Genomic DNA, 57,671 nt, shown 5'->3' on the forward strand with positions numbered 1-57,671 from the left:
CGCTTTAATGGGCAGTAAGACCCCCACCTCAAAATGCAGCGAAAGCAAAGAAGTTAGGTGGGGGATCAACTGCCCATAAAAGTCCGATTGGTGAGGGCTAATAATCAGTGGGGGGATGAAGAAAACCCCCACTGATTAAAGTTTCACTTTATTTCGCTATCTTCTCTCCCTAACCGGAGATTCCCACTACGCGGAAGATCTCATGCAAGAAACATTTTACCGAATGCTCGTCCATATTGACTATTATAAAGGAGAAGAAATTAGGCCGTGGTTATTTACAATTGCCTACAACGCCTTTATCGATTGGTATCGAAAAGAAAAAAGATATAAAACAACGACAGTTGAAGAATTCCATTTACCAAACGTGCCAAGTACAGAGCACTCTTATTTCGTAAAACATGAGATTGCTAGTTGGTTAGACAGTTTATCTTCTCTTCCCCTTGAAAGACGAAATGTATTACTACTACGAGATTACTATGGATTCTCGTATAAAGAAATAGCCGAAATGATTGGTCTCACACTAGCGAAAGTAAAAATTGAATTACACAGGGGACGAAAAGAAACGAAAAGCATAAAGGAGTGATAAAGATGGGTTGTACAGAGTTTAAAAAACTATGGGAAAAGTACGAAAACGGAACGCTCACGCATGATGAACAAGAGCAGTTAGAAAGTCATATTGAGATATGTGAAGAGTGTGAAGTTTACTTAGATGCGTTGCTTTCAAAGAGTGAACCGATAAAGAAAAGACTACCACCACAAAATCTTAAAGTCCCGTTTTGGAAAATAAAATGGAAACAGCGTTGGCAAACCGTTAGTTTTGTCCTTGCCGTTTGTATAGCAATCTATTTTGTTGGTCATTTTTCATCTTCTTTTTACTTCTATAATATGAAAAAATTAGCTGAAGTAGATGAGATTCCAGCACTCGCACTAGAAGCAACAATGCCAAATAGTCATTCCGCTGGAGGAAGTATGAAGGTTAAACCCTTTTTCCGTACAGAAAATGAAATGAATTTATTTAAAACGGTCGGCAAAAAAGAATTTCCAATCGGGACAGTAACAACGCGTAGTTTTTTATCATCTGTAGCTATCACAAATCAACCTTGGGCAAACAGAGCCTATTCAAAAAAACTTTCCTTTGTTCATCCAAAAATTAAAGAAGAAACTTCTTTGAAAGAATCATCTAAAAAAGTTTGGGATACACTTGGAAAGATACATGAGGGAACAGTTGCAGAAGTAGCGATATCTTTTGACAAACCTTATACGTTACAAGAAGTTGAATCAATTCTCTATAGCGCATTTGAAGCACAAGAAATGCCGCCAACTCCTTTATGGTACGCTTTAGACACAGGACAAGAAAGAATAAATGAAGACGACTTTATCTTGCACAGCGGGGAAGTTATCGGATTTCAAGAACATATAGATCTTCCTGATAGTGAAGCAGAACAACCGAAAACAAAAGAAGATGAAGTAATCGAAATGATGCGCATTCTTTCTGAACATAAAAAAACTGTGAGTGAAGCTACTCGGACTCGTGAAAAAGATCTGAACTTAGATAAGCGCTATCAGTATGTAAAAGATAACGGCGTTAAAGTATACGGCATGGTCATTACTGGCCCGTCGAAAGAGTTATTAAAATTACAAACCTCGCCGCATGTTCGTTATGCGACTCTTGGAGATATTGAGGTTTGGAATTGGTTTGATTACTAATGAGAAAAAGGAGAGCATCAAGAAGAGCTGCTCTCCTTTTTAATCCGAAATCACTTTCACATACATCCCTCTCACCGCTTTTTCATAAGCGACCTCACTCATCTGCTTTATTTTTTCCGATACGACAGACGATTGAACAACTTCACCTTCACGAAGTAATGGGGGCTCAATAAGACGGACTTTATTTTTCTGATACAAATCATAATCGTTTCTATCTTCTTTTACTTTTACATTCGGATGAACTTTTCTTAATAAAGCATGTACTTCTGGCTCACTACATTGCTGCAATTTCGAAATAAGCTCATCATCTTCAAGAAGAAAGTCATCTGCATGAATAACCTTTTTATGAAGAGCTAACTTTAACGTTTTCGCTAACATATCGTTTCCGTAAATATTCATTGGTTTCATAAAGAAATCGATTACTTCTTTGTAATACGTCTTTGTAAACCACTCGGCCATTTCAATACTTTGAAGGACCATTTTCCCATCTACAGCGATGACATCCTCTAAAAAACTGTGAACCTCTTCTAACGAAATATACCCATATGTATACATATCTCGTAATGTATAATCCACTCTGTCTGCGCATAATTCTGGTGCTGACCTTTCGAGTAACGTCCATTTCGAATCATCTAACAAAATATCTTCATAGTTATAACCATACTTTGAAAGGATCGCTGGAATTTTTGAGTTTTTCACGACAGAACTAAATATCTCTTCATGATAACTTTCACCCTCATTATGAAAAACGTAATCAACCACGTGGGAAAAAGCAGTATGTGATACGTCATGTAGTAAACCTGCAATTTGTTCTTCTACTGAACCACCGAGTTTCTTCACTAACAACATAACGCCAACTGAATGATCAAAGCGCGTTACATTCCAGTTCTTATTTATTAAGTAGCTTGCGCCATTTTGATGAATACCTTTTAGTCTTTGCACAGGCTTGCTTAACATTAATTCTTCTACTACTTGATCCACTTTAAACTCACCGTAAATAACATCTGATATAACCACTTATAATCCCCCTTCATTTCAGCAGCGTCTTCTAATCGTACCTCTTTTATGAAATCGACATCAATATAAATATTGGATTTAAATATATTGATATTATACATGTCTGTTATTTCTTTTAATTCATTTATTTTTATTGAGCGCTCCTTATATGGAGCCTTTTTTTATTGAAAAATGTGGGGACTTTCATTCCAAATCGTGAACAGAACGCTAGAAATAGAAACGGACATATTCCGGAAATAAAAAGGATAACATTGCCAGTTTTATTCTATTTTGATTTAATACAGGTATAGCTATTAAGGGAAAGAGGGTGAGCATGAAAAAGATTTTCTTCACCATTCTATTCATCATTATTGTATTAATTAGTTTAGGATATTGGAAATTCTTCACGTTATCTGGGGTTTCAGGCGGTGAAAAGATTCAATCCATACACTCACCAGATAAAACGTATACTTTACATATATACAGGCATAATGGCGGCGCAACGACTAGCTTTGCTATAAGAGGAGAGCTTGTAACAAATACTAAAAAATTTATGAACAAGAAAAATATATACTGGAATTATCGTGAAGAAGATGCAACTGTACAGTGGTTAGACGATCATACAGTAGTAATTAATAAACATAAATTACATGTAGAGACGGACACGTATGATTTTAGAAAAAACTAGTTTTACAGTTATAGTACGAAAGGTTGGGAATCTATGGGCAGTTATTTTCCAAAAATAGGAAAGTTAGTTGGTGGATTATGTGCACTTGTCATTTTACTTTCAACCCTTTGGCTTATATGGATTGGTGAAACAAATATTCGTTATAGTGGGGATCATAAGGGCACGATGCCTTTTTGGAACAAGTGGGTCCCTGTTATGATCGGTATACTACTTATCCGTTTTTTACCGTTTCATCAAAAAAACTATAATCCTCTTCAACAGTTTGAACCAAAGCGCATCATGATTCAAGCTATTGTCTTGTTCTTGAGCGGATCCCTCTTCACAATTAGTCTTCTCACCACGAACTTTGAAGGGATGGCATTACAATTTTGGTTTATGATATTTAAAATCATTTTATTATTATTCACCCCATTCATGCTTCTTTTGTTTTATAAAAGTAATCCCCAAAAAGAGAGACTAAAACCTATGAAATCAATAGAGAATCATAAATGGTATCGTTTTACACCACTTATTGTCATTATAATATGGGGGTACTTCAACTTCTTTTCTACATTCTCTACACCATTTGTTCCGGCTAAAATGGAATCCATGGTTTTAATATTAATTTTACTTGTAGGATTTCTTATAAATAGTGTACTGGAAGAGTTTTTTTATAGGGTTTGGTTGCAAACACGTTTGGAATTATTACTAGGCACTTGGCCGGCTATCCTTCTTACATCATTGTTATGGGCGAGTTGGCATATCGTATTACACGGCTCCGGTCATTGGGATATTGATACAGCTACAGTTATTGTGAACCTTGGTATCGTAGGTCTATTCCTCGGATATTTGTGGGCACGTTATCGCAAAGTATGGGCAATTATTATTGTACATGGACTAATTAATGCGCATCCACTACAACTAATTGAAATTTTATTCAAGTAACGGGCGCGGTTGCGAAACAAAAAAGGATTATACATATTAGTCATGTATAATCCTTTTTTTACAATTCAAATTCTAGTAACGAATGAAATTTGCAGCTTAATGCGTATGTGATTCTACTTCTAAATAGGTAAAATTTTATAACACTATTCAAACGTAACTTCCACCTGTACAACCTCTGATCTACTTCCAAGTCGAAGCGGTGGTCCCCAGAATCCGAAACCAGAAGAAACAATCGCGTGGAATGTACCTTTTTGTGCGTATCCCCAGTCTAATTCGTACATTCTTCTCGTTACAATATGATTCGGCGCCATTTGTCCGCGGTGCGTGTGTCCTGATAATAGTAAATCAACACCAGCATCCGCTGCTTGTTTCAATTCAAATGGTTGATGATCCATTGCGATAACTGGCATAGATTTGTCTACCGTACTCATTAGATTTTCAAAACTTTGGCGATCTCGCTCTGTTTTATCTCTTCTTCCTACGAGATAAAAATCATCTTCAATTGTAATCACTTCATCTAACAGAATACGAATATCAATCTTATCCATCTCTTGTAAAAATTCCGGAACCGCTCGTCCGTAATATTCGTGGTTTCCTAACACACCATATACGCCTAGTGGCGCTTTCATTTGTTTCATAATTGGTCCCATATTTTTTTGAATGAACACACCTGGATGATCATCTATAATATCACCTGGCAGTAAAATAATATCAGGCTCCATCTCATTTACATGACGGACAAGTCTTTTCAAATGCGAAACGCCAGATAACTTACCGAAATGCATATCCGAAGCCATCGCAATACGTAAACTTTTACGTCCCTCTACTTTTTTCGGTATGTGCACCTCGTACTTTCTTACTACTGGGCTATATGCGTTGAATACTCCATATGCAAAAATAAAGATGAACGCAAGTAACACGGCCGTTCCTGTCCAAATAATTGCCGCTTCTTTCTCCATTGTAAACTGTAGAAGGAAAACTGTAATATCAGCAAGTGGCAACAACATAAGCGCGTATTGTATAACCGCAAACCAAATTGAACCTATTGTTCGTAGAAATGGCAAGAACTTAAACACTTGCACGAGAATATACGCATACGAAATAAAACCGACTACGAAAGCGTAATATCCCCAAGATTCCCAGCCAAACACCGCACTAAGCCAAACCCAACCGTTCCAGCCGATGTAAAACATGAGTAGTGTGTATACAATTAAAATAGTGAATATATTGAAATAACGAAAATTCTTCACAGATAGCCTCCTTCTTGATTTCTTCTATTATATCTTGTTATGCACGTTTAACGTAAATATTAAGCACATCAATCTTCACAAAAAAACTCTAACTGTTAGATGCAAACCTAACAATTAGAGGTGCAGTTCAAAACAAACTTACTTTTACAGATTTTCGTTATAGAAACTTGTTAATTTTTCAACTGCAATTTTTACTGGTTCTGGTTGGTCATATAAATCGTAATGACTCGCACCTTCCACAACAAGTAAATCTTTTTTCTCTGAAGCTGCTTTCTCATACAGCTCATGACCATCTTTATAAGAACCGAATGCACCTTGCTTACTACCGACAATAATTTGCAACGGCTGTGTTAATAATGTATCTGCTAAATGGAACGCATCAAAACCAATTACCGACCCCATGCTCGTAAAGTTTAACTTATTTGAAGAGTTAACACTTTGCCCTCGCGGTGTTGTATAGTACTCAACTGCTTCTACAATATCTATATCCGTCATACTTGCTGCCTTTAATTCCGCCTGATTTTTAGGAATCCAGTTCGTAATCATTGCCTCTGCTCCGCGCGCTTCAGCAGTACGTTGTTTACCAATTGCCTCTAACACCCCAATTGGATCAGCTTCACGATTTAATCGGCCGATATTTGCACCAACAACTGTGCCAACTGCTTTAATACGGCGCTCTATCATTGCGGCATTTACCGCATAACCACCGCCTGCACAAACACCTAATACACCGATACGTTCTTCATCTACATAAGGAAGAGTAGTTACATAATCTACCGCTGAGCGAATATCTTCAACGCGCGCAGCTGGTTCTTCCATATATCTCGGTGCCCCTTCACTTTCACCTTGATACGATGCATCAAACGCAAGCGTTACATAACCTTGTTCTGCTAATTTCTCCGCGTATAATCCTGCTGTTTGATCTTTACAGCTACTACCTGGATGAACACAAACAATCGCTGCATTTTGTTTCTTTTCCTCAGCACCTACAGGGATATTTAAAATACCTGCAACTCTTAACCCTCCTGCATAAAAATGAACATTTCTCTTCGTAACTGCCATATATAAAACCACCCTTACTTTATTATAAATTTACACTTTCGAGAGTTAATACTCACGTGTATATTTATAATAAAGCGAGCAACCACTTGTTTCAATGACCACATTTACGCATTTGGGTGATAATACACACATAACGAAATATGTGTATCAATAACGGAGGAACACCATATGAAGAAAATTGATCGAAGAATTATAAAATCACAAAACGCCATTCAATCCGCGTTTATCGAAATGTTAATTGAAGATGGCTTTGACGAAATTACAGTAAAAAACATTACAGAAAAAGCAAACATCGGAAGAAAAACTTTCTACCTACACTACTTAGATAAATACAATTTATTAGACAAAATTGTGGACGATCATTTAAATCAATTAAGAGAAATATGCGATATAAAACAAACAAAAGGATATATAGAAGGAACTGTCATATGGTTTGAATACTTCAAAGAACACAAACCATTTTTTGCAGCGTTATTTAGAAGCAATAGCACATTATCATTTCAGAAAAAGTTCCTAACGTTCATCATGGGTGAACTAGAGAAAAAATTAAACACAAATACGCCAGTAAATAAAAACATTGATACACACATCGTCTTAAAGTTTTTAGGAACAGCTGTCATGGGCATTTTGGAATCTTACGTGTTGGATGAGATTGATAATGATGTTGAGTACGTTGCGATGCAGGTTGGGGAGTTAATGAAGAGGAATATATAACAATGCAAAAAGGGAAATTTGAATTTCAAATTTCCCTTTTTTATTTATGCTAAATCTAGTATACGTTTTAATTTATTTCTTCAACTTATCCGTCTTCGCAATAAATTGTGCTGCTTCCGCGCGGCTTACCGCTTTATCTGGAGCCCAGCCATTATCTGTTCCAATTGAAATATTCTCTTGGATTAAAATATTGGCATATTTCGCACCCCAATGATTGTTTAAGTCCGAAAATTCTTTTGGTAGTTTCATATTTTCATTTCTTTCTAATTTATATGCATTTACTAGCATAGAAGCCATTGATGCACGATTAATTAACCCACTTGGATTAAAGTTACCCTTCTCATCACCTTTTACAATACCTGCTTTTTCAACTGCTGCGATATATGGAGTTGCCCAATGATTTTGTGCATCACGGAATGATGGCTTTGCATCTTGCTTAATTTCTAACCCTAACACAGTTGCTAATATTTTCGCTGCTGAGCCACGATCGATATTTTCAGCCGGAGCAAATGTACCATCTGGCTTACCGTGCACTGCTTCTTTATCAACTAAATATTGAACTGATTCTTGTGCCCAAGCTGGTACATCAGAGAATTTAGGCTTCTGTTCAATTGCACTTGCATCGATTTCAAACTGTAGTTGATATTTATGATCATATTTAATTGCTGGAATTAATATATGCATTTGCATATTATATTTTTTCGAGAACTCACCGATTTCAAATTGAACAACTTTCGTGCCATTATTTGCTTTATCTTCGGAGATTACTTTTACATCATGGAATGTCCCTATTTTATTTGGATCTTCTACTCTAAGATACTGAAAATAGCTACTATCTTGAACTGTTAACGTAACGATTTTTTTATCACCTTGAATCGTTACTTTTGGATTTTTTAAATATGTAGATGCAACTGATGTATCATTCGTTTGATCTTTATAAGTCTTTAAAATAACATCGTATGTACCATCTGCTAATTTGCTAGCTGCTTTCATTTCTACTGCCGCTTCTGCTTTCGCAATCGGTGCCATAATACCACTAAATGGAACTGCTAAAGTTGCTGCTATAACGAATGCATTCATATATTTTTTCTTAATCATTATCAACATGACCTCTCTCTTTATATGATTATACCCAACATAACCATCATATTGATAATGATTATCAATGTCAAATAAAAAATGTCATTTCCTGCACAAATATGCCTTTCGTTCATTTTTAAATAGTAAATAATGTGCCGTATGAACTTTCCGTTCTAAATAATCGATAGAATACGAGCTTGATGGATCAACTAAATCACCTATCGTACCTGAAAGATGATCGATGACTTGCTGCAGTATTTCTAAGTTTTTTTTCTCACTTTCTGCGTTCATTTCATCCATAATGTCACAAATAAGATATTGAACTCTCCGTAAACGTAATTCCTTTTGTTCCACATATATCTCCTCCTTATTAGTCATATTACGGTTTAAATATATGGGATTATAGCTTAACCAATTCTAAAAAATACAAAGGCAACCATCTTCATAAAGATGGTTGCCCCTATTTTTATACTTGCATCGCTTTCTCTTTTAACGCTCTTCTTAACAATTTACCCGTCGTATTCTTCGGCAATTCTGTTAAAAATTCGATACTCATTGGCACTTTATACTTTGCTAAATGTAACGTGCAATAATGCATCAGTTCTTCTTCTGTTACTTGATCTTGTTTCAGAACGACGTAAGCTCGTACTGCTTCTCCTAAGTTTTCATCTGGAACGCCGATTACGACAACTTCCGCTACAGATTCGTGTGTGTACAATACTTCCTCTACTTCACGAGGATATACATTATAACCACCAACTAGTACGATATCCTTTTTACGATCAACGATATAGAAGTAACCTTCTTCATCCATTTTCGCTAAGTCTCCTGTATACAACCAGCCGTCTTTCAATGTCGCTGCTGTATCTTCTGGCGCATTATAGTATCCTTTCATAACGTTAGGTCCGCGAACAATTAATTCACCGACTGCGCCAACAGGTACTTCTTCCCCAAGTTCATTCACAATTTTATTTTCTACATGCCAAATATTTGTACCGATCGATCCTGGTTTACGCGGACGATCTAGCGGGTTAAAACAAGTAACTGGCGATGCTTCTGATAAACCGTATCCTTCTGAAACGATAACGTCAAAACGTTTTTCAAAGTTTTGCAGAAGAGCAACAGGCATTGATGCACCACCTGAAATACAAAGGCGAAGCGTCTTCACATCTTCTGCGCTTGCTTCTTCGAATAAATATAAATAATTGTACATCGTCGGTACACCAGCAAAAATCGTTGGCTCATACGTACGACAAATACGGAATACTTCTTTCGGACTAAATTTCGGTAACATTAAAATTGTCGCCCCGTTCACAATCGGTGCATTGACCGCCACTGTTAAACAAAATACATGGAACATCGGCAGTGCCGCAACGACGCGGTCATCAGCCGTATATTGTAAATACGACGCCACATCGCTCGCATTACTATATAAATTTTTATGTGTTAACATAGCGCCTTTCGGTTTTCCAGTCGTGCCTGAAGTGTATAGAATAACGGCTACATCTTCTTCATCTAGCTCTGGACCTTCGTAAGTTAAATCTCCAGCCCTTATCATTGTCGTAAACGTTTTCATTTTTTCGGTTTCTGTATGGTTAAAATCTGATGAGGTTTCGCATATGATGATGTTTTCAAGTGAAGGAAGTCTTGTTGTAAGAGATTGTATAACAGGTAGAAGGACGTCGAGTACGATGATTGTTTTTACATCTCCATTTTGTAAAATGTAATGCATTTCGTCTGCTGTATAAATTGGATTAACTGGAATAACAGTTGCTCCAGCTTTCATTGTTCCGTATAAACCGACCAAAAAATGTGGTGAGTTTCCAACAACTAATGCGACATTGTCCCCTTTTCCAATGCCCATCGCTGCTAAATTGCTAGAAAACCTTGTGACCATTTTGTTTAATTGGTCATACGAGACCGACTGATCCATAAATATATAAGCCGGTTTATCCCCCTTCTTTTTCGCCGTTTCAGCCAAAGATTGAACGAGATTCACACAAACCCCACCTTTATAAAATTTAGAATATTTAAAAATTCTAAATTAATTATATTAAAAGAAAATTAAAGTAGCAAGTGATATTCCATTAACTGCATATACAACGATCACCTCCTATTGACTTTCTTTGGAAGGATAAGGGAATTTCATTTGTTAGCAAATGATGAAAAGAAGGCTAAAATCATTTTAGGATAATATGCACTCATCTTTTCGCTAAGTTTTTCTAGTTCCTCTTTATTCAAACTCGTATGCTCCCCATATAAGTTGATTGCATCCGCTCCGTTTTCATGAAAAAACAATGTAACATATAATGTCGGTAACCCGTTATTGGCCTCATCTATCGACAAGACAAGATCTGGCGTTTTATTCACCGTACTAAACGTTTCATTTCTTTTCCATTTCTTATTTTGAAACATAGTTTGTATATCATCTATCTGTCGTCTGTTATCTGTATGCGTAAAATATATAACATTATCCTTCGCTGGCTTTCCAATAGATAAAAGTGTGCGACTTGAGGACGTTTCATCGTTACAAGCTGTCATTCCGATGACGAGGCTGAGTAGTAATACAACGTACATTACCCTTTTCATTTCGAACCGCCTCCTTTTGAATATATATATTCCTTTATGAGGGGCAAATGTCCTGTGATTTTATGGTGAGTGAAATTATATCGACTTACCGACAATTTACGCAACAAAAAAAAGAGGCTGCCCGTTACGGCACCTCCCTCATTTTTAGAAGAACAAATGTAAGAAATCTTCTGTTGTAATATTACCGAAGTAACGCGCGATATCTACGCCTTCTAAAGCTACAGTGAATGCATCTTTATCAAATTGTACACCTGTTAGACGCTCTTCAATGTCATGTACATCTAGTGAACCGAAGAAGTCACCGTAAATTTTACATTCTGTTACTGTTCCTTTTTTCACTTCAAGACGAACGTCAACTTGTCCAACTGGGAAGCGGTGTGAATGTTGTAAGTTGAACTTCGGAGATTTTCCGTAGTTCCAATCCCAATTTTGGTAACGTTCTTCAGATAGTTTATGGATTTCTTTCCAATCATTTTCTGTTAATTCGTACGTTGGAATTTCTGTTTCTCCTTCGAAAATTGTTTCTAGAAGAAGTTGTCTAAACTCTTCTGTCGTCATTTTTTCGTTTAAGAATTCTGTAATGTTCGCAACGCGGCTACGGATTGATTTGATTCCTTTTGATTGGATCTTATCCATTTTTACTTTTAACGCTGATACGACGTGATCGATTTCAGAGTCAAATAGTAACGTACCGTGACTGAACATACGACCTTTCGTTGAGAACTGCGCGTTACCTGAAATTTTTCTACCTTCAGCTAAAATGTCGTTACGACCACTTAGTTCTGCATTTACGCCTAATTTACCAAGCGCTTTCGTTACAGGCTCTGTGAATTTTTTGAAGTTGCTGAAACTGTCTCCATCATCTTTCGTAATAAAGCTGAAGTTTAAGTTTCCTAAATCGTGATATACTGCGCCTCCGCCTGATAGACGACGAACGACATGAATCCCTTTTTCTTTTACGTAATCTGCATTAATTTCTTCTACTGTGTTTTGGTTTTTACCAATGATAATAGAAGGTTCGTTAATGTAGAACAGTAAATATGTTTCGTTAATATCTAAATTCTTCACACAATATTCTTCAATTGCTAAGTTTATTCTAGGATCTGTAATCCCTTTATTATCAATAAATAACATCGTATCACCTCATGAGTTCCATACGTAGCCACTATGCGCTAGCGTAATATGGCCACTGAAAATTTGTTTTGCTTCTGTTACTAAATCAGATGGGTTGCCTGTATGCGGTAAGTGCGTTAATAAAAGCTCTTTTACGTTCGCATCTTTCGCAATACTTGCTACTTCTGTACTATTCATATGCCCTGCTTTTGCCGCTTCTTGATGTGCATACATATTACACTCACAAATGAAAAGATCAGCATCTTTTGTGAATGGAGTAAATTCAGGAATATAACTGGAATCCGCGCTATATACTACAGCGTCACTACCAGCTGTAATACGCATCGCAAAGCATGTAACAGGATGTACAGTTTTTAAGAATGAAATCGAGAACGGTCCAACTTGAAGTGTTTCTTCTGGGTTGTACGCGATTCCTTTCGTATGTGGTTCATGTGTTAAAGAATGGAATCCATTCTCGTCAAACGTATGACCGTATATTGGTAATTCCGGTAGTTGCCCCTTTGTCGCACTCGTAATTAATCTCGCATATTGCAATACCCCAATGTCTGCAACATGATCGTGATGATAATGCGAAAGTACAACTGCATCTATATCAGATGGTGTTATATATTTTTGAATCTGTGCTAGTACACCACTACCACAGTCTACAAGTAAACGAAAACCATCGTGTTCAAACAAATACCCCGACGTTGCTTCTCCCGCTTCTGGAAAGCCGCCCCAAAAGCCGACAACAGTCATTTTCATATGTATCCATCCTTTCTAAAACCGAGTAGGAATGCATGTTTCACTTACATCCTACATTGTTAACTATAATCCATTTCCTAAACTTTTTCATTAATTTTCAATTTTGTTATAAAACAGTTGTTGACTTTTGTTTTTTGTACTAATACAATGATAGTAAGAAATGGAAATGGAGGGATTGACATGATCGATCAACCAATGGAGTTTTTCAGAAATTTACCGACGAAAACTTGTGCGCACTGCGGGAAAGAAATTGATGAGCAGCACGAAGCATACCATAACAAATGTGATGACTGCGTTCACGAAGAATAGTAGTTTATGAACATAAAAAAACCTAGCAGACATAGTCTACTAGGCTAATAACATCGTATCCTTCTTCATCGTTGAACCTTTCACCAAGAGCTCCAGTTCAAACTCATACAATTCTTTTTGTCGATAATTTTTCGTATGGATTTTATCCATCATCAGGTCGACAACCTTTCGGGCCATCTCATCGATTGGCTGTTCAATTGTCGTAATACCTGGCTCTGTAATCTGTGATAATATTTGATTATCAAAACCGATAACAGCGAGATCATCTGGAATGCTCCAGTCATGGCGTTTTGCCTCTGAAATAATTCCAGCTGCAACCTCGTCGCCTCCTGCCAAAATCGCGGTAGGATTTTTTTTGTCCTTTAATACTTCATGGAATATTCTCTTTCCATCGTCCCAAGAGAAAGCGTTTTCAAGAAAATCGATCGCTTCTACTTGGCGGCTCTTCTCTGTTATGGCACGTAAAAAGCCCATTTTTCGCTGTTGGCTAACCACTTTGGTTTCGTTTCCACGGCAAAAAATAAGATTACGATATCCTTGTTCTAACACATGCTTAGCAGCTATGTATGCTCCTTGTGCATGATCAAACTTCACTGTTGGAACATTTGCTTCCTCAATATATTCATTACATAACACGATTGGACCGTGCTGTAAGTATGGCTCTACATCTTCCCACGGATTTTCTAGTGAACATAGAATAATCCCATCTACTTGCTTCGTAGATAATAATTGTAAATACTCCATCTCTTTTTCCGGTAAATATCTTGTTTGACAAATAATCAGTTTATATTTATGTTCAGAAGCAGCAATCTCGATTGCTTCGATAAATCTACTGAAGAAAGGATTTGTAATTCTTGGAACTAGCACCGCAATTGTTTCCGTCTTTTGTTTACGAAGCCTTCTCGCCGCAGAATTAGGAACAAAGCCTAAATGCTTCATTGCTAATTGAACCCTTTTTTTCTTCTCATCTGAAACATATGGATGATTATTAATCACCCTAGAAACCGTTGTCCTTGATAACCCCGCTAATTTCGCCACGTCCTCTATAGTCGACACGAAATTCTCCCCCTTTGCATGAAAACGTTTTCTTAAATTGATTATATAGTATATTATTGGAAACTGCAATATGGGTTGTTATGATTTTACTATATTAATATTATACATAGGGAAAAGTCTGTTAATAGGAGGAGAGTTTATACTGATTTTAGAAGTTTACAGTAGGCATATTTATAAAAGATACAGGAGGATATTTCATGAATCGGACGGATCGTTTATTAGCTATATTAATTGAATTACAAAGAAGACAAATTGTTACAGCACAAAGCTTAGCTGAAAAATTTGAAACAAGTATAAGAACGATTTATAGAGATATGGATGCACTTAGTGAATCTGGCGTCCCACTTTTCGCCATGCCTGGCCAAGGTTATTCATTAATGGATGGCTATTTCTTACCACCCATTCAGCTTACGTCTGAAGAGGCTGTTACTCTTTTATTAGGCGGTGATTATATCGAGAAAACTTTCACTTCTTCTTTCTCTGTACATGCAAAATCGGCAAAAGAGAAACTTGAAATTGTTCTCCCTACTGATCAACAAAAGAAAGCCCGAGAGTTACGAGGGACTTTCCGTTTCCTTTCTCCTATATTTTCACATCAGCAATCTGAACAAGAAAAGCTAGAAAATCAAATTCTCCTATTGCAAGAAGCTATTCAAAAAGAACAGGCTATCTCTTTTTCTTATCTAAAACCGAGAGAAACTACAAAAATAAAACGAACCGTTTATCCTTACGGCTTAGTCAATATTTCAGGAATTTGGTATGTCGTTGCCCATTGTTTACTTCGAGAACAAATACGTAATTTTCGCTTAGATCGAATGGAGGAATTACAGCGAGAACAAGCATTCTTTACGAAACCTGAAGACTTTTCTTTACAAAACTATCAGCCTGAGAATAATCGCACTGTTACAATGCATTTATTATTCCCATCTCATATTGCACATAAAATTATTGAATCACGATACTTCTTTATAGATTCATACGAGCATAGGGACAATGGTTTTCACGTCTTTTTGACATCAAGAAACATAGACGAAGTATTTCAATGGGTATTAAGCTGGGGAAGCCAAGTGCAAGTACTTGAGCCAAACGTTCTATCTGAGAAAATCCGTGATGAAGCAAGGAAAATGTTGAAACTTTAATTGTTGCATTTCACTACTGACATAATGTTGTCAGCATTACTTCTTTATAGTAGGGAGTAACAAATACATTTTCATAAAAAGGAGTTAGTGATATGAAGAATTTTGAAGAGTTAGCAACGTACTACATAGAGGAATTAGAAAAGTACTCTATAGAACAATTTAGGATGAAGCCTTCTAATGAGGAATGGTCCCTCGGTCAAATGTATAATCACTTAATTTCAGCTACACGCATGCAGTTAGATGCAATCGTGAAATGCAGAACTGAAGTGCCTTCTGTAACTAACAAGAAAACGGATATGGGACAAAAGGTATATATGATGGGAGCTTTCCCAGACATAAAAATCAAATTACCAGATCATCCTGGATATACGCCTGAAAACCCAGCTAATAAAGAAGACGTACAGAAACAGCTTCTAGAATTAATTACAATTGTTAAAGACATTGAGCCAACACTTTCTTCTATCCCTAGTGATTGTAAAGTCGAACATCCTGGGCTTGGTTACTTACATGCAGCAGAATGGTTCCAGCTTATTTCTATGCATTTTGCACATCATCTGCGTCAGAAAGAGCGATTAGAACTTAAGGTTTGCTAAGCATAAACCTTTCCACTAAAAAGAGACTGCCAATATTGGCAGTCTTGTCACTAAAATATGCACCGTCTATATGATGACTCATAAAGTCTCACTTGCTATCAATAGACGACTCTTTTATTTTATTCAATATAAAGCCCCATCAATACGTCATCTCCATATGTTCCATCTTCATATTTAATTTGCTTTTTTTGTCTTCCTTCTTCTACAAATCCTATACGTTTATACACTTTAATTGCCCTATCATTAACAGAAACTACGCCTAAGCAAATTTTCTCTAAACCTTTCTGTCCTTTAGCCCAACTAATAAGAAATTCAATTAGTTTCGTACCAATGCCTTGATTACAGTATGCCTCTCTAATCCCCATTCCCATTGTACCTGCATGTCGTAGACGTTCTAGTTCGTAGCGATTGAAAAGTAAAAAACCAACTACCTTACTATCTACTTCATAAACTATATAAAGATTCCCTTTTCCATTGCTTTTCTGTATCTTTTCTTTTTCTGCATCAATATCATTTGGTAACTTATTTGGAGATACTATAAAAAACTTTGTAGTAGTTTCCGATAATATAATTTCTTTTCTAATATCTATAATTGATTCTGCATCAACCTCTTTTGCTAATCGTATCATTGAATCACCTCATACCCTTTTCTTAAAAAATAATATGTAAACTATAAAATACTCAATATGCAATATTACATATTGAGAACCTTTTCACTTTTGATACAATATTTTTACATCTATATAAAAGGAATGTACACAATGAATTCAATCTTAACAGCTGCAAAACAACTATTACATAAAGAAGAAAACATTTTATCAACTTTAAATTGTTCACTTACTGGCTATATTATGACACATAATGTTCCGTATCCCGGCATGCTACTGGCTACTAATAGAAGACTTCTTTTTCATGGACAATCTAAAAATACATTCATTGCCGAATTTAAGTATGAAAAAATTGAATCTATAGAAACGAAGCGAAGAATCTTTGATAAAAAAATAATATTTTACTATGAAGATGAATATATAACGCTTGGATACATTACAAGTTCAAATGTTGAAGAGTTCCTAGACTTACTACAAAGAAACTGCAACACTAACACAGACTCATAATCAGTGGGGATCTCCCCGCTGATTCATTATTTTTACTCCTCCCACTTCGTCCAAACTTCTCTCCCGTTTATATGGTACATATTATCCTTTCGATCCATAAACCCGTGTACAATAAACTCGCGTCTAATCGTACAAAAATCATCATGATATTGTTTTATGAATGTATTAATTTCTTTTTCCGTATATTGATTTTCAGCGTTTAATTTGCTAATTAAATGCTCCAACAATACTAGTTTTTTCTTCTTTTGACCTGGAATCGATTTTAGGCGGTCCTCTTTATCAAAAAAGTTACGAATGGTTGTATCACGAAATTTCATTTCACTTTCAGTCATTTTGTTGTCCTCCATCGGTTTTTATGCCATAAAACTTTATTATTTGTCCTTACTATTCTTCTTCATTCTTTTACTTATAACATCCATAAAGTAATATCCGCTAATTAGCACATAGTAAACTAAAAGTATTCCTAGTGCATCTTTCATATTTATATATTTTTCTTTATGAAACAAGATAGGTGAAAGGGCGTAAACAAGAAAGATGATTAGCGGATTTAAGATAAAATAAAAAGTAAGATTTCCTTTCATCATATCAACTCCTCTATTCTAGTTTTCTCTGTAAATTGTTGTAATTCCTTTTCTTTCGTCTCTATAGCTTTTAAAAAGGTTCATATATAAACTACAGAAAAGATCCCCTACATTAAAATAAAAAAGCACCGAAAAGGTGCTTTTTTCTACGCTTCAATCGATTGATTTTCAGCAATATTTCTAAATTGTCGTTTGTGCATCCAAGTTAAGGATGCAATTGTTCCAAGTGATAATACAACAATGAAAATCATGAGCACCCCTACGTTTTGCCACATGAAATTAAAGTCTCCGCTTGATACGACTGCTTTCAATCCTGATACAGAGTATGTCATCGGTAACCAAGCATTGAATGGTTGTAAAAACTTCGGAATCAATTCTAGTGGGAATGTTCCGGCACTTGTTGTAAGCTGAATAATTAATGTGATGATGGCGATGAAACGCCCTGCATCACCAAATGCCGTTACTAAACATTGAATTAATGCGATAAATGCTAAACTTGTAACGATGCTAAAGAGTATGAAATACGGAATACTTTGTACTTCTACACCTAATCCGAATAGTAATATCACATCGGCTACTATCGCTTGAATAATACCGACTGATAGTAATACGCCGAACTTACTAATAAACCAACTAAATCCTGATTTCGGAACGCCAACTGTATCACGTAATGGATATACGATAGATAATAGTAATGCCCCAACAAATAAACCGAGTGATAAGAAATACGGTGTAAATCCAGTTCCGTAGTTTGGAACTTCCGCCATTTTCTCCGTCTTCACTTTTACAGGACTTGCAAACATATCATACGTTTTATCCGTCCCTTTTACTTCACCAGTTTTCTCTGCTCCCTCGCCAAGTTTCTCAGCAAGTTCACCTGAACCATCGTTTACTTTTACAAGACCATCTGTTACTTTTCCTGATCCGTCTGCTAGTTTATTTACGCCGTCGATTAGCTGGGTTGAGCCTGTTGACATTTTATTTAGACCACCATTTAGATCGCCCAGGCCTGTTGTTACTTGATTTGAGCCATCTGCTAGTTTGGTTACTCCTACTGATAATGTGCCTAAACCACCTGTTACTTGACTTGAACCATCTGCTAATTGATTTATTCCACCTGCCATTTGATTTGCTCCTACAGATAACGTACCTAAACCGCCTGTTACTTGGCTTGAACCGTCTGCTAATTGCATTATTCCGCCTGTCATTTGGCTTGCTCCTGCAGATAATGTACCTAAACCGCCTGTTACTTGGCTTGAGCCATCTGCTAATTGATTTACACCACCTGCCATCTGATTTGCGCCTACAGATAATACACCTAAACCTTCTGTTACCTGACCAGAACCATTTGCTAATTGATTTATTCCATCAATAAATTGGCCAGAGTCGTTCTTAAATTTATTCACGCCTTCTTTTGCTGCATTTAAATTCCTACCAAACCCTTGGAATTCTTCAACAAACCCCTTTTGTGCACTAGCTAATTCATCAATACTACTCGTTAAAGGTTGCAATCCCGCTGTATTCGGCATTTTATTTTGTGCATCACTTGTTGTTTGATTGATTTCGCCTTTTAATTGTTTTACTTCTTCATTTAATTTATTTGTTCCACCTGCTACTCCGGAAGCTTTTTGCTGAACTGCCGCCGTACTTTCTGTGGCATTTGTTATATATGGTTGTAACTGCTCTTGATATTCTTTTGGTAAACTCTCAATTTGTTTTTGTAAATTCGCTACATCTTGCGCAGCATTTTTTGCATCCCCTGCTGTTGATTGCGTAAGTTCATTTAACTGATTTACGTTTTCTTCAGCTCCATTTATTTTCTGGTTTACTTTATTTAATATAGAAGGACCGTTCGACTGTCCCCCCTCTAGACCTGCAACTTTACTATTTAAATCTTGCAAACCTTTTTGAATCCCTTGGGAAAATTTCTCTAATTCACTTTGCCCTTCAACAAGTTTTTCCATACCCATTGATAATTCATTCGTTCCTGTTTTTAATTCATCTGTTTTACTTACTAATTTATTTAAACCTGTTGTTACTTTCTGTGATCCATCTTGTAATTTTCCTATACCTACTTGCATCTCAACTGTTTTGCTATTTAACGTATTTAAACCGTCTGTTACTTTTCCTGATCCATCTTGTAATTTTCCTATACCTGTCTGCATTTCACCTGTTTTGTTATTTAATGTATTTAAACCTGCTGTTACTTTTCCTGACCCGTCTACTAATTTCCCTATACCTGTCTGTATTTCACCTGTTTTGCCATTTAGCGTATTTAAACCTGCTGTTACTTTTCCTGATCCATCTTGTAATTTCCCTATACCGGTTTTGTCATTTAACGTATTTAAACCTGCTGTTACTTTTCCTGATCCATCTACTAATTTATTAGATCCATCTGCTAATTTCTGAGCTCCATCCTTCATCTCTCCAGACTTCTCTTGAAGTGTATGAAGGCCATCCGTCACTTTACTTGAACCATCATGCAGCTCACTTGATCCGTCGTGTAGTTTATTTGCTCCTTCCGCCCCATCTGCTAATCCTTTTGAGACGTCTTGAATGGAATCAAACATTTTCTCTGCATATGTTTTCGTTAACGTACTTGATACTTCACCTTTAATTTTTTCAATGGCTGTTCCGCCAATTTGTGAAGATAAGAAGTTTAAACTTTCGTTTGGAATGTATTCTAAGTTTAATGGTTTTGGATCATCTTTTAATAGCGTTGTAGCATTACTTGAGAAGTCATCTGGAATGCGTACTAACATGTAATACTTTCTACCTTCCATTCCTTTTTTTGCTTCTTTTTCACTTACAAATTCCCATTTAAAACTTGTATTGTCTTTTAAGTTATCAACGAGTCCTTTTCCGACCTCAATTGGTTTACCGTCAAATACTGCACCTTTATCTAAATTGACTACCGCCACTGGCAAATCATCTAACTGTTTATACGGATCCCAAAAGGCCCATAAAAACATACCCGCATATAAAATTGGTACGAACAACACCGCGATAATTGGAATTAATATTTTTTTACTTTTTATAATTTCAGTAAACTCTTTACGAAGTAACTGATTCCATTTCATCATTTCTCCCCCTTTTCTGAATGACCAAATTGTTCATTTGGTCATTTTCTCCCAAATAAAAAGGCTATACTTATTCATACATATGCCTTATCCCCGGATTTATACTATGCAACTGTTTCTTCATATGAAGTGAATATATCTATTATCCCTCCCTAAAATAAATATATGACCGAATTGTTCAAATGGTCACTTTTTTATAATAATAAAAGGATTATCTTAGTTTGACAATCCTTTTAATAAATAAAGTTCAAATAATTCTGCGATTTTTTCTTTTTCTAGCGGTTCATGATTTTTTTCCCAATCAAAAATAAGCGATACGTATAAGCGAAGCATAATAAATGCTGTAATTTCTGGATCACATTTGCTAATCTCCCCTTTTTCAATCGCAATCTTTAAATACGATTGAATGAAAGAAACGATTTCCACATCTACTTGTTGCATCACTTCTTGTACTTCTTTCGTTCCCATATCGCGCTCTTCTTGAATTAACTTAATCATGAGCTGATGTTCTTTTCTGAATTCTAATATGCTATATAATGCTCTATGTACATTTTCAAAAAATGAAATATCTGAACGAATTGCATTTTCTGCAACTTGCTTCATTTCTGTAATTAAATTAGAAATAATTTCGCCAAATAGCTCTTCTTTATTTTTGAAAAAAGTATAAATCGTTCCTTTTCCTACATTCGCTAATTTCGCTACTTGATCCATCGTTGTCGCTTTATAACCGAACGCTGAAAAAGACTTTGTTGCAGCATCAATAATAGAACGTTTTCGATCTATCGCCACATCGTCACCTCCAAAAATGACCAATTGGATAATATAGTCAATCAGTACATCTTTGATATTACCACACGCTTACATTCTATACAAGTTCTCTTTTTTATTATTTCCAGTATAAAAAATTCCAGTCAGTGTGTATCATACTGTCCATAGTTTATCAGAAGAAAAGAGAAAAGGAAAAGGCATTCTTAAGATATACATCTCAAGAACACCTTTTTTTATTTCAACATAGAAAGCATAATCTTCTCTAACTCTTCCTTACTTACATTTTTATCAAATACTGCTTCTCCTTGACGCTCTAAACTATGATTAATGATAACGATTTGGTATGCACTATTTTTCCCTTTTGCTGGAACAATCATCTTCATACCTTGTAAATTACTATCCGAGTTATCAGTCGCATAGAATATTTGATTACCTTCTAATTCGTACTGCTCAATGTTTTCTTCTACACCAAACAAAGCATGGAACGGATCTTTACTTTCCCCAAAAACTTGTGATTGAGAAATTATATAATTTCCTTTTCCGTTCGCATATTCTAATTTAATAATTAATTCAGGTCTTCTCTTAATAAAATAATATACCTTTTCATCCTTCAGATTGTATCCTTCAATTGTATACGTCGGCTTCTTAATTTGAAAATCAACATGTTCCTGCGCTTCCTTCACCGTATAATTTAAAGATTCATGCACTTTGTCATCAAATGGTTTTGCTTGATCATAAAGTGCATATAATTTTTCATGATCGGCTTTTGATAAACGCTCTTCTCTAAAAAATACTGACTCGTAGTCAGAATCTCTCGGAGCCCCTTTTTTCTGTATATTAATAATTTCTTTAGATAATTTTATGTACTGCTGGAATTCATCTTTTGTTAAAGCCTTTTCAGCTAAGTATAAATAATCTGTCTTTTGTTCGTACACTCTTGCTGAATAATGATATTCTTTTTTCGCATTTTCCTCTGTACCATACAGCATATCTACAGCATTTTGGAAAGCATCCTTTGACTGCTCTACCTTATCCTCTTGCTTTTCTTTTCCTTCCGTTGCACGTGCGTTGAATAAAGAGAGGGATGCTATAGCAACTATGACAATAACTCCAAGTAAAGAAAGGCGATACGATTTCTTTTGGAACTTTTTAATCATAACAATTCTCCTTTTTAGTGTTCGTTTATTTCTACTTAAATTTGCTAGGCTTGGTACTTGATAGGAATAATGTTCTAAAAGGGTAATGATTGTATGACCGTATGCAATTTGCTCCTCTTTATCTATAAACGTAAGCGCATATGCATCACAGGCTAATTCTTGATCTTCTCGCATACAAAAATAGGCGTACCAAAGAATCGGGTTGAACCAATTTAATAGGAGTAAGCTATACATAATCCAATTTACAGCTACGTCATTCCTCTTAATATGAGCTAACTCATGGTAAAAGACATATTGTAATTGTTGCTCATTTAATACTTTTATATGTTTTTTTGATAGTAATACTTTCGGGCGAAAGAAACTAAAAACAGTTGGGCTCGCAATCTTTCCTGCTAGACGTAATGAAACTGCCTTCTTCATTTTCATAGACTGCTTACAGCGATTAAACACTGTAACGACCTGTTCATCCGTAATATCCGGTTGTTTCTTTATGTAAGAATATAAACGTCTATTTGTAATAAACGTGATGATTGCTAATACGATCACCCCAACTAACCAAACATATAGAGCTATTTTGTATAAAGAAAGTGTAGTCTGTTGTTCCGCATTTGTACTTACTTTCTGCTCACTATTTTTTGTCACAGTTTCAGAATTCGGCTCTAATTCCACTGTCTGTTTCATCTCGTGATTCATTATATTCTCAGGTGAAGATGTATTTTTTTGAATAACTTCCGACACACTAGAATTATAAGAAAGTAATGAATAAATACTATAAGAGCTATCTGGTGACCACGGTAAAAGGAGTCTTATCATTAGTACGATCCACAGCATATATTGCCACCGGGGCGTTAACTTATTTCTAAATAGAACTTTTATACATAAAATAAATCCAACTAATATGCTGGCCATAAGTGATGTTTCTATAAGCCAATCAAAAAAATGAGAAAGGTATACATTTATAAGCACATCCATCATTGTTATCTATCCTTCCTCTTGTTCTCCTCTGTCTTCTCATCTAAAATGCGTTTCAGTTCATTAATATCTTCTGAAGACAATTTTTCCTCTTTTAAGAAATTAACAAGTAATGGCTTGAACGCTGCGCCGCAAAAACGCTTTAGCAAAGATTTCGTTTCAACTTGTAAATAATTATCTTGTGATACTAACGGATAATAAGCATACATACGCCCTTTATCTTGATGGTAAGAAACGGCTTCTTTTTGTACTAACCGATTAATTAATGTACGGATTGTTTTCGGTTTCCAGTCCATTGCATCTTCTAGTGCTTCTATAATTTCATTCGCTGTTTGTGGAGAATTAGACCAAAGTACTTTCATAATTTCTAATTCCGCTTCAGATATTTTAGGTAATTGATTTGTCATAGTATATTGCACTCCTTAGTATTACATTTGTAATCTACAATTAAGATTACAAATGTAATACTGAATTGTCAACCATATTGTAGAAAATATAATTTCCGTTAAACCTTACTTAACGACAGCGAATTTCCCTTTTTTCAAATAATCAAATAAAAAAACAAGAAAATCCTTACATTTAATAGTAATATAGAAAATAGACAAGTTTATCAAAATAGTGGAGGCTTTTTCAGTCATGATGCGTGCGCTTCGTTTAAATATAAAGCAAGCTTTTTGTAGTCGTATTTCTTTAATTATGATGCTTAGTGGATTCGTTCTTATTTGCATTTATCACTATTATTATGTACTTCGTTATTTAGGAGACGCAGCGAATGGTCCTATATCAACAGATTTAAAATGGATTGGATTTCGCGACAATGAAATGGATGTTTATTTATTATTAATGCCAGTTATTGCGAGTTTCCCCTTTAGTACAAGTTACAATTCGGATAAGTCAGATGGTTTTAAACCATTTGTGAGTAAGGGGATTTCTATCTTTCCTTATTCAGTAGCGAAATATATCGTTACGTTTTTTTGCGGAGGATTTCTTTATACGCTTCCATTCATTTTATCGTTATTATTTTGCAAATTAACCATTCCAGATGGAACACCTGTGGTTGGTTCAGGCATTATAAATGATGAGGGGATGTTCGCAAACCTATATTTCGATGCGCCTCTCACTTACATTACGGTATATATCGGGATTAATTTTTTATTTGCAGGTTTAATGGCCCTTTTAGGACTTGCTGCATCTGTATGGTCACAAAAGGACTATATGGCGATTCTCTTTCCATTCGCGGCTGCCTCCATCCCGTACGTCCTGCTAAATACAATACTCCCTTCAATAGGCGGAGCACCTATTCATTTATATGATCCAAAGCAACCATTGCAGGGCATGTCACCATACATTTTATTGATGCAATGTGCTTTCTTCCTTTTCGTTAGCTTACTTCTGTATATACAAGGAGTAAAGCGGGATAGAAAAAAATATAGAAGAAGACTACAAAAAAGAGATCGGTGCAGAAAATCATTTCAAGTAATTTCAGACTAAATGATTGAATGAATAAGAGCGTAATTCCCTAAGTTAATTTAGGGAATTACGCTCTTATTATTATCTTCCCCCTTCACGGCGTACCTGCCAATCCCCATAAAATAACAAACACCGCAAAATAAATCGCTTTAATACCTACAACTGAACATAATAAAATAATTGCATATTTACTTAATTCTCTTCTTGCACCTATTAAAGTAAAAATAACTGCCAAACTAAACGTTACATAAGACGAGGCTGTATGTATTAAGTTATACGTGATATCTAAATTTTGAGTAAGCCCTGTTACTTCAGCTACAAATTGAAACATGACGATTGTACTAAAAAAAATCGCTAACTGATTCATTAATTTCCCATTTATTTGTGCTGGCATCGTCGCCCTCCTAAAAACTAAATATTCAATTAATTTTATCACCAGATTACAAAAAAAGGAATCACCTCTTTATACCATTCTATGACGCTACAAAAATAAAAAAGAACGCTTAGTTACCTAAGCGTTCCCTACTTTAAGAAGCTTTCTTCAAGTCAATTTGAGCAAGTACTGGGTCGTGGTCACTTACACGTCCATGTTCTTTCATAATGTTTGAGTTTAAGTGTACTGGATCTACAATTGTGTGTGGTGCGATATTGTTTGTTACTAAAATATGATCTAGCACTTGTGCATTTCCTTCATGAATGTACGTGTAGCGGTTCTCTTTCGGCACTGTGTTTAACATATTTTTTAAGTTTGTTCCTTCTAGTGCTTTTAATGGTTTAGCAAACTCAAAATCGTTCATATCCCCTAACACAACAACCGGTGCATTCGTGTTCTTTTTCTGAATTCCTTGTACGAATTGATTTACTTCTTGCGCTAACTGAATTCGTTTTTCTTCACTCTTTAATACGAGCGGCTGTACTTTTCCAAATGGCGTTGCATCTCCTATTTTTGAGTTTAAGTGATTTGCAACGACAACAACGTTTTGTCCTTGGAACGTAAATTCTGCCGCAAGTGGTTTACGTGTACTTTCAAATAATGGATTTTCGTCTCCAATGCGAACAACATTTTTATCAAGTAACTTCGGTACTGCTGCTAATTTCACACGTGATGGGTTGTAGAAGAAACCGACGCGAATATTCGCTCTTGGTGCTCCTCCGTCTAAATTATTATGCGGAGCAATCTCTACATACTCATACTTTGGTCCACGAATTTCTAGAACTGCATCAATGATACGTTTTGCGCTTAATGAAGCATCTGTTGTACCGTCATTAAGCGTTCCGTTATTATCTTGCATTTCCTCTACACCGATAATATCTGGCATTTTTAAATTGTATTTAATAGAATACGCTAACGCTTTTACTTTTTCATCTGTTGTTTCTTTTTTATTCGCCGAGAAGTTTTCAATGTTATATGTAGCAACGGTTAACTTATCAAGACGAGGCTGAATATTCGCTCCTACTTGCTTAAATCCACCGTCCACTACAGATGGTATTTCCGTTATTGGCGAAATGCGGAACGAACCGTAATCATATCCGACTACCCCAGTTATATCTTCAGTGAAAGTATCTCCTACTTTTGCTACATAATCACGAGGTACTTTTACAGAAAGACGTTCTGGGTTTAATTGATTTTCGTCTAATACAGGTGTGCCGTATTTCGTTACGACTTTCTCTCCGCCATTTTCTACTGTTACATATAAATTTCCGTTTTTCTGAGGTGCAATAATTTTTGGCGTTAGCATCGTAACGCGCATACCTTCTATACTTTCATAAAAGTCGATTGCATCTTCATTTGGATCAAATAAACCGAATGCATCATTATCGATAATTTGATCAGGGATTTTCACACCGTTTTCTCCAAGTACAATCGGTGCTGGTAAAGGTTGATCTTTTGCGATTACAGCAACGCGGCTTGCCTTAATTTCCGTCGTCGTTAAATCTGTGTCAAACCTTTCTGCATATCCAGGACCAACATATTCTTCTACTTCTCCATCAACTTGAATAAGATCTCCTACCGCTACATTCGCATCTTTTTTGTATACGTACATACCTTCTGAAGTAGCTGGATCATTATCCGGCTGATTATCTTCTATATAAAAACCATTTTTATCAAGTGCTGTTACAATGCCTTCCACATTGTATACTTTCTTCCCTTTGTAAGGAGAAATATGTGATTTACCTTGAATATCATGAATACGGACCTGTTCATTGTTTACGATAGTAAATGAAAACGTTGAAATTGCTGAAGAAGTAAGCCCTTCTTTCTCTGCAATTGCTTTAATTACACTATTTTCATTCACTACAATTTGTCCGTTATAACGAACACTTTTATTTGTAGGATTAGAGCCATCTAGCGTATAGTAGATTGTCGCTCCTTCTGTATTCGTTGTTAAAGTTATCGCTGTGCCCTTCGCAACTTCTCCGCTACCAGGTGAAGCTACAACATCGCTAACACGGTTTTGTCCTTCCCCTTGAAACTTATGAGCTGTGACCGATTTTAAACCCGGGCTACTAAAATATAATTCAAGCGTCCCTGTTAAACTAACTTTCTTCCCGATATTTTCAGGATGATCTTTCACATTTACTGCTGCTCTCACATCGCCTTTTGGCAACTGAACAGGCATGATTTTGTCTGGATTCGTCTCATTTGGCGAATCCGCAATTGCTACGTTTGTATCATCAAACTTAGCCGGATCTTTCGTGTATTTAGAAGGACTTTGCGTATATCCAACGATATATCCTTCCACTGTCCCCTTCGTTTTCCCTTGCTGCTTAAATACTTGAATTGCTTTTTCTACTGACATAGAAGTCGTTTCTTCTGCTTGTACTAAAGTTCCAGTAAATGAAAGCAATAGTATGAATGATAAAAAGACACTTAACAATTTCTTCACAGCCATTTCCCTCTCCCTATTTCATATTTTCTCAGCATTTCTATCATATCAAATGATTCGTTATATAGAATGCTATTTCGACAAGTTTTACAAAAAATTTATTTAATTTACAAGCTTTCAAACTTTAATACAAAATAATAATTTTACACCTTCTACGAATGCACTCTATAATGTTAGAGAGAGAAAACAGAAAATACCAAAATTTCATTGGCATGTAAAATGGATTCATTTGAATAGGAGTGATTGGATGGAAGTGCAAACAGAAACATACCGCGCAGCTATGAATGGAACATTAGAACGTCATTTTTCAGATATGATTGCCGTTATACCAACTAGAATTACAATTGAGCAGTTAAAACAGCGGCTAGAAACGATCGCTACTAAAGTTGACGAATTGAAAATTGTTTATAGTGATGAGACAAGCCTTATTGTTGAGTTACACATGGATGAAAAAATTACACCGTATGAACTGCATATCGATGAGGCGAATGACCCAGAAGAATATAAAATGTACAATAGACAAGATGCTACAATCGTAGATCGTCACTTTGAAGATGCTGCTTATGGAACTGAAATTTTCACTCGTACGCTATTTGTAGGCGATGTACTGGACTGCTTTTTCCAGCAGTTACAGTTTTTATGGAACCTCACCCCAGATTTGTTATTTGTAATCGATTCAAGTGCAGCAATGAAAGTGATATCTAGAAGCTATATTGAATATCACGTTGAAAATGAATTATTACCTGACATTCCTGACTTATACGTTATTCATTCTGTTTATGAAGATGATAAAGAAGGTGAGCCTACGCAATATTGGTTTCATACACATGGTCTTTTAAGAGCAGGTGTAACAGAAATAGAATTAATTATTCCAAATCGTATTTCTTCCTACTACGGCATTGGTGACCTCTTCCAAACATTTGCTAATAATGCCGTTGAGAATGGACAAGTCCCTATGAATGAGCCTATTGTTATCGCGCATAGTCAGCAAGGTTCTATACATACAGTAGCTGTTCCGTGGGAAAAAGGATTATCTTATATTGGGCATAAAACGAGTATGGATCAATTATCTTCAATTGAGGATGAAGAAGTGAAACTGCAACCAGTAGATGCACAAAACATATTCTTAGGCGGAATGGATGACCGAGATGAATACCATCAGTCCCCATCCGTTCTCTTATTCAAATTTAATACTTCAGAAGAATATATTGAAAGTTTTTTCAAAGAATATGAGGAAGCTACAGGTCTCATGTTCTATAAAACAAATAGCGAAACCGATCGTATGGCTTACAATGCGAAGAATACTTTCGGGTATTTCAGCAACATTTTTCACATTGAACAATCGAATGAAGATTTTCGTTTCCTCGCTAAGTTTGGTGTCTCCTACGAAGAAGGAAAAAGTGAGCATATGTGGTTTGAAATGCAAAACATTACAGAAGATTTCATTCAAGGAATACTCATTAATGAACCATACTTTATAGAAGATATGAGTGAAGGAAATAGTTATCAGTTAGATTTTGATAACTTAACAGAGTGGATTATTTATGCAGGAGATGCCGTCATAAAGCCAAATAACTTATATATGTTTATTGGTGAATAAGTAACAAAACGCCTTCAATACGATTGAAGGCGTTTCACTTTATTGCGTGATTAATTCTGGATCCATTACTTTCTCCAAATGAGAGAGTACACACTTTGCGGCTTTCTCACCTTGAGCAATACAGTCCGGAAGACCAGAACCAGCGTAAGAACTACCTGCCAAGTATATACCTGGCAACTCTTTCTCCATAAATGTTGTGAGTTTCTTCATTCGCTCGTTGTGGCCTACTGTATATTGGGGCATTGCTTCTTTCCAGCGACTTACGACTGTAAATTCTGGATCCTCTGTAATATCCATCGTCTTTCGTAAGTCCTCTAGTACAAGCCTAACAAGTTCCTCTTCTGTTTGTTCTACAACTGCTTCATCACCAGGTCGTCCAACGTAACACCTAAGAAGCATTTTTCCTTCTGGCGTTGTATGTGGCCATTTTTTATGTGTCCACGTACATGCTGTAATTGTGTAATCGTTATTTCGAGATACGACGAATCCTGTACCATCAATATCGCGCTGAATGGCTGATTGCGGGAAAGCCATTGCCACATTCGCAACTGACGTGGACGGAATATTGCGGAAGAAACGAAACTGCTTGTACTGCGCAAACATAGATGGCAATACTTTATGTGATGTTGCCACTACGACCGCGTCCGCTTCTATTTCTTTTCCGTTACTAAGGGTAATCGTATAACCATCACCAAGTTTTGCAATTTTTTCAATCCGAGTTCCCTTTATTATCGTACCTTCATGCATCTTCATTTCGAGAGATTCTACGATAGATTCTAAACCGTTTTTCACTGTTTGGAAGATTCCCTTTTTCGGTGCTGCTTTCTCTTCTTTCGGGGCAAGTGTACGCATACCGAGTGAAATACTGCGATGTTTCTGCTCGATTTGATACATTTGCGGGAATGTTGACATTAAGCTCATTTCATCAATATCCCCTGCATAAATACCGGATAGTAATGGTTCAATTAAATTTTCAACCACTTCGTTGCCGAGGCGATGTCTGAAAAACTGCCCGAGTGATTGATCAGATACTGGCTTTGATCTCGGCATTAGCAGATCAAAACCAGCTCTTAGTTTACCAATTGGAGAGAACAGCCTGGAAAATAGAAACGGCGTAATTTGCGTTGGAATTCCCATCATTGATCCGCTCGGCATTTTATGTAACCGATTGTTTACGAGGATAAATGATTGCCCGGCCTTATTATTTACAATTTCATCGCCAAGACCCAATTCTCTCGCTAATCTTGCTGCACTTTCTTTTCGTGCTAAGAAAGAATCAGGACCGCGTTCAATTGTAAATCCACCTTTTCGAACGGTTTGAATTTTCCCGCCAAGTTTGCCTGATGCTTCTATCAGTAATGTATCGATCGGCAAGTTGTTGTTATGAATTTCTTTTTGCAAGTTATACATTGTTGTTAATCCTGTGATGCCACCGCCGATGATTACAACTTTTTTCCTCAAGCAGGCTCCCCCTTTCTTTTTACAATACAGATTCTTTTTTCTTTAATACAACGTCTGTTAAGCAATCAACAAATGCAGCCGATGCATTTGGCATTTCTGGACGATAATATTTCGCGCCAATTTCATCTGTTACAACTTTACACTCAAAGTCGTTGTCATATAGAACTTCTAAATGTTCCGCAACAAATCCAACTGGTGCATATACGAATGAAGTATAACCGTACTTTTCATTTAATTCTCTCGTTAAATCTTGTACATCTGGACCAATCCAAGGATCTGGCGTGTTTCCTGCACTTTGCCAACCTACTGCATAGTTTGCTACTTCAGCACCTCTTGCAATATAATCAGCTGTTTCATTTAATTGATTTGGATATGGATCGCCCATTGCAATAATTTTTTCTGGTAAGCTATGTGCAGATACGATTAATACTGCTTTTTCACGTTCTGCTTCTGACATACCGTTATATATACCTTTCACTGCATCGACCCAGTACTGGATGAATTTCGGTTCTTTATACCAGCTATCAATGCCGTGAATTGTTAAGTTTCCAAGTTTCTCAGCTTCTTCTTGTGCTCGTCCTACATACGATTTCACGCTAAATGTAGAATAGTGCGGCGCAAGAACAAGTGCGATTGCATCTTGTATACCGTCGTTATGCATATCTTTCACTGCATCTTCAATGAACGGTTCGATATGTTTTAAGCCAAGATACATATGGTACTCTACTTCATCTTGTACTTCATTTAAACGCTTCTCTAACTTTTTAGCTTGCTCTAATGTAATAGTAGCTAAAGGAGAAATACCACCAATTGCACGGTAACGCTCTGTTAAATCTTCTAGCATTTCAGGACTTGGCTTTCTTCCTCTGCGAATATGTGTATAGTAACGTTCAATATCTTCTTCTTTATATGGCGTTCCGTATGCCATTACAAGCAAACCAATTTTCTTTTTCATACAGCAATGCTCCTTTACTTCGCTAACTGTCCTTTAGAGTATTCATGAATAAATGTAGTTAAACGTTTTAATGTATCTGGATTTACTTCTGGGAATACACCGTGTCCTAAGTTAAAGATATAACCTGGCTGCTTCATCCCTTGATCTAAAATACCTTTTACATGTTCTTCAATAACAGACCATGGCGCAAGTAAGAATGAAGGATCCATATTACCTTGTACCGCCTTATGGACGCCGCATGCGCGTGCCTCTTCGATCGGTAAGCGCCAATCTAAGCCTACTACATCAAGCGGTAAGTCGTGCCATTCATTTACTAAATGTGCAGCTCCTACGCCGTGCATAATCATTGGCACACCCATCGTACGAACTTCTGCAAAAATACGCTCCATTGCTGGTTTAATAAATACGCGGTAATCTGCTACATTTACAGTTCCAACCCAAGAATCGAAAATTTGAACTGCTTTTGCTCCTGCGTTAATTTGCGCTTTTAAATATGTAATAACCATATCGGCTAGCTTATCCATTAAAGCGAACCAAGCTTTCGGCTCTGCATACATGAACGCTTTCGTATTATGATAATTACGAGATGGACCGCCTTCAATCATATAGCTCGCTAATGTAAATGGAGCTCCTGAAAAACCGATTAACGGTACGTCTAGCATTTCTGTCGTTAATAAACGAATCGTATCTAATATGTACGGCACGTCATCTTCTGGATTGATTTCCCCTAGCTTTTCTACGTCTTGTAAAGAACGGATTGGATTATCAATAACTGGACCAATACCTGATTTAATTTCTACATCCACACCAATTGCAGGTAATGGTGACATAATATCTTTATAAAGAATTGCTGCGTCTACGTTATATTGATCAACTGGCAACTTTGTAACGTAAGCACATAACTCTGGATTATGTGTAATTTCAAATAAAGAATACTTTTCTTTTATCTTTCTATATTCCGGCTGTGAACGACCTGCTTGACGCATATACCATGCTGGTACATAATCAGTACGCTCCCCCCTACATGCTTTTAAAAATGTCTCATTTATATTTCTTACCAAGACCCTTGCTCCCTTCCTTACCAATGCTTTTGCTCTAAATACGTTCTATTCCGATATTTATCTTTTTTTACTATACAGCTTGTAAAAACAAAATGCATAATATTATGTACGTTGTTCATTAAATTGACACAAACATTCTTAAAAACGCTTACTATTTTCACAACATTCTTATTATAACACAGAGAAAAACTATGGTTTAGCTACTTTTGACTTTTCTCCTTCGCGATTCGTTTGTGTGTTATATGGTACAACGTAAAAACTCGGTTTTGAAAAGATGTTAACGAACTTTTCTTCATATTCTCCGGCACCATTTACAGTTGCTACATGCGTATGGACTCCGTTTTCCACTCTATAAATGCGATACATAATTCTATCATCTGGAAGTGGTGTCCAGCTTAATTTCGCTTTAAATAAACCGAAAGGGCTAAACGCTAATTTCATTTTCACATCTTCAATCTTGCGCAGCCGAATCGGAGCACCGATTGTTTCCACACCTTCTGGTTTCATAAACTGCTCTTTCTGTTCTACATTTGCCTTCGTTAAAATTTTTTTAAACAATTTCGTTGCCGATGCACTTTCTCCTTGCAGCTGATGCTCTTTATCCGTACGGTCATAACCAATCCAAACAGCGCCTACTAAATTTGGCGTATAGCCAACGAACCACATATCTCTCGCTCCATTATCGTCATTTGGTAAGGACGTTGTGCCTGTTTTCCCAGCTAACGCCCCGTTATATACACCGGCTTTCGCTGTCCCTTCCTTCACAACTCCTTCTAACATTTTCGTCATATACCATGCCGTTTGTTTCGAGAAAATTTTCGTTTCTACTTTTGGAGATTCTCCAATAACCGCGTCGTGTCTATTGAACACTTTATCAATCACGTGCGGCTCAATAATAGCGCCATTTGCTAAAAACGAACGGTACATTTTCACAAGATCAAATGTTGAAACACCATTTTTCAATCCGCCAAGCGCTGTACTTAAACCAGCATCGGCAATATGAACATTGCCTTTCTCTAAATATTGCTTTCCTTCTTCTACCCCTAATTCATTTAATAAAGAAACTGCCGGTACATTTGCTGACTCTAAAATCGCATCGTACATCGTCATTTCTTTTGAATACGCATGGTTGTAATTTCGAGGTTCGTAGCCTTCAAACGAATTTCTTTCATTCGTTAATAAAGAATACGGATTATACTTTTTCGTTTCAAGTGCTGGCGCATAGACGATAAGTGGTTTTAGCACAGAACCGGGCTGTCTTTTTGCAAAAACACGATTAAAGCCTCTCGGGACGTACTTTCTTCCGCCAATCGCCGCTTTAATTCCGCCCGTACGATTATCCATTAATAAAAAAGCACCTTGCGCGCCCTCTTCTTTACCAGGGAAATTCCTCGCATCTTGAAACTGGTTATACGCTACCTTTTGAATCTTTTCATCCATCGGAACAACAAACGTATATCCTCCGCGAAGTACTTCTTGATGAGACAATCCGTATAAACGAGCTGCTTCATCTATAACCATATCAATATACGGCATATATGCGAGCTCATTCTCATCTAAGTTTTTATATAGCGCAATCGTCTTTCCCTGATAACGAACACTTTCTTCGGCAGTCAAATAGCCTTGTTTATGCATAAGTGACAATACGAGATCGCGGCGCTCCTTACTCTTCTCTGGAGAGAAATAAGGTGAATATCCGTTTGGCGACTTTGGAAGACCTGCAAGCATTGCGCCTTCTTCTACTGTTACATCTTCTACATTTTTATTAAAATACAACTTTGCTGCTGCTTGAATACCGTAAGCACCATGCCCAAAATAAATATGATTCATATACATTTCAAGAATTTGTTGCTTCGTATATTTTTGCTCTAATTGAAGGGAAATTGCGACTTCCTTCAATTTACGCGTAACTGTTTTTTCACGAGTTAAAAAGACGTTTTTCGCTAGTTGCTGCGTAATCGTACTACCGCCCTCTACCTTTTCTCCAGCTAACGTATCTTTATAAAGAGCCCGGAATATAGACGGATAATCAATCCCTTGATGCTCATAAAAGCGAGAATCTTCCACCGCAACAAACGCCTGCTGGACATGCTTTGGAATTTGCTCGACTGGTACGAGGTCTCTATTTTCTACATATAATTTCGTAATTTCTTTCCCTTTCTGGTCAACGATACGTGATGAAGAGTGGAAAACGAGCTGCTTTTCATCCATCATATAGCCACCAGCTAACACAATAAGTTTATAAAGTACAACCGCTAATACAAGCGTTGCTAATCCACCTAATAAAGTCCACTTTACTTTCTTCATACATCGGCCTTCTTTCCAAATGATGGTACATTTATTATTTGAAAAAGAAGTATCTTTATGTATATAATCTTCGAAGTTTTTTAAGAGAGTTGATATAATAGAAACAAACAATTAAGGGGGCATTAAAATGAAGGCTATTATTTCATACGAAACACCTCTAGAACAAGCACATTTCACTGCAAAAAATAATGAAAAAGATATGTTTTATAAAGAAAATACAGAAGAATCAGTAGAAGGTTCTCTTCAGTATGACGTACTAGACGCTGTTGGCGAATTTAAAGGACAACCTGGCTACATCGTTTGTAACAACATTTCTGTCACAGACGAAGGTCGCCCAGTATTTGAAAACCGTTTTAAAAACCGCGCAGGCCTTATTGAAAACGAACCAGGATTCCAAGCAATTCGCGTTCTACGCCCATTAAGTAACGATACATATGTCATCTTAACGATGTGGGAAACGGAGCAAAACTTTAAAGACTGGACAGAATCACGTTCATTCGAAAACGCTCACAAAAAACGCCCTGCACAAGCAGAAGGACAAACTCCATCTCAGGCACATCCACATGCGGAACAGCAGAAAAGTATCTTCTCTCGTCCGTCATTTGTGACTACTTTTGATGTGTTAGTTTAAGTTTTTTTGTACTGTAGTTCCTCCAGGGATTCGGTACATGAAATCATATCGGCGATTTTTCGAATATATCAACGATTTTTTCAATATATCGACTTATCGACAAATCACGACAGAAAAAAGGAAACACCATTACTCACCGGTGTTTCCTTTTTCTTTGTACCAATTATATATACAAAGTGCATCTTCTTTTCGCATATGCTTCACTTCATATCTATGCCCCGCCACTGATACGACAGCTGTACATAGCTCGTCTTTCTTTTGAAAATACGATTGATTGTATCCTACTGCTTGAACATGCCTTCTTCGCATGATTCCTGTATATTTTGCAAAGCCTCGGAATACCATGACTAACTGATTGTCTCGTATCATATATCCACCACTTTTATACCGGGCGTATGCAAGTAGCGTAAATATGATAAATGGTGGTATTAACGTGAATAACGCCATATTTTGCTTAAAATATATACTCGCACCGACGATCGGCACAGCAAGTATAGCACCTGTAATCCAGCCCATTATTACGTAACGACGTAATGCAGCCTTCGGTAAATGAACGATTTTCTCTTCCGTTTCATACGGCAACTGCAAATATGTAAGTAACTGCTGGACATCTTTCTTTTTCATAAAAGGATGTAACATTACTTCATGCCCTGCTGCTTCTATACTTTGAATAACTTCCACTTCGACAGAGCAATAACCGAAAGGCTGGCGAAGAATTCCTTCTTTCACCGTAATTGCTTGAATACGGTGTAATTTTAAAACAAACTCTTTCTTATCAAATAACCCTTGCACGATGCGAATTTCATTTCTGTTTCGCTCAATTTTAAAGTTCGCATATTTTAACGCATAACCAGCTGTTGAAATGACCCACGAAACCGCCATTAAAATCACAGCCATAACAATTAATTCATATACACCGTTATCCATCACATACGCTTCTACTTTATCGATGAGCCATTCGGGTAGAAATTGATTAAACTCTGAGTAAATAAGAAGTAATCCAGAAAACACTAATCCAAATCTACCAGATGTAATGGATGCTAATAAAATTTCTTTCGCTGTTAACTGATACACCGTCTCACTTTCTTCTACCGCAGGAGTCTCTTCAGTCACAACACTTCTTTCTTTATGTAATAAGGCAATCAGTTCCTTCGCTTCCTCTTCTCTAATGCCAGCTAACATCACTTCTGGATCACTACCGCCACCCGCTACTTCTATGTTTAACTTCGTAAGCCCAAGTATTTGATAAATGATGTTAGAAGATGTACTAATATTTTGTACACGTTCTTTATTTAAGTAACTTTCTTTCTTTACAAAAACGCCGTGTTTAATATGTAAAATATTATTTTCAACCCAGTACACTTTGAAATACCATTTTATCGCTGAGAAAATTGCCATAATAAATAATACAAATAAAAGAACAAGATGTAAGAGATACCAAGGTTTCACTTGACCATCAGATCGAAATAAAACAAGAAAAATAAAAGGTAACAAAGTCGCAACTCGAATACCTAATAAAATCGTGATCGGATGTTGCCTCTTATACATCCTCATCACTCACTTTCGCAAGTTCTCCAATTTGTCTTTTCAGCTGCTCTGCTTCTTCCTTCGTTAAGCCTGGAATACTATGAGAAGTTGCCGCTGTTGAAATATGTAATTCTGCTAAATTATACTTTCTCATAATCGGGCCCTGTTCAATCGTTACGTGCTGCACACGAATCATCGGAATAAGTACGCGTTTTACAACGAACATCCCCTTTTGAATCTCAATCTCTTCTTCATTTAATCTGTAACTATAATAACGTTGACGTAAATTTGGAAACACGAAATAATCAAGCGGGATAAATAGAATAGCGCCTGTTACTAACAAACCAAACAACCAACCCCACCAATTAAAATTGATCATAAAAAAGAAATATGCAATTACGACTGCTAGTATAACTGCCGCCCCAATTAAAGCATGAATTCTCCACACTTTCAGCATATTAGAATGAATCTCCCTTTCTAACGGCTGCATCTCATCACTCCAATTATATGAATTTATTAATTATATATTAGCAGAAATTAAGGTTTTATATACAATTTTGTAAAATTATAGTTTTTACATCGCATCCATCATTTCTTTAAAATTCCCCTCATTAATCGCATACACATGAAACTGAATATAATCTATTTCATTCGTATTCGGACGGGCATATGGCAAAATGTTAAATTTAGACGCTGATCTTCCTAACATATCTACAATCATTAGAGAAACGTCAATATATTCGAAATCTATACGGAATACTACTGCTTCTCCCGTAAATTCATAATCTTTAATTGCATCATAAGATTTATTCGCACTAATTAACATTACTTTTAATAGTTGGTTCAAATTTTCTGGTTTAAAATTAATCATATATGCAGCTCCTTTTTTCAATAAAACACTATAAAAACAGTGTAATCTTATCATTTCATAGCTTTACACATCAATTATGTAAAAAATAAAGCTAGTTTTTTATAAATTTTTTGATATAATTACTTACGGGAAACGGGAAGATATTTATCTTCCCTTGTGTTTTTATTTGCATCTAGTACTTTTGCTAGATGCCTTTTTTTATGCTAAAAAAGGTACCCTCATATACTTTGAGGATACCTTTGTCATCAATTTAGTGCACTTCAACGATTGTACCATCTTCGAATACTTTATATACACCAGTAAATCCTGGTCCACCTGCACCTTCTATTTTATATGTCGTATGCACTCTTATTTGATAATATTTCTTTCCATTCTCTACTTGCGTATTCTCTAGCGTGTAATCATAGTCTTCTTTATATTCATTTTTGATATATTCTTTTGCTTTCTCAAAAGTAAATGCATTTTGATTCTTTCCTGTTTCTACTTTTTGGTTCTTTTCTGCTTCTACCTTTTGATTCTTTTCTGTCTCAGTTTTTTGGTTCTTTTCTGTTACTACCTTCTGATTCTTTTCTGTCTCAGTTTTTTGGTTCTTTTCTGTTGCTACCTTTTGATTTTTTTCTGCCTCAGTTTTTTGAGTCTTTTCTGTTGCTACCTTTTGATTCGTTACTGCATTTGTTTTTTGTGCCTTCGCTGCTTCATTCTTTGCAGTTTTTTCTTCTTCATTTATTTTAGTAACTAATCCTACCGCTTTTTTATTATATTCTTCAAGATTCTTGTTATCTTTTGTTTCTGTAACTAGCTTATTTAATATTTCTTTCGCTTCTGCATAATTTTTCTTACTTATTAACTCTTCACTCTTCGTCAGTTGCTCACTATACTTCTTTTTTTGCTCTAAGATGGCTAGTAATGCTGTTCGCTCTTCCTTCGCTTGTTTTACAAGCGTAGCATTTCCATTCTTCATGTTCTCTACTTTTTCAAATGACTTGATTGATTCTTCTACCTTTGTTTCTTCTTTTAACTTCACTGCTTCAATCATTACTTTCGTTTGTTCTACAAGCATCTTTGCATCTGAATCATCTTTTTTCTCATCTAACGCTTTTTCAAATGATGATAATGCATTTTTATATTCTTTATTCGTTAACGCGGTCTTTCCTTCATCCATTGCTTTGTCAAAATTCCCATTACTACATCCAGCTAACATTAAAAACGTAAGTCCCATTACCATTAATAACTTTTTCATTTTTTCTCCTCCTATATATCCCTAAAACGATAAAGTGAAACTTTAATCAGTGGGGCGTTTTGTTCCTCCCCCACTGATTATTAGCCCTAACCAATCGGGCCTTTACGGGCAGTTGATTCCCACCTAACTTCTTTGCTTTCGCTAAATTTTTAGGTGGGGGTCTTACTGCCCGTTAAGGCGAGGTAACAGCATATGTATAAAAGTCTGTGTAGTAATTAGACTGAAAATAAAGATGTACTTTGTGTGTGGGAAAGGAAGTACATTTCATTTACTATCATTACTTAAAACTCCTAAATAGTTGGTAGTTGGTTTTCTTCTTCTTTTAAAGACAGAAAGGAATTTTAATAATGTGCGTAAAGCTCTCACCAGGCTCTTTACTACACACACTCTTATACACATAGAAAAACTATTTTTAGGTTGCTATTTTTTTAGCTTTACATATTCTCAGTTTGTAACATACCGAAAAACAAAAGAAAACAAACCGTAACATAAGTTACCGTTTGTAACTTCCTTGTAACACAAATGTAACATAAGGGTTTTGAATATACAAGAGTTTTTTTTACATTATTTTCCCCTATCTATATTTTCGGAAAACAATAAACTTCCAATCCTTAGTGTAAATAAGGATTCTTCATAAAAGCATACAGGTATCCCTCCTCATTATCATCAAGTTGAAAAATAAACAGTACTCTGAAACAAAAATCCTTCACGCTATGCAAAACTAAATAAAAAAGCCTACTAATGAAAGTAGACTTAAAATAATGCCGTATAAATTATATTTTTTTAGATTATCAAATTAATAATTTGTTAGTTCATTTTCAGGAGTTTGAATAATAACAGAATTTTCCCCTGGATCAATCCATTTTAAAATATCAATGACATTTTACTTATCAAACTTGCTTCCAACTAGCATCCTTCACATCTTCACTAGTCGGTTTTCTAACTGATTTCACAAAACATTCCTCGCAAGCACCAAATGCAATGAAGTTTTTCTGTGCTTGTCTTAACGAGACTTCATTTGCTCCGCCTTCAAAGTCAGGTTCGTTAAACTGGACCTCATCATCTTCCCAATAACGTATATTACAAATTTCATATGTACCTGTTGATTCTTCTTCTAATGTTTTATACCCGCAGCATGGACATGTGTATTTCATTATTTCACTCCATTGTTAACTTGTTTTTTCTCACATATATTCCGCCCCATAAAGAATGTAACAGCACAAATCATAGTTATTACCATGAAAGTAGTATTAGAATCTTCATATGTAGTTGGAATTCCAACCGTTACGGAAACAATACTACAAGCTAAAAGTAAATATAATAATAAAGATAGAATATAGCTTAGTTTAAATCGTAAAATGATACCTCTAAACAATAACTCACCAAGTAGACAGCCACCTAAAATAATAGGTACTCCGAAATACAATGTAAGGACTCCCATTTGCGCTGTAGATTGAATTATCTTTCCAATTATGTTCGGCGAAGTCATCTCATCATTTCTTCCCATCCTATCAAATAAATCAAGTGCCGTTACTGAAATAAAGAAACTTAATATAGAAAATGAATACGGTATTAAAAATTTGCTCACTCTCATTCACCTCGCTTTTCCTTCTACATATATTATTCATTATTTTCACATAAAAAAATAGCCCGTCTTCCGCAAAAGACGAGCCATTCTATTTAATTCTCACTTAATTTCTTCTTATACCAATCCTGCATTCTCTCCGCATCTTCTACTCTCGTATGCTCTAATTTATAATTCGATGATGCATTAGAGAACTTATACGTACATAGATTTGCACGGCGCTGGAAATAGGATTGTGTCTTTTCCATTGATTGGACGTGTCTTCTTCTAACAAGTCCTGTATACTTGCCAACGCTGCGATATACAAGCGTAATTTGCTCCCCGTTTACACTGTAACCATTTGTTTTAAATGTTGCGTATCCAAGTGCAAAGATGAGAATCGCGAGCGGAATTAATGCCCACATGATAAAGTGCTTTTCAGAGTATATACTTATTCCAATAAGCGGGATTGCTAGCATTGCGAAAAAGATGAAACTATCAATGAGATAACGGCGTAATGCTGCTTTTGGTAATGAAATAATGTTTGTATTCAGTTCGTATGGTAATTGTAAATGCGCGAGTAACTGTTGTACGCGATCTTTTCGAATGATTGGGTGCAGTGTAACTTTTTCTTTCTCATCACCCATCCCTTTACTTTGAATGACTTCTACTTGCACAGCACAATAACCGAATGGCTGACGTAACATACTTTCTTTTATCGTAATACCTTGAATACGATGTAATTTTAGGACGAGTTCTTTTTTTTCAAGTAATCCTTGCGAAATGCGGATTTCATCATTTCTTCGATTCACTGTGAAATCTCCATGTTTTAACGCGTAACCAATTGTCGATATAACCCACGAAAGGACGAGCAAAATAGCTATCATAAAAATCCAGCCATATATATCATGTTCCATTACATAAGACTTTACGCCATTCTCTATCCATTTCGGAATGTACTCATCTACTTGGTGATACACGAAAAAGATTAATGAGAATAATAGTCCAAACTGACCAGATGTAACAGACGCTAGCAAAATTTCTTTCCAAGTTAATTTATATTCAGTCGCTTGCTTTTCCTCTGTTACAATTTCTTTTTCTACTGCATTTTCCGTTGCTTCGCCTAACGTTTCTTCTGCTTTCACTTCTGGTGTTGGCTCATTTAGCATTGCAATAAGCTCTGTTGCTTCTTCTACTGTAATTCCAGCTAAGCTTACTTCTGCATCGTCGCCTCCGCCAGCTGTTTCGATTTGAATTTTCTTTAAGCCAAGCATTTGATATAACACGTTAGAACTTGTATTAATTGTTTGCACACGTTCTTTATTTAAGTAGCTCTCCTTCTTCACAAAGAGCCCTTGCTTCACATGTAATACGTTATTTTCAACCCAATATGTTGTGTAATACCACTTTTCAAACGCTGAAAAGACGGTGAGTAAACCGAATGCAGCGGGAATTAAATACCAAAACGGGAACTTTCCGTTTAAACTAAACATGAAAATAATGAGTGGTATAAAGTCTGTTATTTTTAATTCTAATAACATCGTAATGGGATGCTGCCTCTTATACATCCTCATCACTCACTTTCGCTAATTCTGCAATTTTTGTTTTCAACATTTCTGCTTCATACATCGTTAAACCCGGGATGCTGTGAGAAGTTGCCGCTGTTGAAATGTGTAATTCTGCTAAGCCATATTTCCTCATAATTGGCCCTTGTTCAATCGTCACATGCTGTACACGAATCATCGGTACTAATACGCGCTTTACGACGAAAAGACCGTGCTGAATTTCAAGCTCTTCTTCATTTAATTGATAACTGTAATAACGTTGACGTAGTTTTGGGAATAAAAAGTACGAAAATGGTGCGAACGCAACTGTTAGCCCAATCATCACATACAAAATCCACGTCCACCAATCAAACTTTATCATGAGGAAAAAGTAAGCTAACATGACGAGAATACCGATTCCTTCTTCAATTACAGCCCTAACTTTCCACACCTTGACCATGTCAGGATGAATTTCATTTTTCAATGGATCCATGTAACCACTCCAAATCTAGTAATCTAATATATGAATACTCTCAATCTATATTTTACATAACTTTACAGAAAATTGTAATTTAATTATCTTTCTTCTCCGGAATAAAATATCCGAACCAAAGTAACCAAATGAAACCAATTAACTTAAGCCAACTTCCATCCGCTTGAAAAGCTTCAATCATACCGGGTATTTTATAAAGTGAAACTTTAATCAGTGGGGGGTTTTGTTCATCCCCCACTGATTATTAGTTGAACCAATCGGGCTTTTACGGGCAGTTGACCCCCAACCTAACTTCTTTGCTTTCGCTGAATTTTGAGGTGGGGGTCTTACTGCCCGTTAATGCGGGATAAATCCCAATGAATCCAAGAAAACCGAGCCACCAGTTTTTTTGCATTTTCACTTTTATTCCTCCCTCATTACGTTTTTCACATTTCGAATCCAAATGTCTTTATACTTTAACTGGAATCCCATGAGCATGTAATTACTCATATTATCGATCACGAGCGCTAACGTATGAGCATTTTCTTCCGTTTCCTGTTGTGACACAACGTCAAGTTCCACACCTTTCTTCAATAAATCGTGGAAACCATTTAAGAAATCTTCTTGTATTTCAAATAAGCGTTTCTGATACTTTTCATTTCGCGATGCAGTTACGATGAATTCATTTATAACGCGTAATATTCCTTCTTGTCCTTCATATTCAGAGAGCATATGTAAACCATCTGAAATTAACTTTTCTGCAAAGTTTTCTTTCGTATATTGCTCTTTATCGAAATAACTCACGAAATGATACCCAGAAAAAATTTCTTCAAATAAAAAATCAACCAGCGCTTCTTTAGAAGAAAAATGATAATAAATAGCCGGTTTTGAAATACCTACCTCTTTCGCAATCATGGAAAGGCTCATCTTCTCAATACCGTGCTCTGCCATGAGTTTAAATGATGCCTCGACAATTTTTTGCGATGTTTGTAAATTCTTTGTCATACTGTACCTCACTTATTTTTACTTATCGGTCGGTAAGTAAATTGTAAAATGAAACGAAATGATTTGCAAGTTAGTTAGTATCTCCAGAAGGTATTTATTGGTAAATATAGAAAAATATAAAGTAAAAGCAATATATAACAATAAGGAGGATATTCCTATGGGACTTGGTGGTAAAGGCGGTAGTGGTGGCACTGGCGGCAGTGAAGCTGGACAAGCTGGTAAAAGCGGATTTCCATTCATCGTTGTACTCTTCATCGTATTGATTATTGCCGGAGTTAGCTATATCGGCATTAACTTCTAAAAAAAGCATCCTAAATCACAATTTAGGATGCTTTCTTTTTAATCCCTATTCAACAATCGCATACGATAACAATTCATCGTCACTTCCCCGAGTCTTTGCAGTAGTTGATAGTTCGCATATGCGCCGACTGGGGCACCGATTATTGGTACGAGCTGAAGCATTTTAGCTAAATCGATATAGTCTCGGTACTCTGTTTGAAACTTTTCCCAGTCCATATGATTTTCTTTTTCTGTATCCCACGTTTCGATTGCTTTCCATATTTCTTTTCGGTGGTCGTCACTTGAAAAGGCAAGCTGAAAAACGTGAAGAATAAAAAGGCGCTCTTCTTTATTACTCGTATCAAACCCGTACAACGTTGCTGCATCAAATAAAAATTTAATTTTAATGCCGAGTAAAAGCGGAAAGTCAGCAAGGCCAAGGAGAATACCGCCAGCTCCGGTCCCTGCTCCTTCTGCTGCTGCTATTTTTTTGTACTCATCCATTTTTTTACGTACTTCGTCGTCTCGCCTTTGCAATGACCAGTTCGTCTCTTTTAATTTCGGCTTTATAAAGTTTGATCCAGCACTAATCGTTTGCACCATCATCCGAATCGTTTCTGTTAATACTTTTTGCACTTTCGCCGGAATAAGCTGTTGTACTTTCGTTTGCACTTTCTTAGAGAACCGTGTCATCATAGAAGAATCTTTCATGAATGTAGCTTTCCACTGCTCCAATTCTTTTATAACCTTCTCTTCGTATGTAATCATAGGTTCATTCCCTTCAATTTAAACGCTCAATACGTTTCGCCCCGTATTGATAAACGAAACCGATACTAAATACTATGCTTGCGACTAATAAAATGCCCGTCATCATGAAATCTTTCGTCGCAAGGGCGAATATAACTGTAAATATCACGCTACCGATAATAAGAATTGCATTTAATAACACGAGAAAATCTTTCTTCTTCTCTTCTCCCCCAACCGGATACAAATCAAGCCAAATTTTCATGCGGTGATGCTTCCATAAAGTTAAGAGCTGATAACCGATTAAGTATAGGAAAATAAAGCTTACGATAAATCGTCCATATAAAAACGGAATGAAGTAAAGAATAACTCCTCCAAGAGCGAGCAGGCGCACATACAAGCCGAAATAGTTACCAGATCGTAAAAACGTTCTCGTATATAAGTATAAATAGGTACGCTTCTCGCCAATCATCGAAAGAATGAAATCAAGCCATTTTCTACGTGCTACTCTTTCTTTTAATGCTGGTACATCAACGAACATGTTCGCGATGCGGTACAACAGCATCATCTTCTTACCTTCTTCAGAAATTAAATACTCCCAGTTTAGCGGCTTCCCCTTCACCATTTGATGCAGTACTACGAGGTATAACATCATGAGAAGGATGATTCCGCCAATAAATATAACGGAAGTACGTTCTACAAGGAAGTACACAAATAAGCCGTTTAAAATAAAACGAATGAACCAATCAGCTCTTTGTATATTTTGATCTGTTAAAAATGACTTTTCCCACACTACGAATAAGTTCCACGCTTTTACGATGACAAACGCGAGTACAATCCATATGTAAGCCGCTCCTGTTTGCTTCATTTGCTGGAAGTATAACGGAGCAAGCGCTGCCGCTACGATTGCGATTATGTATAGCTGAATCATAAACGTAAAGAGAAATGCCTTTGTAAAGTATGGTTTTAATTTTTGTTCAACTGGCAGCAAGTAAACGAGATCCGCTTCTTTTAATAACGTTTGTATCGATCCGGCCGTTAATACGAGTCCAAGCAACACTGCCATAACGAGCGCCGCCTCAAACGAAGGTGTTAACGTTTGTAACCATTGCTGGTAATAATACGCTCCTGCGCCGATGATGAATACGAAAATAAATTTCAAATGATCATTAAATACGTATTTACTATATGTACGAACTTCTTTTAGAAAGTGACGAAATCGTTCTTTCCATAATGCTGTGCTATTCATAATCTTCTTCCTTCGTTAATGCAATATAAATATCATCTAGCGTTGCACCTGGCATATTAAACTGTGATTGCAGTTCAGATAATGTTCCCATCGCTCTTACTTCACCTTGATGCAAAATAATGAACGAATCACAATAACGCTCTGCCGTCGCTAAAATATGTGTACTCATTAAAATACCTGCACCACTCTTTTTCATTTGATCCATCATTTGAAGGAGTGATTGAATCGCTAACGGATCAAGTCCAACGAATGGTTCGTCCACAATGTAAAGAGATGGCTCCACTAAAAACGCACTCATAATCATTACTTTTTGTTTCATCCCTTTTGAAAAATGAGATGGAAACCATTTTAAACGATTTTTCATGCGAAATTCTTGTAATAGTTGTCCTACACGTTCTTCGTATTGTTTTTCATCGACACCGTACGCCATCGCTGTTAACTTCAAATGTTCTTCTAGCGTTAGCTCATCATATAATACTGGTGTTTCTGGGATGAACGAAAAACTAGAACGGTACGCTGTCATATCATCACGAATTGTTTTCCCATTAATTGTGACAGTTCCTTTTTTCGGTTCCATTAAACCGATAATATGTTTAATCGTCGTACTTTTACCCGCTCCATTTAAACCGATTAAGCCGACAAGTTCGCCTTTATTAACAGAGAACGAAACATCTTTTAGTACAGGTCGTTTCGTATATCCTCCTGTAACATTTTCTACACGCAATAACTCGCTCATACGACACCACTTTCTTCATTAGTATTCATTCTATATTCATCTTACCAAAAATAGCGCTGTACTACATAGTATCGATGCCCTCAAAAAAAATTTAAATTTGTTAGCATATATTTTTACGAAAGCGGACATCATAATTAGTGAAGAAGGAACACATTGAAAAAGCGACCACCAATTGATGAGTACAACAACATAGTGAAGTCATCATGAAATGGGGTGTCCATGTTGGACAAAGAAATTTACACATAACCAGATTATTTGTTTCATTTTAGAAACGGGGTGTCTCCGAAAGAGCATATACTGTTTTAAAAAATAAACAATTTCCCTTTATAAAGATTGCAATTCATTTCACTTGAAAATGGGGTGTCTACGGCAGAAACTTTAGCCGATTTACCGTGCATTTCTTAAATAAATGAGGTGTCTGCGAAACGTAAATTACGATAATGCTTTTTCAATCCCTCTTCAGAAAACAGGAAGCTGAGTCAGCTTCCTGTTTTTCGTGTTTGTTCTCTTATGTAATTATGGTAAAATACGGCTAAGGATATTTGAAAGGATGAGATCAATGAATCATACAGCGGACAATTGTATTTTTTGTAAAATTATTGATGGGCAAATCCCTTGCTCAAAAGTATACGAAGATGAACATGTGCTTGCATTTTTAGATATTAGTCAAGTAACAAAAGGACATACCCTTGTTATTCCAAAAGTTCACAAACAAGACATTTTTGCGTTAACGCCAGAAATCGCATCACATATTTTTTCTGTCGTTCCGAAAATCGCAAATGCGATTAAAGCAGAGTTTAATCCAGTTGGCTTTAACCTACTTAACAATAACGGTGAAAAAGCTGGACAAACTGTGTTCCACTTCCACCTTCATTTAATTCCACGCTACGGTGAAAACGATGGTTTCGGTGCTGTTTGGAAATCACATCAAAATGAATACACAATGGAAAATTTACAAAACATCGCAAGTACAATTGCAAATAGTGTGAAATAGTGACACTATAATAAGAAGTAATACATAACAAGCCACTTTCCTAAAGTGATTAAATATTGCACGGCTTGTTTCTCCATTCAAGATGCCGGGGACTGTGCACTGCACACTTTTCTTTCCCTTGTCTTAAAGATATGCATATTTTTTCACATCATGAATACGAACAAAAAATAAGGAGGTTTCCTTTTATGTCAAAAGCTAAATCCTTTATTACAGGTGTCATTTGCGGCGGAGCAGTTGCTGGACTAGCCGTTCTTTTCTCTACTCCTTCTTCTGGCAAAGCTATGCGCGGTAAGTTAAAAGAAAAAGGAAATGATATTAAAAAGACTTTAGCTGATATTACAGCTGATACAAAATTATTAAAACGTCAAATCGTTGAAACTGCTTCAGAAGGTAAAGAAGTATTTCAAGAATTAAAAGACGATATGCAAGATACACTTTCGAACTGGAAGCAAGACATTTCTCAAAACAAACGACATATTGAGCAAGAGATTTTGGACATCCAAAAATCAATTGAGAAACTACAAGAAGCTGTTCCGGAAAAAGCGTAAACAAATTCCTGCTTAGTTTTTTGCATATAACAAATATTTTTTATATAAATTGACCTTAACACGGCATATCACACAGATATGCCGTGTTTTTATGCATTTACAATATATGTTATCACTTAACATGTATGGACAACGCATGTATTCACGACTCATAAAACGCTTCCATAGTTATGCATGATTTGTATAGAATGTCATTTTTCCAAAAAATTTTCACAATTCTCACAAAAAGACTTTATTAATTTTTATTTTACTGGCATAATAGATAGTAATGAAAAAGAATGTTAAAGTGGGTGAGTAAATGAAAAGTGGAGAAAAAGATTACTCGGTAAAAGAAGCGATGATTTTCAGCCAACGCATTGCTCAATTATCGAAAGCGTTATGGAAATGTGTAGAGAAAGATTGGCAACAGTGGATTAAGCCTTACGATTTAAACATTAATGAGCATCATATTTTATCAATCGCTTATCATTTAAAAGGGGCTTCTATTTCTGAGATTGCTAAGTTTGGAGTTATGCACGTATCAACGGCGTTTAACTTCTCGAAAAAGCTGGAAGAACGCGGCTATCTTGTATTCTCGAAAAAAGAAGATGATAAACGAAATACGTACATTGAGATTACAGACAAAGGGGAAGAATTACTACTTCGCTTAATGGAGGAGTATGATCCTGAAAATAACTCTGTATTTAATGGGGCTCTTGCACTTCGTAATTTTTACGGTAAGTTCCCAGAAAATATCGAACTTATCGCTATCTTGCGCAACATTTACGGACAAGACTTCATCGATATTTTTGAGAAATCATTAGAGAATATTGAGGAGAATTTTACGGAATCCGATCAGAAGTTAGTTAAGAAGTAATCTATTTATTTTTTCGCAATCATGCTTAAGAATTCATTCATAAGCGGGTTAAATAAACCTTGTTTTGCTAGCGCTTCCGCAGTTTCGTGTACTTCGAGCTGATGTGGAAGCGCTTTTTCAAATTGATCTAACAGCGCATCGAACAAAAGAAGCCCTTCTGCTTTTTCCACTACATATTGCTCGTTCAGTATTTCACAAAGTTGTAGTATACGTTCAATATCTTTTTTGCGAGCTTTTTTCTTTATGATTAAAGAATAAAATGGACACTTTTCTTCATCAATCATTTTAAATAGTAGGTCTACGTAGTATTCAGCTTGTTCTAATCTTCTAACAACGTCCATTTTCTCCCTCACTTTCTAACACAAAGTCTTCTATTTCTGAATTTTATAACACGAACAAAATATCGTATGATACAATATATAAAGTATATGTATTTTAGCCAAAAGGAGGTCTCGCCTCATGACACTTATAACAGTTGTTTTTGTCGCATTCGCACTTCTTGTTATATTTTACACGAATTTTATGACACATACACTGTGTGAACGAAAACAAATAGCTGCGAGCCGCCAACCCGGTGTCTTTCGGGTTATTAATGTATGTATAACAATTTTATTAATTTCTAGTTATATAGAAATTATATTTCATGGAAAGTGAGGAAGGAAGCCCCTTCCTCACTTTTTTCCTCTATAAGCAAATTATACCTACTATAACCAATAAAATAAACAGTACAAGTAATAAAATAAGTTGAGAATTCATCCCCATCCCCTCCTCTTTTCTGTATATGCGGCATGCGCCCAATATGGAACACCTTCAAAATCTGACACATACTGGTTAAATTTTCTTTATCAATATGAAATCGGGTCGAAATATGATATATTAAATTTTGTACATATTGCTTATACTATGAAATAAATGACACGCATCTTAACTTTATCCTAAAGCCTCGGTAAGCCCTGTTAAGCGCGCTTTACCAATAGAAAAAGCAAAAGTATCAGTGAGACTTAATCGGGCTCTTATGAACCAAAATTCATTGGTGTAGGATAAATTAAAAATACATAATAGTAGGAGTGTTTATCGAATGAAGAAAGCTATGCTTGCCTTAGCCGCAACAAGTGTAATCGCATTATCAGCATGTGGAACAGGATCATCATCAGACAAAATTGTTACATCTAAAGCTGGTGACATTACAAAAGACGAGTTCTACAATCAAATGAAGACACAAGCTGGTAAACAAGTATTAAACAGCATGGTTATGGAAAAAGTACTTATTAAAAACTACAAAGTTGAAGACAAAGAAGTAGACAAAAAGTACGATGAAATGAAAAAACAATACGGTGATCAATTCGATACACTATTAAAACAACAAGGTATTAAAGAAGAAACTTTAAAAACTGGTGTGCGTGCTCAATTAGCGCAAGAAAAAGCTATCGAGAAAACAATCACTGATAAAGAATTAAAAGATAACTACAAGCCTGAAATTAAAGCAAGCCACATTCTTGTAAAAGATGAAGCGACTGCTAAAAAGGTTAAAGAAGAACTTGGACAAGGTAAATCTTTCGAAGAGTTAGCAAAACAATACTCTGAAGATTCTTCAAAAGAAAAAGGTGGAGACTTAGGATTCTTCGGACCTGGTAAAATGGTTAAAGAATTCGAAGATGCTGCTTATAAACTGAAAAAAGATGAAGTAAGCGAACCTGTAAAAACACAATTCGGTTACCACATCATTAAAGTTACAGACATTAAAGAGCCAGAAAAATCATTCGAGCAATCAAAAGCTGACCTGAAAAAAGAGTTAGTTGCGAAGAAAGCACAAGACGGCGAATTCATGAACGACCTTATGATGAAAGAAATCAAAAAAGCTGACGTAAAAGTTGACGATAAAGATTTAAAAGATCTTTTCAAAGAGCAAAAAGCTGACGATAAGAAAGACGAAAAGAAATAATGAAGTGAAAAAAGCTCGGGCTTCGGTCCGAGCTTTTTTATTTTGCAATTTTTATCCTCCTATTTGCGAGCAACAGGATAAAGTGAAACTTTAATCAGTGGGGGTTTTCTTCATCCCCCACTGGTTATTAGCCCTCACCAATCGGACTTTTATGGGCAGTTGATCCCCCACCTAAATTCTTTGCTTTCGCTGAATTTTGAGGTGGGGACCTTTCTGCCCATTAAAGCGGGATAAATGAAAAAGGTTTGGTAAGAATATATCTAAAAAAGGTGTACGAAAATGAAAAAAATAATCTTTCTCCTCTTACTTATACTATTTTCTATTGGAACCGCCGAGCAAACATCTGCTCATTCTACAAAATCAGTTAAAGGTACATTAGAAGTCTCTGCGCATCAAGAATTATCAGTAAAACAAGCGATTGAGTTGGCATGTCCCTCTGCACTTAAATGGAATAAACATGCTCAATTATTACAGGCAGTTAATATAGACAAAGATAAACCCGAGAAGTCCATTGGGAGCAACGGCAAAAGAAAGTACTGGAATATTGATTTCGGAGTGCCAGATACAAACAAAATATTTTTAATCACAATCTTTGAAGGAAAAATTGTTGAAGCGCAGGATATCACCCGAGATGGCGATTCGCCTTATTCTAGAGAAGAGTTTATAAAGTTAGAGGATATTCACTACGATTCTCCCCATTTACTAAAAAAAGCATTAAAAATAAGTAATATCCATCCCGGTAAAGATTGGGCAAAAGGTTATAATTTCATGCTAAAAAAAGACACTAAGATGAACATTCCCCTAATGTTAGTAATAGGCTGGAATAAAGAACAGACAAAAATGAAAGCTGCTGGTTTTCATGTAACAACCGGAGAATATATTCCACCGCAAAATTGATTTTTTGTTCTCCCCTTTTAACTAATAGATGCTAAAAATCGAACTGAAACAGACTATAATCTACAACAAAAAACCTTGATTCCATCACACACGGAACCAAGGTTTATCTTATTATCATTGATTAAATTAAGAAACTATGTTAAATTAGTACAGAAACACGTTTCCGAAAATATACAGAACGTATTTATCCGTATCTTAATTGTACACCAAAACACATCTTCAGTCAACCTCTATTTTTCACTTTTAAAGGAGTGCTTACGTATGAACAAAAAACTTGATTTAGAGCAAAAACGATTGGATACCGTAATTGAAACGATTACGGAGCAAATTGATAAACTGGAAAACGAAACTGGCAGACGCCGGGCAGAAGTAATCCATATTCGTAAACACTTTTGGGATGACGTGAAAGTGAATACTGATACTTTCGATGATTATCTTGAAACAGTTATCAACTTAAGACAACAAGCTCAGTCACTAGCTGTCACACAAATTACCCATAAGCACACCTTTAATCGACTTGCTGCATTAAGACGTATGCATAAAGCACCTTACTTCGGGCGAATTGATTTCAAAGAAGAAGGAGAATCTGCTGCGGAGAAAATTTATATCGGCGTAGCTACACTTACTGATGCAAGCGGAGAAAACTTTCTTATATATGACTGGCGCGCACCCATTTCGAGTGTGTACTACGATTATCCACCAGGACCGGCTGAATACAGTACACCAGGCGGCGTAATCCACGGTAATGTGGAGAAAAAATTACAATACATTATCCAAAATGGCGAGATTGATTCTATGTTCGATACGAGCCTTACAATTGGTGATGAAATCTTGCAACAAGCGCTCGGAAAAGGTACGAACAAACATATGCAAAGTATCGTTGCTACAATTCAGCGCGAGCAAAATGAAATTATCCGTCATGATGAAGGCCGACTCCTTATCGTGCAAGGAGCTGCTGGTAGTGGTAAAACGTCAGCTGCCCTGCAACGAATCGCCTACTTACTATATAAATATCGTGAATGGCTAAAAGCTGATCAAATTATTCTCTTCTCCCCTAACTCTATGTTCAACAGCTACGTATCTAACGTACTGCCTGAACTCGGTGAAGAAAATATGCAGCAAGTGACATTCCAAGAATATTTAAACCATAGACTCAGTAAGTCATTTGACGTTGAAGATCCTTATGAACAATTAGAATATATGTTAACTGAAACGAATAGCCCTACCTATAAAACGAGAAATGCGAGCATTCGCTTTAAAGCATCTACTCAATTTTTCGAGATGATTAGAGCGTACAGACAATCTCTTGAATCTTCAGGCATGCTATTTAGAGGAATGAAGTTTAGAGGAAAGTTAATTGTTTCTGCTAAAGAAATTACAGAGCAATTTTACAACACTGACTCCTCCCTCCGCTTCCATAATCGAATTGAACAGTTAACAGATTGGCTAAATAAACAAATAGATGCAATTGAAAAAGCAGAACTGAAAAAGCCTTGGGTAGAAGAAGAAATTGAATTACTGAGTAAAGATGAATACCAAAAGGCTTATAAATATTTACAGAAAAAAGGCGAGTTTGACGACAACTCCTTTCATGATTATGAGAAAGAAACGAAAGTACTTGGGCGTATGATTATCCGTAAAAAATTGAAGCCACTTCGTAAAGGCGTTCAAACATTACGTTTCATCAATTTCACAGGCATATATAAACAGCTCTTCACAGATGCATCATGGGTTACTGGGGAAAAACCGAAAGAATGGGATGACATTTGCTCCTTAACAGTAAACATGCTTGATGAAGGAAAGCTATATTATGAGGATGCGACTCCATTCTTACTTTTAAAAGAATTAATTGAAGGCTTCCAAACGAATAGATCGATTAAACACGTACTCGTAGACGAAGCGCAAGATTATTCGCCGTTTCAGTTCGAGTTTTTAAAACGTCTCTTCCCTGCTGCAAGAATGACTGTACTCGGGGACTTTAACCAAGCGATATTTGCCCATGCGAGTGAAGCAGTGAATTTCAATACACTTACTAGCTTATACGGACCAGACGAAACGAACGGCATCAACTTAACCCGTAGCTATCGCTCAACAAAACCGATTATTGAATTTACACGTGCTCTCGTGCCAGAAGGAGAGAACATTCACGCATTTGAACGTGATGGCGAGAAACCTACAGTGACGAAAGTATCGACTGACAGCGAACTGCACGAGCATATTACCGCAAAAGTTGCTGACCTACAAAAAGAGCAGCATAATACGATCGCAATTATATGTAAATCTGCAGCTGAAAGCGCCGCTGCCTACGAAGCACTTCGTCATATCGAGAATATTAAACTTGTGAAAAGTAACTCCGCCGAGTATGAGCAAGGCATTGTCGTGATCCCTGCTTACTTAGCGAAAGGTATTGAATTTGATGCCGTTATTATTTACGATGCTTCTAAAGATGTGTACAGCGATGAGAGCGTTCGTAGATTGTTCTACACTGCTTGCACGCGCGCAATGCATGAATTGCAACTTTATAGCGTTGGCGAGGTTAGCCCTTTTATACTCGGGGCTAATTCGGAAAGTTTTGAGCTTATAACGAAAACACCTTGATGATTCAAGGTGTTTCTTTTTTATGCAGGAGTTACACCTTAAAAGTAGAATATATCAGTTTAGAAAAAGCTAAGGAGTGACAAAATGAACCATTATTTTATTGCTATTTATGACGGCGTGTTTCCTAACGAAAAATTACATAACATTTTACAATCTAACCCTACTTTTACCGACCTAAACGTCCGTCCTCTCGAAATCTCATCACCAAGACCTTTCACATTATTAGTTGGCGCAGAACACGATGCACTCACAACTGGTCTTACAGATACATACCATTTATTAACGAAAGAATTGCAAAAACTAGAAGAACAAGAAAAGTACTATTACGTATACGATTATAAAATTAGAAAGACTATCGACAACCCTACTGAAAAATGCTTTCCATTAGCCAAAATTAATATAAGTATTACGAAATTCCATAAGATGATTCAAAAAGTAAAAGACTTAAAACGCCCAGTATTTGCAGGTTATCACATCACTTCTCATGATGCAGACATACTTACACTTGATGTACTTCTATCTTCACCTTTATTAGATCCTAACACTCCCGAAAAAGATGCGGAAGAATACACTTATTTACAACAACTAGCTGAATCGATATCTCGTTCTGAATTATGTATTTCTATTAAAGAGAGTGCACTTATTTAAACACGAAAAGAGGGTTATTTATGATAACCCTCTTCTACTATCTATTTACGTTTACACTTGATCATAATAATGAATTCTTTTATATACAATCTATATAAATATTAAGGTGTTTTTCTCGTTCTAAATGAAATATCTTTACGCCGATATACACTTAGTACGATTCCCATTAAAAGCGCATGAAATACAGTTGGCGTTAATCCGTAACTAATAAAAGGTAATGATATAGAAACCAACAAATTCTTCACACTTCTGATCCGGTACATAACATACAAAAAACCACCTAAAGGCTCCCCTTCAGGTGGTTTTCTATTTTATGCTAACGCAGCTGCCTGTTCTTGTTGATCTACAGGAATTACAGCGTCTGTTAATGCTTTTTCTAGTTCAGCTGTGTATTTCATTTGCTCTTCTTTGCTCCAGCCTAGTTTCGCAGCCATGTAGTTGATTACTGCTTCTTTCCACTCGTATACCCAGTGGATGTTGAAGAATACAGCGCCTCTGCGGCGTACGAAGAAGTCAACTGGTTTTGCTGTCATTTCGTAATCCATTGCGTATACAAGTGGGATTAGAACGTCTAGCGGCATGTTGTATTCTTTCGCTTCGTCTTTATGTTTTTTCGCTAAGTCGAACAGTACGTCAACGTTAGAGCCGTAGAATTTCGCGAATTCTTCTGCTTGTGCTTTTGTTAAACCGTATTTCGTACCCTCATCTGCTTTTTTCGCAACGAATGCTGGGAATCCGTGTGAACCACTTACATGTCCACCAGAGATTGGCATATGTTTCGTGTCGCTCTTCGGATATGCACTATGACCTTCTTTTTGTAATAGATTCGTTACGTAGTCTACTACCATTTCAGCCATTTTGCGGTATCCTGTTAATTTACCACCTGCGATTGTAATTAAACCAGATTCAGAAGTCCAAATTTCATCTTTACGAGAAATTTCAGATGCATTCTTACCTTCTTCATAAATTAACGGACGTACACCAGCCCAGCTTGACTCAATGTCTTTCTCCGTAATTTTTACGCTTGGGAACATATAGTTAATCGCATTAATGATGTATGTGCGATCTTCTGTTGTCATGTGCGGTACAGCTGCGTCTTTATCATAGAACGTATCTGTTGTACCTACATATGTTTTTCCGCCGCGAGGAATCGCGAACACCATACGTTTATCTGGTGTATCGAAGTAAATCGCTTGCCCTAATGGGAAACGTTTTTGATCAATTACTAAGTGAACACCTTTTGATAACTGAAGTACTTTTCCTTTTTTCGAGTTATCTTTTTCACGAAGTGTATCCACCCAAGGACCAGCTGCGTTTACAATTTTCTTACCGTACACTTCATATACTTCTCCATCTAGTAAATCGATTACACGTACACCGCATACTTTTCCATCTTTATATAAGAAACTGTCTACTTTTGCGTAGTTAACAGCTTTTGCACCGCGTTCAATTGCTTCTTTCATTACTTCAATTGTAAGACGCGCATCGTCTGTACGATATTCTACGTAGTAACCGCCGCCTTTTAATCCTTCTTGTTTTACAAGAGGCTCTTTGTTTAGCGTTTCTTCACGGTTAAACATTTTTCTGCGCTCGCTTCGTTTTACGCCTGCTAAGAAGTCATATACACGAAGACCAATTGATGTACTGAATGATCCGAACGTACCGCCTGTATGGAACGGAAGTAACATCCACTCTGGTGTTGTTACATGGGGACCGTTCTCATATACGATCGCACGCTCTTTCCCCACCTCTGCTACCATTTTCACTTCAAGTTGTTTTAAATAACGTAGACCACCGTGTACAAGCTTCGTTGAACGACTTGATGTACCTGCTGCAAAGTCCTGCATTTCAAACACAATTGTTGATAACCCGCGTGTTGCTCCATCTAATGCAATACCAGAACCAGTAATACCTCCACCAATTACG

Annotated in this window: 59 protein-coding genes and 2 pseudogenes (1 of these 61 running past the window's edge); 21 read left to right on the top strand and 40 right to left on the bottom strand. The window is 36.3% G+C overall.

From position 1 onward, the window contains the following. Positions 1-148: 148 nt before the first annotated feature. Positions 149-583 (top strand): annotated as a pseudogene (locus tag ACXVYO_RS16075) (RNA polymerase sigma factor); the annotation flags it as partial. Between the two features lie 5 nt (positions 584-588). Then, positions 589-1,707, top strand: a complete 1,119-nt coding sequence (locus ACXVYO_RS16080) for an anti-sigma factor (RefSeq protein WP_458467807.1) — start codon at positions 589-591, stop codon at positions 1,705-1,707. Between the two features lie 39 nt (positions 1,708-1,746). Here ACXVYO_RS16080 and ACXVYO_RS16085 read toward each other — a convergent pair whose 3' ends face one another. Further along, on the bottom strand, positions 1,747-2,724 hold the full coding sequence (locus ACXVYO_RS16085; RefSeq protein ID WP_458467808.1) for an HD domain-containing protein: 978 nt from the start codon (positions 2,722-2,724) through the stop codon (positions 1,747-1,749). Between the two features lie 313 nt (positions 2,725-3,037). Here ACXVYO_RS16085 and ACXVYO_RS16090 point away from each other — a divergent pair, with 313 nt between their 5' ends. Both ACXVYO_RS16090 and ACXVYO_RS16095 read left to right on the top strand, forming a co-directional pair. Next, the gene (locus ACXVYO_RS16090; protein ID WP_458467809.1) at positions 3,038-3,391 is read left to right on the top strand and encodes a DUF5412 family protein; all 354 of its coding nucleotides are present in this window, start codon (positions 3,038-3,040) and stop codon (positions 3,389-3,391) included. 33 nt (positions 3,392-3,424) lie between these two features. After that, complete coding sequence (locus ACXVYO_RS16095) at positions 3,425-4,315, top strand: CPBP family intramembrane glutamic endopeptidase (RefSeq protein WP_458467810.1); 891 nt, start codon at positions 3,425-3,427, stop codon at positions 4,313-4,315. A 143-nt stretch (positions 4,316-4,458) separates the two neighbouring features. Here ACXVYO_RS16095 and ACXVYO_RS16100 read toward each other — a convergent pair whose 3' ends face one another. Both ACXVYO_RS16100 and ACXVYO_RS16105 read right to left on the bottom strand, forming a co-directional pair. Beyond that, the gene (locus tag ACXVYO_RS16100; protein WP_458467811.1) at positions 4,459-5,565 is read right to left on the bottom strand and encodes a metallophosphoesterase; all 1,107 of its coding nucleotides are present in this window, start codon (positions 5,563-5,565) and stop codon (positions 4,459-4,461) included. A gap of 144 nt (positions 5,566-5,709) precedes the next feature. After that, positions 5,710-6,627, bottom strand: a complete 918-nt coding sequence (locus ACXVYO_RS16105) for an alpha/beta hydrolase (RefSeq protein WP_458467812.1) — start codon at positions 6,625-6,627, stop codon at positions 5,710-5,712. A gap of 168 nt (positions 6,628-6,795) precedes the next feature. Here ACXVYO_RS16105 and ACXVYO_RS16110 point away from each other — a divergent pair, with 168 nt between their 5' ends. Further along, positions 6,796-7,341, top strand: a complete 546-nt coding sequence (locus tag ACXVYO_RS16110) for a TetR/AcrR family transcriptional regulator (RefSeq protein ID WP_458467813.1) — start codon at positions 6,796-6,798, stop codon at positions 7,339-7,341. Positions 7,342-7,413: 72 nt separating this feature from the next. Here ACXVYO_RS16110 and ACXVYO_RS16115 read toward each other — a convergent pair whose 3' ends face one another. From ACXVYO_RS16115 to ACXVYO_RS16140, 6 genes are all read right to left on the bottom strand, one after another. Next, positions 7,414-8,439, bottom strand: a complete 1,026-nt coding sequence (locus ACXVYO_RS16115; protein WP_458467814.1) for an NEAT domain-containing protein — start codon at positions 8,437-8,439, stop codon at positions 7,414-7,416. A gap of 84 nt (positions 8,440-8,523) precedes the next feature. After that, entirely contained in the window at positions 8,524-8,775 is a 252-nt protein-coding gene (locus ACXVYO_RS16120) for a hypothetical protein (RefSeq protein ID WP_458467815.1), read from the bottom strand. A gap of 112 nt (positions 8,776-8,887) precedes the next feature. After that, positions 8,888-10,420: a fatty acid--CoA ligase family protein gene (locus ACXVYO_RS16125; RefSeq protein WP_458467816.1), complete on the bottom strand. Its 1,533-nt coding sequence runs from the start codon at positions 10,418-10,420 to the stop codon at positions 8,888-8,890. 146 nt (positions 10,421-10,566) lie between these two features. Next, positions 10,567-11,010, bottom strand: coding sequence for a hypothetical protein (locus tag ACXVYO_RS16130; protein ID WP_458467817.1), 444 nt, complete (start codon positions 11,008-11,010; stop codon positions 10,567-10,569). A gap of 144 nt (positions 11,011-11,154) precedes the next feature. Next, positions 11,155-12,144: a lipoate--protein ligase gene (locus ACXVYO_RS16135; protein ID WP_016088968.1), complete on the bottom strand. Its 990-nt coding sequence runs from the start codon at positions 12,142-12,144 to the stop codon at positions 11,155-11,157. Positions 12,145-12,153: 9 nt separating this feature from the next. Beyond that, on the bottom strand, positions 12,154-12,888 hold the full coding sequence (locus ACXVYO_RS16140) for an MBL fold metallo-hydrolase (RefSeq protein WP_458467818.1): 735 nt from the start codon (positions 12,886-12,888) through the stop codon (positions 12,154-12,156). Positions 12,889-13,068: 180 nt separating this feature from the next. On the opposite strand from ACXVYO_RS16140, the gene yhfH reads away from it, so the two are divergent. Continuing rightward, positions 13,069-13,197 (top strand): protein YhfH, encoded by a 129-nt coding sequence (yhfH, locus tag ACXVYO_RS16145; RefSeq protein ID WP_000567010.1) that lies wholly within the window; start codon positions 13,069-13,071, stop codon positions 13,195-13,197. Positions 13,198-13,236: 39 nt separating this feature from the next. Here yhfH and ACXVYO_RS16150 read toward each other — a convergent pair whose 3' ends face one another. Continuing rightward, complete coding sequence (locus ACXVYO_RS16150) at positions 13,237-14,253, bottom strand: LacI family DNA-binding transcriptional regulator (protein WP_000103724.1); 1,017 nt, start codon at positions 14,251-14,253, stop codon at positions 13,237-13,239. 197 nt (positions 14,254-14,450) lie between these two features. On the opposite strand from ACXVYO_RS16150, the gene ACXVYO_RS16155 reads away from it, so the two are divergent. Beyond that, entirely contained in the window at positions 14,451-15,392 is a 942-nt protein-coding gene (locus tag ACXVYO_RS16155) for a helix-turn-helix transcriptional regulator (RefSeq protein ID WP_458467819.1), read from the top strand. Between the two features lie 92 nt (positions 15,393-15,484). Then, positions 15,485-15,985: a DinB family protein gene (locus ACXVYO_RS16160; RefSeq protein ID WP_458467820.1), complete on the top strand. Its 501-nt coding sequence runs from the start codon at positions 15,485-15,487 to the stop codon at positions 15,983-15,985. Between the two features lie 119 nt (positions 15,986-16,104). Here the strand turns inward: ACXVYO_RS16160 and ACXVYO_RS16165 are convergent, their stop codons facing one another. Then, positions 16,105-16,614, bottom strand: a complete 510-nt coding sequence (locus tag ACXVYO_RS16165) for an N-acetyltransferase family protein (protein WP_458467821.1) — start codon at positions 16,612-16,614, stop codon at positions 16,105-16,107. A gap of 123 nt (positions 16,615-16,737) precedes the next feature. Between ACXVYO_RS16165 and ACXVYO_RS16170 the strand changes: the two genes are divergently transcribed. Beyond that, positions 16,738-17,100: a PH domain-containing protein gene (locus ACXVYO_RS16170; protein WP_458467822.1), complete on the top strand. Its 363-nt coding sequence runs from the start codon at positions 16,738-16,740 to the stop codon at positions 17,098-17,100. Between the two features lie 32 nt (positions 17,101-17,132). Here the strand turns inward: ACXVYO_RS16170 and ACXVYO_RS16175 are convergent, their stop codons facing one another. From ACXVYO_RS16175 to ACXVYO_RS16200, 6 genes are all read right to left on the bottom strand, one after another. Beyond that, on the bottom strand, positions 17,133-17,432 hold the full coding sequence (locus ACXVYO_RS16175) for a DUF2087 domain-containing protein (RefSeq protein ID WP_458467823.1): 300 nt from the start codon (positions 17,430-17,432) through the stop codon (positions 17,133-17,135). A 39-nt stretch (positions 17,433-17,471) separates the two neighbouring features. Then, a complete protein-coding gene (locus tag ACXVYO_RS16180; RefSeq protein WP_042972352.1) occupies positions 17,472-17,684 on the bottom strand; it encodes a hypothetical protein in 213 nt (70 codons plus the stop codon). A gap of 143 nt (positions 17,685-17,827) precedes the next feature. Further along, positions 17,828-20,761, bottom strand: coding sequence for a YhgE/Pip family protein (locus ACXVYO_RS16185; RefSeq protein WP_458467824.1), 2,934 nt, complete (start codon positions 20,759-20,761; stop codon positions 17,828-17,830). A gap of 216 nt (positions 20,762-20,977) precedes the next feature. Further along, positions 20,978-21,550, bottom strand: coding sequence for a TetR/AcrR family transcriptional regulator (locus ACXVYO_RS16190; protein ID WP_458467825.1), 573 nt, complete (start codon positions 21,548-21,550; stop codon positions 20,978-20,980). 212 nt (positions 21,551-21,762) lie between these two features. Continuing rightward, the gene (locus ACXVYO_RS16195; protein ID WP_458467826.1) at positions 21,763-23,661 is read right to left on the bottom strand and encodes a M56 family metallopeptidase; all 1,899 of its coding nucleotides are present in this window, start codon (positions 23,659-23,661) and stop codon (positions 21,763-21,765) included. A gap of 2 nt (positions 23,662-23,663) precedes the next feature. Further along, the gene (locus tag ACXVYO_RS16200) at positions 23,664-24,065 is read right to left on the bottom strand and encodes a BlaI/MecI/CopY family transcriptional regulator (RefSeq protein ID WP_458467827.1); all 402 of its coding nucleotides are present in this window, start codon (positions 24,063-24,065) and stop codon (positions 23,664-23,666) included. Between the two features lie 229 nt (positions 24,066-24,294). On the opposite strand from ACXVYO_RS16200, the gene ACXVYO_RS16205 reads away from it, so the two are divergent. Beyond that, positions 24,295-25,149 carry a hypothetical protein gene (locus ACXVYO_RS16205; protein WP_458467828.1) on the top strand — a complete coding sequence of 285 codons (855 nt, stop codon included), beginning with the start codon at positions 24,295-24,297 and terminating at the stop codon, positions 25,147-25,149. A 73-nt stretch (positions 25,150-25,222) separates the two neighbouring features. Here the strand turns inward: ACXVYO_RS16205 and ACXVYO_RS16210 are convergent, their stop codons facing one another. Both ACXVYO_RS16210 and ACXVYO_RS16215 read right to left on the bottom strand, forming a co-directional pair. Continuing rightward, a complete protein-coding gene (locus ACXVYO_RS16210) occupies positions 25,223-25,522 on the bottom strand; it encodes a hypothetical protein (RefSeq protein ID WP_458467829.1) in 300 nt (99 codons plus the stop codon). A 133-nt stretch (positions 25,523-25,655) separates the two neighbouring features. Continuing rightward, positions 25,656-28,022 (bottom strand): DUF6359 domain-containing protein, encoded by a 2,367-nt coding sequence (locus ACXVYO_RS16215; RefSeq protein WP_458467830.1) that lies wholly within the window; start codon positions 28,020-28,022, stop codon positions 25,656-25,658. A gap of 241 nt (positions 28,023-28,263) precedes the next feature. Between ACXVYO_RS16215 and ACXVYO_RS16220 the strand changes: the two genes are divergently transcribed. Next, a complete protein-coding gene (locus ACXVYO_RS16220) occupies positions 28,264-29,616 on the top strand; it encodes a DUF4026 domain-containing protein (protein ID WP_458467831.1) in 1,353 nt (450 codons plus the stop codon). Between the two features lie 39 nt (positions 29,617-29,655). Here the strand turns inward: ACXVYO_RS16220 and hemY are convergent, their stop codons facing one another. The 4 genes from hemY to ACXVYO_RS16240 form a co-directional block, all read right to left on the bottom strand. Further along, the gene (gene hemY, locus ACXVYO_RS16225) at positions 29,656-31,077 is read right to left on the bottom strand and encodes a protoporphyrinogen oxidase (RefSeq protein ID WP_458467832.1); all 1,422 of its coding nucleotides are present in this window, start codon (positions 31,075-31,077) and stop codon (positions 29,656-29,658) included. Positions 31,078-31,096: 19 nt separating this feature from the next. After that, positions 31,097-32,032 (bottom strand): ferrochelatase, encoded by a 936-nt coding sequence (hemH, locus tag ACXVYO_RS16230; RefSeq protein WP_458467833.1) that lies wholly within the window; start codon positions 32,030-32,032, stop codon positions 31,097-31,099. Between the two features lie 14 nt (positions 32,033-32,046). After that, complete coding sequence (gene hemE, locus ACXVYO_RS16235) at positions 32,047-33,093, bottom strand: uroporphyrinogen decarboxylase (protein WP_458467834.1); 1,047 nt, start codon at positions 33,091-33,093, stop codon at positions 32,047-32,049. A gap of 189 nt (positions 33,094-33,282) precedes the next feature. Further along, positions 33,283-35,400 (bottom strand): transglycosylase domain-containing protein, encoded by a 2,118-nt coding sequence (locus ACXVYO_RS16240; protein WP_458467835.1) that lies wholly within the window; start codon positions 35,398-35,400, stop codon positions 33,283-33,285. Positions 35,401-35,527: 127 nt separating this feature from the next. Between ACXVYO_RS16240 and hmoB the strand changes: the two genes are divergently transcribed. After that, on the top strand, positions 35,528-36,031 hold the full coding sequence (gene hmoB, locus ACXVYO_RS16245; RefSeq protein ID WP_458467836.1) for a heme-degrading monooxygenase HmoB: 504 nt from the start codon (positions 35,528-35,530) through the stop codon (positions 36,029-36,031). A 129-nt stretch (positions 36,032-36,160) separates the two neighbouring features. Here hmoB and ACXVYO_RS16250 read toward each other — a convergent pair whose 3' ends face one another. The 10 genes from ACXVYO_RS16250 to ACXVYO_RS16295 all read right to left on the bottom strand — a co-directional run bounded on the left by ACXVYO_RS16250 (position 36,161) and on the right by ACXVYO_RS16295 (position 44,254). Further along, positions 36,161-37,579, bottom strand: coding sequence for a PH domain-containing protein (locus tag ACXVYO_RS16250; RefSeq protein ID WP_458467837.1), 1,419 nt, complete (start codon positions 37,577-37,579; stop codon positions 36,161-36,163). After that, positions 37,572-38,048, bottom strand: a complete 477-nt coding sequence (locus tag ACXVYO_RS16255) for a PH domain-containing protein (protein ID WP_001182705.1) — start codon at positions 38,046-38,048, stop codon at positions 37,572-37,574. The genes ACXVYO_RS16250 and ACXVYO_RS16255 overlap by 8 nt, the downstream gene beginning before the upstream one ends. A gap of 84 nt (positions 38,049-38,132) precedes the next feature. Then, positions 38,133-38,429, bottom strand: a complete 297-nt coding sequence (locus ACXVYO_RS16260) for a protoporphyrinogen oxidase (RefSeq protein WP_458467838.1) — start codon at positions 38,427-38,429, stop codon at positions 38,133-38,135. Between the two features lie 250 nt (positions 38,430-38,679). Further along, entirely contained in the window at positions 38,680-39,669 is a 990-nt protein-coding gene (locus tag ACXVYO_RS16265; RefSeq protein ID WP_458467839.1) for a hypothetical protein, read from the bottom strand. 890 nt (positions 39,670-40,559) lie between these two features. Further along, a complete protein-coding gene (locus ACXVYO_RS16270; protein WP_458467840.1) occupies positions 40,560-40,823 on the bottom strand; it encodes a CPCC family cysteine-rich protein in 264 nt (87 codons plus the stop codon). Beyond that, positions 40,823-41,257, bottom strand: coding sequence for a hypothetical protein (locus ACXVYO_RS16275; RefSeq protein ID WP_458467841.1), 435 nt, complete (start codon positions 41,255-41,257; stop codon positions 40,823-40,825). Before ACXVYO_RS16275 ends, ACXVYO_RS16270 begins: the two co-directional genes overlap by 1 nt. A 92-nt stretch (positions 41,258-41,349) precedes the next feature. Continuing rightward, complete coding sequence (locus ACXVYO_RS16280; RefSeq protein WP_458467842.1) at positions 41,350-42,801, bottom strand: PH domain-containing protein; 1,452 nt, start codon at positions 42,799-42,801, stop codon at positions 41,350-41,352. Then, positions 42,794-43,270 carry a PH domain-containing protein gene (locus tag ACXVYO_RS16285; RefSeq protein ID WP_458467843.1) on the bottom strand — a complete coding sequence of 159 codons (477 nt, stop codon included), beginning with the start codon at positions 43,268-43,270 and terminating at the stop codon, positions 42,794-42,796. Before ACXVYO_RS16285 ends, ACXVYO_RS16280 begins: the two co-directional genes overlap by 8 nt. Positions 43,271-43,535: 265 nt before the next feature. Then, positions 43,536-43,670 carry a hypothetical protein gene (locus ACXVYO_RS16290; protein WP_458467844.1) on the bottom strand — a complete coding sequence of 45 codons (135 nt, stop codon included), beginning with the start codon at positions 43,668-43,670 and terminating at the stop codon, positions 43,536-43,538. A 2-nt stretch (positions 43,671-43,672) separates the two neighbouring features. Further along, positions 43,673-44,254: a TetR/AcrR family transcriptional regulator gene (locus ACXVYO_RS16295; RefSeq protein ID WP_458467845.1), complete on the bottom strand. Its 582-nt coding sequence runs from the start codon at positions 44,252-44,254 to the stop codon at positions 43,673-43,675. Positions 44,255-44,411: 157 nt separating this feature from the next. Between ACXVYO_RS16295 and ACXVYO_RS16300 the strand changes: the two genes are divergently transcribed. Beyond that, positions 44,412-44,555, top strand: a complete 144-nt coding sequence (locus ACXVYO_RS16300) for a YjcZ family sporulation protein (protein WP_458467846.1) — start codon at positions 44,412-44,414, stop codon at positions 44,553-44,555. A 38-nt stretch (positions 44,556-44,593) separates the two neighbouring features. Here ACXVYO_RS16300 and ecsC read toward each other — a convergent pair whose 3' ends face one another. From ecsC to ecsA, 3 genes are read right to left on the bottom strand one after another with little or no spacing between them, the layout of a single operon-like run. Further along, complete coding sequence (gene ecsC / locus ACXVYO_RS16305) at positions 44,594-45,301, bottom strand: ecs operon protein EcsC (protein ID WP_000634134.1); 708 nt, start codon at positions 45,299-45,301, stop codon at positions 44,594-44,596. 13 nt (positions 45,302-45,314) lie between these two features. Continuing rightward, positions 45,315-46,526, bottom strand: coding sequence for an ABC transporter permease EcsB (gene ecsB, locus ACXVYO_RS16310; RefSeq protein ID WP_458467847.1), 1,212 nt, complete (start codon positions 46,524-46,526; stop codon positions 45,315-45,317). Beyond that, the gene (gene ecsA / locus ACXVYO_RS16315; protein WP_001292604.1) at positions 46,519-47,262 is read right to left on the bottom strand and encodes an ABC transporter ATP-binding protein EcsA; all 744 of its coding nucleotides are present in this window, start codon (positions 47,260-47,262) and stop codon (positions 46,519-46,521) included. The genes ecsB and ecsA overlap by 8 nt, the downstream gene beginning before the upstream one ends. A 559-nt stretch (positions 47,263-47,821) precedes the next feature. On the opposite strand from ecsA, the gene ACXVYO_RS16320 reads away from it, so the two are divergent. The 3 genes from ACXVYO_RS16320 to ACXVYO_RS16330 all read left to right on the top strand — a co-directional run bounded on the left by ACXVYO_RS16320 (position 47,822) and on the right by ACXVYO_RS16330 (position 49,660). Beyond that, positions 47,822-48,256 carry an HIT family protein gene (locus ACXVYO_RS16320; RefSeq protein WP_001016840.1) on the top strand — a complete coding sequence of 145 codons (435 nt, stop codon included), beginning with the start codon at positions 47,822-47,824 and terminating at the stop codon, positions 48,254-48,256. 185 nt (positions 48,257-48,441) lie between these two features. Continuing rightward, positions 48,442-48,804: a YtxH domain-containing protein gene (locus ACXVYO_RS16325; RefSeq protein ID WP_000030295.1), complete on the top strand. Its 363-nt coding sequence runs from the start codon at positions 48,442-48,444 to the stop codon at positions 48,802-48,804. 298 nt (positions 48,805-49,102) lie between these two features. After that, a complete protein-coding gene (locus ACXVYO_RS16330) occupies positions 49,103-49,660 on the top strand; it encodes an HTH-type transcriptional regulator Hpr (protein WP_000834920.1) in 558 nt (185 codons plus the stop codon). Between the two features lie 5 nt (positions 49,661-49,665). Here ACXVYO_RS16330 and ACXVYO_RS16335 read toward each other — a convergent pair whose 3' ends face one another. Continuing rightward, positions 49,666-50,001: a DUF1878 family protein gene (locus ACXVYO_RS16335; RefSeq protein WP_063262020.1), complete on the bottom strand. Its 336-nt coding sequence runs from the start codon at positions 49,999-50,001 to the stop codon at positions 49,666-49,668. Positions 50,002-50,119: 118 nt separating this feature from the next. On the opposite strand from ACXVYO_RS16335, the gene ACXVYO_RS16340 reads away from it, so the two are divergent. Next, entirely contained in the window at positions 50,120-50,314 is a 195-nt protein-coding gene (locus ACXVYO_RS16340) for a hypothetical protein (RefSeq protein WP_000172690.1), read from the top strand. A 30-nt stretch (positions 50,315-50,344) separates the two neighbouring features. Here the strand turns inward: ACXVYO_RS16340 and ACXVYO_RS16345 are convergent, their stop codons facing one another. Next, a complete protein-coding gene (locus ACXVYO_RS16345; RefSeq protein WP_002007073.1) occupies positions 50,345-50,458 on the bottom strand; it encodes a hypothetical protein in 114 nt (37 codons plus the stop codon). A gap of 280 nt (positions 50,459-50,738) precedes the next feature. On the opposite strand from ACXVYO_RS16345, the gene prsA reads away from it, so the two are divergent. From prsA to ACXVYO_RS16365, 4 genes are all read left to right on the top strand, one after another. Beyond that, positions 50,739-51,602 carry a peptidylprolyl isomerase PrsA gene (gene prsA / locus ACXVYO_RS16350; RefSeq protein WP_458467848.1) on the top strand — a complete coding sequence of 288 codons (864 nt, stop codon included), beginning with the start codon at positions 50,739-50,741 and terminating at the stop codon, positions 51,600-51,602. A gap of 279 nt (positions 51,603-51,881) precedes the next feature. Next, positions 51,882-52,499 (top strand): hypothetical protein, encoded by a 618-nt coding sequence (locus ACXVYO_RS16355; RefSeq protein ID WP_458467849.1) that lies wholly within the window; start codon positions 51,882-51,884, stop codon positions 52,497-52,499. A gap of 261 nt (positions 52,500-52,760) precedes the next feature. Next, positions 52,761-55,097 (top strand): RNA polymerase recycling motor HelD, encoded by a 2,337-nt coding sequence (gene helD, locus ACXVYO_RS16360; RefSeq protein WP_458467850.1) that lies wholly within the window; start codon positions 52,761-52,763, stop codon positions 55,095-55,097. An 84-nt stretch (positions 55,098-55,181) separates the two neighbouring features. Beyond that, positions 55,182-55,745 (top strand): hypothetical protein, encoded by a 564-nt coding sequence (locus tag ACXVYO_RS16365; protein WP_458467851.1) that lies wholly within the window; start codon positions 55,182-55,184, stop codon positions 55,743-55,745. Positions 55,746-55,846: 101 nt separating this feature from the next. On the opposite strand, the pseudogene ACXVYO_RS16370 reads toward ACXVYO_RS16365, so the two are convergent. Both ACXVYO_RS16370 and glpD read right to left on the bottom strand, forming a co-directional pair. Further along, positions 55,847-55,978 (bottom strand): annotated as a pseudogene (locus ACXVYO_RS16370) (FtsW/RodA/SpoVE family cell cycle protein); the annotation flags it as partial. 78 nt (positions 55,979-56,056) lie between these two features. After that, positions 56,057-57,671, bottom strand: partial view of an aerobic glycerol-3-phosphate dehydrogenase gene (gene glpD, locus ACXVYO_RS16375; RefSeq protein WP_458467852.1) — the 3' portion only. Its footprint extends 68 nt past the window's final position; 1,615 of the gene's 1,683 nt are visible here — the last part of the coding sequence; its start codon lies beyond the right edge, outside the window — the gene reads right to left on this strand; the stop codon is at positions 56,057-56,059.

It is taken from the genome of Bacillus sp. BC08 (genome assembly GCF_054326875.1).

What these genes read in the sequence shown, in the direction of transcription:
- ACXVYO_RS16165 (WP_458467821.1), bottom strand. Translation starts at nt 16,614, where the DNA reads ATGATACGATTAGCAAAAGAGGTTGATGCAGAATCAATTATAGATATT.
- ACXVYO_RS16140 (WP_458467818.1), bottom strand. Translation starts at nt 12,888, where the DNA reads ATGAAAATGACTGTTGTCGGCTTTTGGGGCGGCTTTCCAGAAGCGGGA.
- ACXVYO_RS16220 (WP_458467831.1), top strand. Translation starts at nt 28,264, where the DNA reads ATGGAAGTGCAAACAGAAACATACCGCGCAGCTATGAATGGAACATTA.
- yhfH (WP_000567010.1), top strand. Translation starts at nt 13,069, where the DNA reads ATGATCGATCAACCAATGGAGTTTTTCAGAAATTTACCGACGAAAACT.
- ACXVYO_RS16240 (WP_458467835.1), bottom strand. Translation starts at nt 35,400, where the DNA reads ATGAAGAAAGTAAAGTGGACTTTATTAGGTGGATTAGCAACGCTTGTA.
- ACXVYO_RS16265 (WP_458467839.1), bottom strand. Translation starts at nt 39,669, where the DNA reads ATGAAAAAGTTATTAATGGTAATGGGACTTACGTTTTTAATGTTAGCT.
- ACXVYO_RS16205 (WP_458467828.1), top strand. Translation starts at nt 24,295, where the DNA reads ATGATGCGTGCGCTTCGTTTAAATATAAAGCAAGCTTTTTGTAGTCGT.
- hemH (WP_458467833.1), bottom strand. Translation starts at nt 32,032, where the DNA reads ATGAAAAAGAAAATTGGTTTGCTTGTAATGGCATACGGAACGCCATAT.
- ACXVYO_RS16365 (WP_458467851.1), top strand. Translation starts at nt 55,182, where the DNA reads ATGAACCATTATTTTATTGCTATTTATGACGGCGTGTTTCCTAACGAA.
- ACXVYO_RS16335 (WP_063262020.1), bottom strand. Translation starts at nt 50,001, where the DNA reads ATGGACGTTGTTAGAAGATTAGAACAAGCTGAATACTACGTAGACCTA.
- ACXVYO_RS16255 (WP_001182705.1), bottom strand. Translation starts at nt 38,048, where the DNA reads ATGCAGCCGTTAGAAAGGGAGATTCATTCTAATATGCTGAAAGTGTGG.
- ACXVYO_RS16250 (WP_458467837.1), bottom strand. Translation starts at nt 37,579, where the DNA reads ATGTATAAGAGGCAACATCCGATCACGATTTTATTAGGTATTCGAGTT.
- ACXVYO_RS16355 (WP_458467849.1), top strand. Translation starts at nt 51,882, where the DNA reads ATGAAAAAAATAATCTTTCTCCTCTTACTTATACTATTTTCTATTGGA.
- ACXVYO_RS16130 (WP_458467817.1), bottom strand. Translation starts at nt 11,010, where the DNA reads ATGAAAAGGGTAATGTACGTTGTATTACTACTCAGCCTCGTCATCGGA.
- ACXVYO_RS16095 (WP_458467810.1), top strand. Translation starts at nt 3,425, where the DNA reads ATGGGCAGTTATTTTCCAAAAATAGGAAAGTTAGTTGGTGGATTATGT.
- ACXVYO_RS16135 (WP_016088968.1), bottom strand. Translation starts at nt 12,144, where the DNA reads ATGTTATTTATTGATAATAAAGGGATTACAGATCCTAGAATAAACTTA.
- prsA (WP_458467848.1), top strand. Translation starts at nt 50,739, where the DNA reads ATGAAGAAAGCTATGCTTGCCTTAGCCGCAACAAGTGTAATCGCATTA.
- ecsA (WP_001292604.1), bottom strand. Translation starts at nt 47,262, where the DNA reads ATGAGCGAGTTATTGCGTGTAGAAAATGTTACAGGAGGATATACGAAA.
- helD (WP_458467850.1), top strand. Translation starts at nt 52,761, where the DNA reads ATGAACAAAAAACTTGATTTAGAGCAAAAACGATTGGATACCGTAATT.
- ACXVYO_RS16170 (WP_458467822.1), top strand. Translation starts at nt 16,738, where the DNA reads ATGTACACAATGAATTCAATCTTAACAGCTGCAAAACAACTATTACAT.
- ACXVYO_RS16185 (WP_458467824.1), bottom strand. Translation starts at nt 20,761, where the DNA reads ATGAAATGGAATCAGTTACTTCGTAAAGAGTTTACTGAAATTATAAAA.
- ACXVYO_RS16090 (WP_458467809.1), top strand. Translation starts at nt 3,038, where the DNA reads ATGAAAAAGATTTTCTTCACCATTCTATTCATCATTATTGTATTAATT.
- ACXVYO_RS16155 (WP_458467819.1), top strand. Translation starts at nt 14,451, where the DNA reads ATGAATCGGACGGATCGTTTATTAGCTATATTAATTGAATTACAAAGA.
- ACXVYO_RS16300 (WP_458467846.1), top strand. Translation starts at nt 44,412, where the DNA reads ATGGGACTTGGTGGTAAAGGCGGTAGTGGTGGCACTGGCGGCAGTGAA.
- hmoB (WP_458467836.1), top strand. Translation starts at nt 35,528, where the DNA reads ATGAAGGCTATTATTTCATACGAAACACCTCTAGAACAAGCACATTTC.
- ACXVYO_RS16295 (WP_458467845.1), bottom strand. Translation starts at nt 44,254, where the DNA reads ATGACAAAGAATTTACAAACATCGCAAAAAATTGTCGAGGCATCATTT.
- ACXVYO_RS16320 (WP_001016840.1), top strand. Translation starts at nt 47,822, where the DNA reads ATGAATCATACAGCGGACAATTGTATTTTTTGTAAAATTATTGATGGG.
- ACXVYO_RS16330 (WP_000834920.1), top strand. Translation starts at nt 49,103, where the DNA reads ATGAAAAGTGGAGAAAAAGATTACTCGGTAAAAGAAGCGATGATTTTC.
- ecsB (WP_458467847.1), bottom strand. Translation starts at nt 46,526, where the DNA reads ATGAATAGCACAGCATTATGGAAAGAACGATTTCGTCACTTTCTAAAA.
- ACXVYO_RS16195 (WP_458467826.1), bottom strand. Translation starts at nt 23,661, where the DNA reads ATGATGGATGTGCTTATAAATGTATACCTTTCTCATTTTTTTGATTGG.
- ACXVYO_RS16160 (WP_458467820.1), top strand. Translation starts at nt 15,485, where the DNA reads ATGAAGAATTTTGAAGAGTTAGCAACGTACTACATAGAGGAATTAGAA.
- ACXVYO_RS16180 (WP_042972352.1), bottom strand. Translation starts at nt 17,684, where the DNA reads ATGATGAAAGGAAATCTTACTTTTTATTTTATCTTAAATCCGCTAATC.
- ACXVYO_RS16080 (WP_458467807.1), top strand. Translation starts at nt 589, where the DNA reads ATGGGTTGTACAGAGTTTAAAAAACTATGGGAAAAGTACGAAAACGGA.
- ACXVYO_RS16200 (WP_458467827.1), bottom strand. Translation starts at nt 24,065, where the DNA reads ATGACAAATCAATTACCTAAAATATCTGAAGCGGAATTAGAAATTATG.
- ACXVYO_RS16270 (WP_458467840.1), bottom strand. Translation starts at nt 40,823, where the DNA reads ATGAAATACACATGTCCATGCTGCGGGTATAAAACATTAGAAGAAGAA.
- ACXVYO_RS16110 (WP_458467813.1), top strand. Translation starts at nt 6,796, where the DNA reads ATGAAGAAAATTGATCGAAGAATTATAAAATCACAAAACGCCATTCAA.
- ACXVYO_RS16105 (WP_458467812.1), bottom strand. Translation starts at nt 6,627, where the DNA reads ATGGCAGTTACGAAGAGAAATGTTCATTTTTATGCAGGAGGGTTAAGA.
- ACXVYO_RS16340 (WP_000172690.1), top strand. Translation starts at nt 50,120, where the DNA reads ATGACACTTATAACAGTTGTTTTTGTCGCATTCGCACTTCTTGTTATA.
- ecsC (WP_000634134.1), bottom strand. Translation starts at nt 45,301, where the DNA reads ATGATTACATACGAAGAGAAGGTTATAAAAGAATTGGAGCAGTGGAAA.
- ACXVYO_RS16210 (WP_458467829.1), bottom strand. Translation starts at nt 25,522, where the DNA reads ATGCCAGCACAAATAAATGGGAAATTAATGAATCAGTTAGCGATTTTT.
- ACXVYO_RS16285 (WP_458467843.1), bottom strand. Translation starts at nt 43,270, where the DNA reads ATGGATCCATTGAAAAATGAAATTCATCCTGACATGGTCAAGGTGTGG.
- ACXVYO_RS16260 (WP_458467838.1), bottom strand. Translation starts at nt 38,429, where the DNA reads ATGATTAATTTTAAACCAGAAAATTTGAACCAACTATTAAAAGTAATG.
- ACXVYO_RS16215 (WP_458467830.1), bottom strand. Translation starts at nt 28,022, where the DNA reads ATGGCTGTGAAGAAATTGTTAAGTGTCTTTTTATCATTCATACTATTG.
- ACXVYO_RS16115 (WP_458467814.1), bottom strand. Translation starts at nt 8,439, where the DNA reads ATGATTAAGAAAAAATATATGAATGCATTCGTTATAGCAGCAACTTTA.
- ACXVYO_RS16175 (WP_458467823.1), bottom strand. Translation starts at nt 17,432, where the DNA reads ATGACTGAAAGTGAAATGAAATTTCGTGATACAACCATTCGTAACTTT.
- ACXVYO_RS16280 (WP_458467842.1), bottom strand. Translation starts at nt 42,801, where the DNA reads ATGTATAAGAGGCAGCATCCCATTACGATGTTATTAGAATTAAAAATA.
- ACXVYO_RS16325 (WP_000030295.1), top strand. Translation starts at nt 48,442, where the DNA reads ATGTCAAAAGCTAAATCCTTTATTACAGGTGTCATTTGCGGCGGAGCA.